52 protein-coding genes and 1 tRNA gene (2 of these 53 cut by a window edge) are annotated in these 56,613 nt (G+C 72.4%); 20 read left to right on the forward strand and 33 right to left on the reverse strand.

The genetic code is table 11. The features are described from left to right. The 6 genes from ACYF6T_RS17855 to ACYF6T_RS17880 all read right to left on the reverse strand — a co-directional run. On the reverse strand, positions 1–51 hold the 5' end (the start) of the coding sequence (locus tag ACYF6T_RS17855; RefSeq protein WP_461697558.1) for a hypothetical protein. Its footprint begins 1,272 nt before the window's first position; only the first 51 of its 1,323 coding nucleotides appear in the window; it begins with the start codon at positions 49–51; its stop codon lies off the left edge, out of view. Further along, entirely contained in the window at positions 48–1,130 is a 1,083-nt protein-coding gene (locus tag ACYF6T_RS17860) for a neocarzinostatin apoprotein domain-containing protein (RefSeq protein ID WP_461697559.1), read from the reverse strand. The genes ACYF6T_RS17855 and ACYF6T_RS17860 overlap by 4 nt, the downstream gene beginning before the upstream one ends. Next, positions 1,127–1,981: a hypothetical protein gene (locus tag ACYF6T_RS17865; protein WP_461697560.1), complete on the reverse strand. Its 855-nt coding sequence runs from the start codon at positions 1,979–1,981 to the stop codon at positions 1,127–1,129. The genes ACYF6T_RS17860 and ACYF6T_RS17865 overlap by 4 nt, the downstream gene beginning before the upstream one ends. A gap of 83 nt (positions 1,982–2,064) precedes the next feature. Then, positions 2,065–2,781, reverse strand: coding sequence for an LPXTG cell wall anchor domain-containing protein (locus tag ACYF6T_RS17870; protein WP_461697561.1), 717 nt, complete (start codon positions 2,779–2,781; stop codon positions 2,065–2,067). Between the two features lie 215 nt (positions 2,782–2,996). Beyond that, positions 2,997–3,551, reverse strand: a complete 555-nt coding sequence (locus ACYF6T_RS17875) for an ATP-binding protein (protein WP_461697563.1) — start codon at positions 3,549–3,551, stop codon at positions 2,997–2,999. A 551-nt stretch (positions 3,552–4,102) separates the two neighbouring features. Beyond that, positions 4,103–4,561 (reverse strand): STAS domain-containing protein, encoded by a 459-nt coding sequence (locus ACYF6T_RS17880; protein WP_461697565.1) that lies wholly within the window; start codon positions 4,559–4,561, stop codon positions 4,103–4,105. A gap of 239 nt (positions 4,562–4,800) precedes the next feature. On the opposite strand from ACYF6T_RS17880, the gene ACYF6T_RS17885 reads away from it, so the two are divergent. The 3 genes from ACYF6T_RS17885 to ACYF6T_RS17895 all read left to right on the forward strand — a co-directional run bounded on the left by ACYF6T_RS17885 (position 4,801) and on the right by ACYF6T_RS17895 (position 9,309). Continuing rightward, on the forward strand, positions 4,801–5,718 hold the full coding sequence (locus tag ACYF6T_RS17885; protein WP_461697566.1) for an RNA polymerase sigma factor SigF: 918 nt from the start codon (positions 4,801–4,803) through the stop codon (positions 5,716–5,718). Between the two features lie 134 nt (positions 5,719–5,852). Continuing rightward, complete coding sequence (locus ACYF6T_RS17890) at positions 5,853–7,490, forward strand: ricin-type beta-trefoil lectin domain protein (RefSeq protein WP_461697567.1); 1,638 nt, start codon at positions 5,853–5,855, stop codon at positions 7,488–7,490. 139 nt (positions 7,491–7,629) lie between these two features. Continuing rightward, positions 7,630–9,309: a hypothetical protein gene (locus tag ACYF6T_RS17895; RefSeq protein WP_461697569.1), complete on the forward strand. Its 1,680-nt coding sequence runs from the start codon at positions 7,630–7,632 to the stop codon at positions 9,307–9,309. On the opposite strand, the gene hutI is transcribed toward ACYF6T_RS17895, so the two are convergent. Genes hutI through hutU form a run of 4 tightly spaced genes read right to left on the reverse strand, consistent with a single transcriptional unit; the run spans position 9,296 to position 14,701 of the window. Beyond that, on the reverse strand, positions 9,296–10,468 hold the full coding sequence (gene hutI, locus ACYF6T_RS17900) for an imidazolonepropionase (RefSeq protein ID WP_461697571.1): 1,173 nt from the start codon (positions 10,466–10,468) through the stop codon (positions 9,296–9,298). The two genes, ACYF6T_RS17895 and hutI, sit on opposite strands and share 14 nt — an antisense overlap. A gap of 20 nt (positions 10,469–10,488) precedes the next feature. Beyond that, a complete protein-coding gene (locus tag ACYF6T_RS17905) occupies positions 10,489–11,826 on the reverse strand; it encodes a formimidoylglutamate deiminase (protein ID WP_461697573.1) in 1,338 nt (445 codons plus the stop codon). Beyond that, entirely contained in the window at positions 11,823–13,040 is a 1,218-nt protein-coding gene (locus ACYF6T_RS17910; RefSeq protein WP_461697574.1) for an allantoate amidohydrolase, read from the reverse strand. The genes ACYF6T_RS17905 and ACYF6T_RS17910 overlap by 4 nt, the downstream gene beginning before the upstream one ends. Continuing rightward, on the reverse strand, positions 13,037–14,701 hold the full coding sequence (hutU, locus tag ACYF6T_RS17915) for a urocanate hydratase (RefSeq protein ID WP_461697576.1): 1,665 nt from the start codon (positions 14,699–14,701) through the stop codon (positions 13,037–13,039). The genes ACYF6T_RS17910 and hutU overlap by 4 nt, the downstream gene beginning before the upstream one ends. Before the next feature lie 64 nt (positions 14,702–14,765). On the opposite strand from hutU, the gene ACYF6T_RS17920 reads away from it, so the two are divergent. The 5 genes from ACYF6T_RS17920 (at position 14,766) to ACYF6T_RS17940 (ending at position 18,595) form a co-directional block, all read left to right on the forward strand. After that, a complete protein-coding gene (locus ACYF6T_RS17920) occupies positions 14,766–16,259 on the forward strand; it encodes a type III PLP-dependent enzyme domain-containing protein (protein WP_461697577.1) in 1,494 nt (497 codons plus the stop codon). Between the two features lie 169 nt (positions 16,260–16,428). Continuing rightward, a complete protein-coding gene (locus ACYF6T_RS17925; RefSeq protein WP_461697579.1) occupies positions 16,429–16,839 on the forward strand; it encodes a hypothetical protein in 411 nt (136 codons plus the stop codon). Further along, positions 16,836–17,684 (forward strand): transcriptional regulator, encoded by an 849-nt coding sequence (locus ACYF6T_RS17930; protein WP_461697580.1) that lies wholly within the window; start codon positions 16,836–16,838, stop codon positions 17,682–17,684. Before ACYF6T_RS17925 ends, ACYF6T_RS17930 begins: the two co-directional genes overlap by 4 nt. 13 nt (positions 17,685–17,697) lie before the next feature. Then, positions 17,698–18,198, forward strand: coding sequence for a roadblock/LC7 domain-containing protein (locus tag ACYF6T_RS17935; protein WP_461697581.1), 501 nt, complete (start codon positions 17,698–17,700; stop codon positions 18,196–18,198). Between the two features lie 22 nt (positions 18,199–18,220). Further along, a complete protein-coding gene (locus ACYF6T_RS17940) occupies positions 18,221–18,595 on the forward strand; it encodes a roadblock/LC7 domain-containing protein (protein ID WP_461697583.1) in 375 nt (124 codons plus the stop codon). A 9-nt stretch (positions 18,596–18,604) separates the two neighbouring features. Here ACYF6T_RS17940 and ACYF6T_RS17945 read toward each other — a convergent pair whose 3' ends face one another. The 3 genes from ACYF6T_RS17945 to ACYF6T_RS17955 form a co-directional block, all read right to left on the reverse strand. Further along, on the reverse strand, positions 18,605–19,189 hold the full coding sequence (locus tag ACYF6T_RS17945) for a hypothetical protein (RefSeq protein WP_461697585.1): 585 nt from the start codon (positions 19,187–19,189) through the stop codon (positions 18,605–18,607). Between the two features lie 89 nt (positions 19,190–19,278). After that, positions 19,279–20,139 (reverse strand): MurR/RpiR family transcriptional regulator, encoded by an 861-nt coding sequence (locus ACYF6T_RS17950; RefSeq protein ID WP_461697586.1) that lies wholly within the window; start codon positions 20,137–20,139, stop codon positions 19,279–19,281. Beyond that, positions 20,139–21,632 carry an aromatic amino acid ammonia-lyase gene (locus ACYF6T_RS17955; protein WP_461697588.1) on the reverse strand — a complete coding sequence of 498 codons (1,494 nt, stop codon included), beginning with the start codon at positions 21,630–21,632 and terminating at the stop codon, positions 20,139–20,141. Before ACYF6T_RS17955 ends, ACYF6T_RS17950 begins: the two co-directional genes overlap by 1 nt. A 156-nt stretch (positions 21,633–21,788) precedes the next feature. Between ACYF6T_RS17955 and ACYF6T_RS17960 the strand changes: the two genes are divergently transcribed. Beyond that, positions 21,789–22,214, forward strand: a complete 426-nt coding sequence (locus tag ACYF6T_RS17960; protein WP_461697809.1) for a hypothetical protein — start codon at positions 21,789–21,791, stop codon at positions 22,212–22,214. Between the two features lie 2 nt (positions 22,215–22,216). Here ACYF6T_RS17960 and ACYF6T_RS17965 read toward each other — a convergent pair whose 3' ends face one another. Beyond that, positions 22,217–22,978: an SDR family oxidoreductase gene (locus ACYF6T_RS17965; RefSeq protein ID WP_461697590.1), complete on the reverse strand. Its 762-nt coding sequence runs from the start codon at positions 22,976–22,978 to the stop codon at positions 22,217–22,219. A gap of 148 nt (positions 22,979–23,126) precedes the next feature. Between ACYF6T_RS17965 and ACYF6T_RS17970 the strand changes: the two genes are divergently transcribed. Then, positions 23,127–23,957, forward strand: a complete 831-nt coding sequence (locus tag ACYF6T_RS17970) for a helix-turn-helix transcriptional regulator (protein ID WP_461697592.1) — start codon at positions 23,127–23,129, stop codon at positions 23,955–23,957. Between the two features lie 327 nt (positions 23,958–24,284). Here the strand turns inward: ACYF6T_RS17970 and ACYF6T_RS17975 are convergent, their stop codons facing one another. Beyond that, positions 24,285–25,673, reverse strand: coding sequence for a cystathionine beta-synthase (locus ACYF6T_RS17975; RefSeq protein ID WP_461697594.1), 1,389 nt, complete (start codon positions 25,671–25,673; stop codon positions 24,285–24,287). Between the two features lie 159 nt (positions 25,674–25,832). Between ACYF6T_RS17975 and ACYF6T_RS17980 the strand changes: the two genes are divergently transcribed. From ACYF6T_RS17980 to ACYF6T_RS17990, 3 genes are all read left to right on the forward strand, one after another. Next, positions 25,833–26,867 carry an SGNH/GDSL hydrolase family protein gene (locus tag ACYF6T_RS17980; protein WP_461697595.1) on the forward strand — a complete coding sequence of 345 codons (1,035 nt, stop codon included), beginning with the start codon at positions 25,833–25,835 and terminating at the stop codon, positions 26,865–26,867. Positions 26,868–27,064: 197 nt separating this feature from the next. Next, on the forward strand, positions 27,065–28,285 hold the full coding sequence (locus ACYF6T_RS17985) for an acetyl-CoA C-acetyltransferase (RefSeq protein WP_461697597.1): 1,221 nt from the start codon (positions 27,065–27,067) through the stop codon (positions 28,283–28,285). A gap of 281 nt (positions 28,286–28,566) precedes the next feature. Then, on the forward strand, positions 28,567–29,334 hold the full coding sequence (locus ACYF6T_RS17990) for a hypothetical protein (RefSeq protein WP_461697811.1): 768 nt from the start codon (positions 28,567–28,569) through the stop codon (positions 29,332–29,334). 10 nt (positions 29,335–29,344) lie between these two features. Here the strand turns inward: ACYF6T_RS17990 and ACYF6T_RS17995 are convergent, their stop codons facing one another. Next, a complete protein-coding gene (locus ACYF6T_RS17995) occupies positions 29,345–29,656 on the reverse strand; it encodes a hypothetical protein (RefSeq protein WP_461697598.1) in 312 nt (103 codons plus the stop codon). A 103-nt stretch (positions 29,657–29,759) separates the two neighbouring features. On the opposite strand from ACYF6T_RS17995, the gene ACYF6T_RS18000 reads away from it, so the two are divergent. Beyond that, on the forward strand, positions 29,760–29,990 hold the full coding sequence (locus ACYF6T_RS18000; RefSeq protein ID WP_461697599.1) for a DUF4287 domain-containing protein: 231 nt from the start codon (positions 29,760–29,762) through the stop codon (positions 29,988–29,990). 74 nt (positions 29,991–30,064) lie between these two features. Here the strand turns inward: ACYF6T_RS18000 and ACYF6T_RS18005 are convergent, their stop codons facing one another. From ACYF6T_RS18005 to ACYF6T_RS18030, 6 genes are all read right to left on the reverse strand, one after another. After that, the gene (locus ACYF6T_RS18005) at positions 30,065–30,973 is read right to left on the reverse strand and encodes a Bax inhibitor-1/YccA family protein (protein WP_461697601.1); all 909 of its coding nucleotides are present in this window, start codon (positions 30,971–30,973) and stop codon (positions 30,065–30,067) included. 203 nt (positions 30,974–31,176) lie between these two features. Further along, positions 31,177–32,352 (reverse strand): 4-hydroxybenzoate 3-monooxygenase, encoded by a 1,176-nt coding sequence (locus ACYF6T_RS18010; protein ID WP_461697603.1) that lies wholly within the window; start codon positions 32,350–32,352, stop codon positions 31,177–31,179. 203 nt (positions 32,353–32,555) lie between these two features. Further along, complete coding sequence (locus ACYF6T_RS18015; protein ID WP_461697605.1) at positions 32,556–33,230, reverse strand: hypothetical protein; 675 nt, start codon at positions 33,228–33,230, stop codon at positions 32,556–32,558. An 86-nt stretch (positions 33,231–33,316) separates the two neighbouring features. Beyond that, complete coding sequence (locus ACYF6T_RS18020; RefSeq protein ID WP_461697606.1) at positions 33,317–35,218, reverse strand: zinc metalloprotease; 1,902 nt, start codon at positions 35,216–35,218, stop codon at positions 33,317–33,319. A 126-nt stretch (positions 35,219–35,344) separates the two neighbouring features. Further along, positions 35,345–35,563: a hypothetical protein gene (locus ACYF6T_RS18025; protein WP_461697608.1), complete on the reverse strand. Its 219-nt coding sequence runs from the start codon at positions 35,561–35,563 to the stop codon at positions 35,345–35,347. A 52-nt stretch (positions 35,564–35,615) separates the two neighbouring features. Next, positions 35,616–35,831 carry a hypothetical protein gene (locus ACYF6T_RS18030; RefSeq protein ID WP_461697609.1) on the reverse strand — a complete coding sequence of 72 codons (216 nt, stop codon included), beginning with the start codon at positions 35,829–35,831 and terminating at the stop codon, positions 35,616–35,618. A 242-nt stretch (positions 35,832–36,073) separates the two neighbouring features. Between ACYF6T_RS18030 and ACYF6T_RS18035 the strand changes: the two genes are divergently transcribed. Together ACYF6T_RS18035 and ACYF6T_RS18040 are read left to right on the forward strand one after the other, a co-directional pair. Next, positions 36,074–36,472: a helix-turn-helix domain-containing protein gene (locus tag ACYF6T_RS18035; protein ID WP_461697610.1), complete on the forward strand. Its 399-nt coding sequence runs from the start codon at positions 36,074–36,076 to the stop codon at positions 36,470–36,472. Positions 36,473–36,675: 203 nt separating this feature from the next. Further along, positions 36,676–36,927 (forward strand): hypothetical protein, encoded by a 252-nt coding sequence (locus ACYF6T_RS18040; RefSeq protein WP_461697612.1) that lies wholly within the window; start codon positions 36,676–36,678, stop codon positions 36,925–36,927. Between the two features lie 17 nt (positions 36,928–36,944). Here ACYF6T_RS18040 and ACYF6T_RS18045 read toward each other — a convergent pair. Further along, positions 36,945–37,028 (reverse strand) — tRNA-Leu (locus tag ACYF6T_RS18045). 404 nt (positions 37,029–37,432) lie between these two features. Here ACYF6T_RS18045 and ACYF6T_RS18050 point away from each other — a divergent pair. Next, entirely contained in the window at positions 37,433–38,203 is a 771-nt protein-coding gene (locus ACYF6T_RS18050) for an ABC transporter ATP-binding protein (RefSeq protein ID WP_461697614.1), read from the forward strand. Beyond that, a complete protein-coding gene (locus tag ACYF6T_RS18055) occupies positions 38,203–40,731 on the forward strand; it encodes an ABC transporter permease (protein WP_461697616.1) in 2,529 nt (842 codons plus the stop codon). The genes ACYF6T_RS18050 and ACYF6T_RS18055 overlap by 1 nt, the downstream gene beginning before the upstream one ends. Before the next feature lie 58 nt (positions 40,732–40,789). Here ACYF6T_RS18055 and ACYF6T_RS18060 read toward each other — a convergent pair whose 3' ends face one another. Beyond that, positions 40,790–42,082, reverse strand: coding sequence for a class I SAM-dependent methyltransferase (locus ACYF6T_RS18060; RefSeq protein ID WP_461697618.1), 1,293 nt, complete (start codon positions 42,080–42,082; stop codon positions 40,790–40,792). 315 nt (positions 42,083–42,397) lie between these two features. On the opposite strand from ACYF6T_RS18060, the gene ACYF6T_RS18065 reads away from it, so the two are divergent. Further along, positions 42,398–42,583, forward strand: a complete 186-nt coding sequence (locus ACYF6T_RS18065) for a hypothetical protein (protein WP_461697619.1) — start codon at positions 42,398–42,400, stop codon at positions 42,581–42,583. A 7-nt stretch (positions 42,584–42,590) separates the two neighbouring features. Then, positions 42,591–44,399 (forward strand): HEXXH motif domain-containing protein, encoded by a 1,809-nt coding sequence (locus tag ACYF6T_RS18070; RefSeq protein WP_461697620.1) that lies wholly within the window; start codon positions 42,591–42,593, stop codon positions 44,397–44,399. A gap of 12 nt (positions 44,400–44,411) precedes the next feature. Here the strand turns inward: ACYF6T_RS18070 and fxsT are convergent, their stop codons facing one another. From fxsT to eno, 9 genes are all read right to left on the reverse strand, one after another. Continuing rightward, the gene (gene fxsT, locus ACYF6T_RS18075; RefSeq protein WP_461697621.1) at positions 44,412–48,119 is read right to left on the reverse strand and encodes an FxSxx-COOH system tetratricopeptide repeat protein; all 3,708 of its coding nucleotides are present in this window, start codon (positions 48,117–48,119) and stop codon (positions 44,412–44,414) included. A gap of 149 nt (positions 48,120–48,268) precedes the next feature. Further along, positions 48,269–49,279 carry an AAA family ATPase gene (locus ACYF6T_RS18080; protein WP_461697623.1) on the reverse strand — a complete coding sequence of 337 codons (1,011 nt, stop codon included), beginning with the start codon at positions 49,277–49,279 and terminating at the stop codon, positions 48,269–48,271. A gap of 13 nt (positions 49,280–49,292) precedes the next feature. Further along, positions 49,293–50,858, reverse strand: a complete 1,566-nt coding sequence (locus ACYF6T_RS18085; protein ID WP_461697625.1) for a VMAP-C domain-containing protein — start codon at positions 50,856–50,858, stop codon at positions 49,293–49,295. A 114-nt stretch (positions 50,859–50,972) separates the two neighbouring features. Next, positions 50,973–52,349: an NAD(P)/FAD-dependent oxidoreductase gene (locus ACYF6T_RS18090; protein ID WP_461697627.1), complete on the reverse strand. Its 1,377-nt coding sequence runs from the start codon at positions 52,347–52,349 to the stop codon at positions 50,973–50,975. A 433-nt stretch (positions 52,350–52,782) separates the two neighbouring features. Beyond that, a complete protein-coding gene (locus tag ACYF6T_RS18095; RefSeq protein ID WP_461697628.1) occupies positions 52,783–53,679 on the reverse strand; it encodes a PRC and DUF2382 domain-containing protein in 897 nt (298 codons plus the stop codon). A 108-nt stretch (positions 53,680–53,787) separates the two neighbouring features. Then, a complete protein-coding gene (locus ACYF6T_RS18100; protein WP_461697629.1) occupies positions 53,788–54,729 on the reverse strand; it encodes a Ppx/GppA phosphatase family protein in 942 nt (313 codons plus the stop codon). Continuing rightward, complete coding sequence (locus tag ACYF6T_RS18105; protein ID WP_461697631.1) at positions 54,726–55,301, reverse strand: DUF501 domain-containing protein; 576 nt, start codon at positions 55,299–55,301, stop codon at positions 54,726–54,728. The genes ACYF6T_RS18100 and ACYF6T_RS18105 overlap by 4 nt, the downstream gene beginning before the upstream one ends. Before the next feature lie 23 nt (positions 55,302–55,324). Further along, positions 55,325–55,801, reverse strand: a complete 477-nt coding sequence (locus ACYF6T_RS18110) for an FtsB family cell division protein (RefSeq protein ID WP_461697633.1) — start codon at positions 55,799–55,801, stop codon at positions 55,325–55,327. A gap of 114 nt (positions 55,802–55,915) precedes the next feature. Further along, positions 55,916–56,613, reverse strand: partial view of a phosphopyruvate hydratase gene (gene eno / locus ACYF6T_RS18115; RefSeq protein ID WP_461697635.1) — the 3' portion only. 589 nt of this gene lie beyond the right edge of the window; 698 of the gene's 1,287 nt are visible here — the last part of the coding sequence; its start codon lies beyond the right edge, outside the window — the gene reads right to left on this strand; its stop codon occupies positions 55,916–55,918.

Below are 56,613 nucleotides of genomic sequence, written 5' to 3' on the forward strand. Positions count from 1 at the left end.
CGCGCCCGCTCTGAACCTGCCGGCCGGTGTGACTCTCCTTCGCTCGCTCACGGGGGTCCCTTCCTGGTGGGAGTCGTCGGACTCGTCGGACTGTCGTCGTGCGGTGCGGAGAGCCGACCGGCCGCGCCCGGATCGGAGTCCGGGGTGAACCACGGCAGGGTCGTGGGGGCGGGCGGCGCCTCGGCGTCCGCCCGGGTGGTGAACTTCGGCATGCGCAGGGTCAGTTCGGGCAGGCGCAGGCCCCGGTGCCGCAGGCCGCCGGCCCGCCGCGGCCGGATGCGGTCCACGACCGCCATCCCGGCGCGGAACACCGCGGCCGGCACGACCACGCAGACCAGCACCCAGAACAGCGTCACGCCCCAGGGCCGGCCCACGCCCCAGGGCTGTTCGGCGAGGACCTTCCCGCCGTACTTGAGGGAGACCGTGTAGTCGCCGTGCGCGCCGCCGGTCAGCTCGACGGGCAGCTCGATCCGCGCCTTGCGGCCCGGCTGGATCGTGCCGCGCCACTCCTGGTCGTCCCACTGCGGGGCGAACACGCCGTGGGAGGTGCCCACCTGGAAGACGGGGTTCCTGACGGCGGAGGTGCCGGCGTTGCCGACGGTGAAGACCAGGGTGCGGGCGGGCGGGGCACCGAACCAGGTGAGCAGTCCGCTGGAACCGTCCAGGCGGGTGTCGCTGAGGACCGACAGACGGCCGCCGGAGGGCTCGGCGGGCAGCGGCTCCACGTCGTGTCCGGCCACCTGGAAGACGGCGTCGGCCTGCGCCTCGGCGCCGGTCACGGTGGCCGCGTGGACCACGCAGGGGCACGGTACGGGGGGTTCGGCGACCGGCAGCTTCTTGCTGAAGGCGCCCTCGGCGTCGGTGGTGACGGCCCTGCCGTCGGCGTTGGCGCAGGAGTTGGTGCCGCCGATCACCCCGCGCGCCGGCGTGGCCTGGCCGCAGACCAGCAGCATCAGCAGCGCGTGCGCCCGCCAGCCGGTGCCGCTGACGGTGACCGAACCGCCGGTGCCCGCCTGGGACGTGGAGAGCCTCAGCGTCGGCCCGTCCGCCGCGCCGGCCACGCCCGCGAGGGGCAGCAGGAGCAGCGCCACCACCGCCACCAGCGCCGGGATCCGCAGCTTGCCGTTCACGTCACCGCTCCCGTCAACTCGACTTCCCTCCGCGGGGTTTCGGCCGCACCGCCGTCGCCCCTGCGGCGCCTGCGACGTCGTACGACCGACAACGCGCCGCCCGCCGTGACCACCGCCGCGGTCCCGGCCACCGCGCCCCACGGCACGAACCGCGCCGAGGCGCCGGCCGTGTCGCGGGCACCGCCGGCCGCGGTCACGGTGAGGCGGACGTCGACCGCGTCCAGGGCGGGGCGGTCGTGCCAGGGCTCGGTGAGGGTGAGGCGCCGGCCGGGGGCGAGACGGACGGGCAGGGTGCGCGGGGCGCGGTCCAGGACCGTGCCGAAGACACCGTCGGCGTGCACGGCCAGACGCGGGACGAGGACGGTCGTACCGCGGTTGACCAGCTCGTACGTGATGCGGTCGGCGTGCACGGACACGTGCTCGACGGTCAGCGCGGACAGGCCGGCGGGCCGGGCGACGCTCAGCCGCAGGGGCACCGACAGCGCGCGGCCGTCGCCGTCCCGGGCGAGGACGCGGCCCGTGCCGTCGGCGGTGGCGGTCACCGTGAAGGGCACGTCGGCGCGGGTGCGGGCCGGTACGCGGACGCGGGCCGCGGCGAAGGTGACGCGGACGCCGTCGGCGGACAGCCGTACCGTGACCGCCCGTTCGCCGCGGTTCGTCACGGAGACCGTGTCCTGCAGGACCGTCCCCGGCGCGCCCTCGGCGTAGAAGGACGGACGCGAGCCCCCGGCGGGCGCGACCGACCACCCGTCCGCCGCGCTCGCGCCGGGCGCGCCGATGAGGAGGACGAGAACGGGCAGGACCAGGACGGGCAGGGCCAGGACGGCCAGGTGACGGACGGAGAACGGCATGGGCGGCTCCGACGTGGGGCGGGTGCGGGGGCGTCGGGGGCGGTCGGAGGGACGTGCGCGGGTGCGGGTTGCCGGGGCTGCGGTCAGTGGCGGGTGCGGGCCGTCTGGTGGCGGCGGGTCAGCCACAGGGCGCCCGCCGCTCCGGCGAGGAGCACCGTGCCGCCGAAGGTGCCGAGGGCGACGAACGAGTCCTCGGGCCCGGTCTGCGGAAGGGAGGCACCGGAGTCACCGCTCTGGGCGCTGTCGGAGGAGGAAGAGGACGAGGAGGACGAGGAGGACGAGGCGCCGCTCGCGGCCGTGACGTTCAGGGTCAGCGCCGGGCCGGGGCTGTTGGACGGCGTGCACGTGGTCGTCGTACCGAGCGCCTTGATGGTGAGGACACCCGGCGTGAAGGTGACCGAGCCGGTCTTCTTCGGGGTGTACGTGCCCGTCAGATCGTTGATCTTGATGGGCGTGTTGGCGGGGATGGCGGCCTGGTTGGCGGGGCCGGTGACGTTCATGGTGCCGCTGTCGGCGCCGCCCAGCCTGATGGTGGCGCTCGGGTTCATCGCGCCCTTGCCCAGCTCGACCGGGCTGGAGGAGACGCCCTTCTGCCAGGACATGGTGATCTTGTAGCCGCTGCCGCTCCTGACCCCGGTGATGTCGATGGGCGAGACGGCGCTCTTGTCGCCGATCGGCGTCTTGCACTGGTAGTTGACGTCCACGACCTTGGCGTCGGCTGCGGGGGCGGCGAGCAGCACCGCCGAGCCGGCCAGGGCCGCGACGGACGCGAGCGCGGCGGTTCGATTCCGGTACGACACGTTCCGCTCCCTTTCCTCGCCGGAGGCGTTTCCTGACGGCACATCAGATGGGCCGTCAAGGTACGCCCGGGCCCGCAAGGAGGGAAGACAAGGCGCGCGCCGGAGTTGTGGGGATCCGGCGCGCACGAGAAGGGGTTCGAGTGGAGGCGTAACTCCGGGTAACCGCGCGTCATCCCCACGGCGGGACAAGGAAGCGCGGACGTACGGAACGGCGGCTACGCGGGAGCGCCCAGCTCCGCCCAGACCCGCTTGCCGGCCGACCCCGGCACCCGTACGACTCCCCAGTCCAGGCACAGCCGCTGCACGATGAACATGCCGTGACCGCCGGGGCGTCCCGCGCGGTGCGGGGTGCGCGGGGCCGGCTGACCGGCGCCGCGGTCGGAGACCTCGACTCGGATCACCTTGTTGTCGCAGGTGATCCGCAGCTCCTCCGGGCCCTCGGCGTGCAGGCAGGCGTTGGTGACCAGTTCGGAGACGACGAGCAGCACGTCCTCGGCGGCGGCCCGCTGGTCGGCGGTGGCCGCGGGCAGCCAGCCCCACGCGTACAGCGCCTGCCGGGTGAAGTCACGGGCCAGTGGGACGACCCCGCTCTCGCCGTCGAAGCTGAGCGTGCGCGCCTGACGCCCGCCGGCCGACGCGGGCGCCGCCGACGACCCGACGGCGCCCTCTGCGGACGCCCCGGTCGCGGACACGTCCCCCTCGGACGCCCCGGAAGCGCCGCTGGGCTCCGGGCCGCGGTCGCCCGGCGAGTAAGGCCGGGTGGTGCTCATCAGCGCTTCACCTCACCGATTCACCAGTTCACGATGGAAGAGTCAGGACGGGGGTTCGACTGCGGATCCGCCGCCCTGCCCCGCCGACAACGTTTCAGGATGTCTCCTGCCCGACCGAACCGGCAGAACACCCCCTCTTTCGGCACGGAAGGCGTGACGCCGGGAAAGTGCCGGTCACACAGGGGCGACCGGGACACGGCACAGGTTACGGGCAACCGGCCCGACCCGGGCGCCGGGCTCGGCCGAACCGGGCGGGCCGAGGGCACCGGACCGGCCGACGGGACCGGGCGGGCCGACGACGCGATCAGGCGAGCCGCAAAGAGCGGGCGAGCCTTGAGGAGCGGGCGAGCCTTGAGGAGCGGGCGATGTCGCCCGGTCGGAGCAGTCGCCCGGGTGGATCGGATCCGGCCGGACAGCCGGTCCCCGCCCGCGGCGGACGCGGGCCCGCCGCTCCCGGGGCAGCACCCGACCCGCCGCCCGGCCCGGCTGGTCGCCCCGGACCTCGCGGTCGCCCCGTTCGCCCTGGTCACCCTGGCCGTCCCAGCCGCCCCCTAAGCGCCTTGACCGCTTGGACCGTCCTGACCCCCCAGCCCGTCCGGACCGCCCTGTCCGGTCTCACCGGTGCCGCCCGTCTCACCGGTCTGCCCGGTGAGGGCCGCCTCGACCGTGTCGTGGACGGAGAACACCGCGTCCGCGCCGGTGATCTCGAAGACCCTGGCGACCACGGGCAGCATCCCGGCGAGGTGCACCCCGCCGCCCTTGGCCTCGGCCTTGAGCCGGGCGCCGAGCAGTACGTTCAGCCCGGTGGAGTCGCAGAACTCCAGCCTGGAGCAGTCCACCACCAGCCGGCTGAAGCCCTTGGCAAGGCAGTCCTCAAGCGGCTCGCGCAACAGATCGGCCGTGTGGTGATCCAACTCACCCGCCGGGGTCACGACGGCACTGGAGCCCTCTTCCCGAACCTCCACCAGTAGCCGGCCAGACTGTGCGCTGCCGACCGTCCCGCGGTCCATGCCGTCTCTCTCTCCCGACGTCGTGGCTGCTGACTGACGCCCTCGAACACTACGCCTTCCTCACACTCTCCGACACCCGAACAACCGCCCACAAACGGACATACCGTCACAGAACGCACTTGCGACGGCCTTGGTAAAGCGGGTAGGGCTAGTAGAGACACGCAACCGACACGGCCGGCTTTGGAGGCGCCGCACACCGCAGTGCACGCACTGGCTTCGGCAGCCATATGCCGAGAACGATGGAGGACATCATGTCACCCCGGCTCGACGCATCGCATACCCAGCAGGCGACGTCGACATCCCTTCCGGAACATCTGGATCCCATCGAGAGCAGCGACGCGGACCTACTCGCGGGCCTCGGACTCCCGGAGATCCCGCCGTACGACGAGGTGGGCCCGGTCGACGCCCGCGCCCTGTCCAAGACCCTCTTCGCGCGGCTGGAGTCCCTGGAGGAGGGCACGCACGAGTACTCGTACGTCCGTAACACCCTTGTCGAACTCAACCTGGCCCTGGTCAAGTTCGCCGCGTCCCGCTTCCGCTCCCGCAGCGAGCCGATGGAGGACATCATCCAGGTCGGCACGATCGGCCTGATCAAGGCGATCGACCGCTTCGAACTGTCCCGCGGGGTGGAGTTCCCCACGTTCGCGATGCCAACCATCGTGGGCGAGATCAAGCGCTTCTTCCGCGACACCTCCTGGTCCGTGCGGGTGCCGAGGCGGCTGCAGGAGCTCCGCCTGGACCTGGCGAAGGCCGGTGACGAACTGGCCCAGAAGCTGGACCGCGCGCCGACCGTGGCCGAACTCGCCGAGCGCCTGGGCCTGACCAGGGACGAGGTCGTCGAGGGCATGGCCGCCTCGAACGCGTACACCGCCTCCTCGCTGGACGCCCAGCCGGAGGAGGACGACGCCGAGGGCGCGCTCGCGGACCGGATCGGGTACGAGGACCACGGCCTCGAAGGCATCGAGTACATCGAGTCGTTGAAGCCGCTGATCGCCGAACTCCCGCCCCGGGACCGGAAGATCCTCTCCCTGCGCTTCGTGGCGGGCATGACCCAGTCCGAGATCGGGGACGAACTCGGCATCTCCCAGATGCACGTCTCCCGGCTCCTGTCGCGGACGCTGGTGCGGCTGCGCAAGGGCCTGACGGTCGAGGAATAGGTTTCTGCGCCCCTTCCCCTCCGTTACCCACAGAAACCCTTTCCCCTCGGGTTCCCTTCCGTCACTATGGGCCCCCACCACCCGCCGGCAGGCCGCGCCTGCGACCGGGTGGTGGGGCGCGAGGAGGCGGACGCATGGGGCGGGCCCACGGATACGGCGGCGATGACGGCGCCGGCACCGGCGGTGGCGTGCGCGTCGGCGGGACGCACGCCGGGGACGGCGTGCCCGCGGGCGACGCGGCGCACGCCGGAAGCGACGCGCGGGCGGATGGCCGTGCGTACGGCGGCGCGTCCGACGCGCGGCTCACCGAGCTGCTGCGCACCAACACCGCCACCGCCTACCCGGCCCTGCGCGAACTGCGCGCCCGCCACCAGGCGTCGGTGCTCGCCTACGCCCGTCTGTGCACCACCGGCCAGGCCGCGGCACGGCAGTTGGCGGCGCAGACCTTCACGCTCGCGGCCCGGGAGACGGCCCGCGGCATCGACCCGGGCCTGCCCTGGCGCCACCAGCTCCTGCTGCTGGCCGGGCGGGTGGCCGCGTCCTGGGCCGCCGACGACCGTGCGGCGGGCCTCGACCCCGGCCTGCTGCTGGTCCTGAACACGGCGGCCCCCGGCGGCCCCGTACCGCCCATGCTGAGCGCCTTCCAGAGCCTGCCGCACCGCGCGCAGGGCCTGGTCTGGTACGGCGTGGTGGAGCGCCAACCCGTCACCAGGACCGCCGAGTTCCTCGGCCTCTCCCCCGAGGACGTCACCTACGAGACGTCCCCGGCGCTCGGCCAGCTCGCCCAGGCGTGCCTGCGCACCCGTCTCGCCGCCTCCGACGATCCGCGCTGCGGCAACTTCGGCCGCCTCATCGAGGAGTCGGTACGGCCCGACAGCCCCCGCGACAGCGCCGACCTGCACGCCCACATGGCGCACTGCGCCTACTGCACGGCGGCGTACGAGGAGTTGTGCGCACTGCGGGACGCGCCGCGGCCGACGCTGGCGGAGGGGCTGCTGCCGTGGGCGGGCACGGCGTACGTGTCCGGGGACGCGCCGAGCCCGAAACCCCGCCTGGAACCGCCGGGTTGGCCGGCCTCCCGGCGCTTCCTGCTGGCCTCCGTCGCGCTCGGGGTGGCCGTCGCGCCGCTGCTCCTCTTCCTGCTCACGCGGGGCGGCGGCCTGTCGGACTCCGCCTCCCGGCAACCGGCGGGGACGACGGCGGGAGCACCGACGAGTGCGCCGCAGGTGACGGTGACGGCATCGGTGTCGACGACGCCGTCACCCTCGCCGTCCTCTTCGCCGCCCACGAAATCACCGTCTCCCACGAGGCGTTCCACCCCCTCCACGTCACCGAGGCCCTCCACCCCGCCGGCCCACGCGCCGAACGGCTCCCCCGCCCAGGTCGTGAACGTCTCCTCCGGCCTGTGCCTGGACGTCCGCGACGGCGACTTCGAGAAGGGCACGGACGTGCTGACCCAGCCGTGCACCGGATCCCGCACGCAGCGCTGGCGGGTGGACTCCGCGCGCGGAGTCGTCCAGTCGTCCGCCGACCCGGACTTCTGCCTGGACAGCCGCGGCTCCGTCGACAGGGGCGTGGGCATCTGGGAGTGTGCCTCGGTCGACGGTGACAACGGCCAGAACCTCCGCTTCACCGTCGACTCCGACGGCACGATCCGCCCCGCCATCGCCATCGAGACGGCGCTGACTCCGGACGGCGGTGCGGGCGCGGGACTGTCGCTGAAGCCGCTGGACGGCGGTGCGGCACAGCGGTGGCGGGCGGGGGCGGGCTGACGACGGTCGCCATGGCGGACGTGTTCCTCTGGGTTGGTGGACGCGTGAAGCCGCGAACACGTCCACCGTCGGTGGCGTCCGGTACGTTGCGACAGCGGCAGCGGTTGCCGATGGCGCGTCAACGATCGGGGGATGGCCGGTGGTCGAGAAAGTGCCCTCACCCAGGAACTCCTCGGAGCTGGAACGGGGCGAGGTGCCCGAAGTTGCGGCGCTGGGCAACGCGTTGACAGCGCTGTTCAACACCCTGGAGGTCTCGCAGAACGCCTACGCCGTGCGGATCTCCATGGACAAGTCGATCGTCTCCCGCTATCTGCGGGGCCGCCGGGTCGCGCCGCAGGACTTCATCGACCGGCTGCTGCGCGAGGTGGCGGCCCGGCGTGGCGCCGACGTACAGCCGGAAGTGCGCGCGCATCTCACGCAGTTGCGTCTGGGCGCGCTCAAGGTGTGCGACCCGGCGGCGCACGAACTGGAGTCGCTGCGGGCGGAGATGGAACGCTCCCAGCGGACGGTCCAGCGGCTGGCCCGGCACCAGGAGGCGCTGCACGACCTGCTGGACAAGAAGGAGAGCCAGGTGCGGTCACTGCAGGGCGAGTTGGAGCAGCTGCGGCAGGACTGGGTGGCCGACGGCCTGGGCGAGCGGCACCGGGAGACCGGCGAGCGGGACCGGCTGGTGCTGGAGATCGCCCGGCTCAAGGCGGAACTGGGCGACGTCAGCTCGTTGCGCGAGGACGCGGAGCGCCGGTGCGCGGAGCTGGAACGCCGGGTCGGGGAACTGGAGGAGGAGCTGGCGGGGCGCACCGACGACGGCAGCGGTTCCCGGCTGCCTCTTCCGGCCCTGCAGGAGCAGTTGCTGGCGCACTGGACGGCCGGGGAGCACGGGGCCGCGGGGCGGGAGCTGGCGGAGGCGGTGCTGGGGCGGCCGGTGGAGGAACTGGTCGAGCTGCAGTGGTGGCTGGACGAGCGCGGGGACACGCTGCGGCGCGAGCGTCTCGTCAGGGACGTGGTCCATCTGCGGACCGTGGAGGAGGTCGCGGAGTTCGGCCACGCGGCCGAGACGCGCGCGGCGCAGGAGTCCCGGGCGAACTGTCTGCTGGTCACGCAGGACGCCTTGCTGGCCGGTGAGATCTGCGCGGTCATGAGCCCGCAGGACGTGGCCGCCGTGCACAGGCACTGGGCCGCGCACTGGAACGGCGGGGACTCCTTCTTCACCGCCTCGGGGACTCTCATGCGGGCCCTGCTGAGCCGTCCCGGGGACTTGGACGGCAAGGTCAGGACGCTGCTGCTCTTCCAGGCCGACGTCGAGAGCCTCGAACCGTTCCTGCCCGGATGCATCACTTCCGACGCCAGCAACCTCCTGGCCGTGGCGGCCCGGGCGTCGGTCATGGGACACGCGGACCTCGCGACGATGATCTGGTCGGCGTTCGTGGCCGAACTGCTGAGCAGCCTGTCGAGCGGAATGCCCTTCTTCCACTACTCCTGGGGCCTGACCAGGTGGCCGGAGGACGATCTCCGCGCCCTCGCGGACTCGATTCTGGACAGCCTCCCCCCGCACGAGGTCCTGCTCGTCATGGCCGCTCTCCACAGCGACCGCTTCGGGTCGAGCGACCTCTTCGGGTCGCAGGGGTACCTCCACCCCGTCTTCCGCCGGATCGTCGAACGAGGCAGGCTGGCGGAGCTGAGGACCCTCGCGCAGGCCGAGGTCGCCAGGGGCGGGAGCGACACGGCCCCAAGGGCTTTGCCGGCCTGGGCCGAAGGCGTGCAGGAAGCCCTGGCCATGTTCGTCGACCCCGGCGCACAGGCCCCCCTCAGCCCACCCTGATCCCCCTGCGCCACACCTCCGACACCAACGGCACCCCCGGCCGGTAGGCCAGATGCACATGGCTCGGCGCGTCCAGGATCGCGAAGTCGGCGTACGCGCCCGGGGCGAGGTGGCCGATGTCCTCGCGGCGCAGGGCCGCCGCCCCTCCCGCCGTGGCCGACCAGAGCGCCTCGTCGGGGGTCATGCGCATGTCCCGCACGGCGAGGGCGATGCAGAACGGGACGGACGACGTGAAGGACGAGCCCGGGTTGCAGTCCGTGGAGAGCGCGACCGTGACGCCGGCGTCCAGGAGGCGGCGGGCGTCGGGCCACTCGGCGCGGGTGGAGAACTCGGCGCCGGGCAGCAGCGTGGCGACCGTACGCCCGTTCGCCAGCGCGTCCACGTCCGCGTCCGTGAGGTGCGTGCAGTGGTCCGCGCTGGCGGCGTCGAGTTCGACCGCGAGCTGCACGCCGGGGCCGTGGGAGAGCTGGTTGGCGTGGATGCGCGGGGTGAGTCCCCTGGCCCTGCCAGCGGTGAGGATCGCGCGGGCCTGGTCGCCGTCGAAGGCGCCCTTCTCGCAGAAGACGTCGATCCAGCGGGCGTACGGCGCGCAGGCGTCGAGCATCTCGCCGGTGACGAGGGAGACGTAGGCGGCCGGGTCGTCGGCGTGGTCCGGCGGCACGATGTGGGCGCCGAGGTAGGTGACCTCGTCGGTGTGCGCGGCGGCGATGCGCAGCGCACGGGCCTCGTCGGCGACGGTGAGGCCGTAGCCGGACTTGGTCTCGAAGGTGGTCGTGCCCTGGCGGAGGGCCTCGGTGAGGTAACGGGTGAGGTTGGCCTCCAGTTCCCCGTCCGTGGCGGCCCGGGTCGCGGCGACCGTGGTGCGGATGCCGCCCGCGGTGTAGGACCGCCCGGACATCCGGGCGTTGAACTCCTGCGTGCGGTCGCCCGCGAAGAGCAGGTGGGAGTGCGAGTCCACGAAGCCCGGGATCACCGCCCGGCCGCCGGCGTCGACCCGATTGTCAGTGGCGGGTGCTTTGCTTGACTCACCGGTCCACACGACACGGTCGCCGTCGATGACGACGGCCGCGTCCTGGACCAGTCCGAGGGGGGAGCCGTCGCCGAGGGAGGGGGAGTTGGTGACCAGCGTGGCGATGTTGGTGATGACGGTGCTGCTCATGGCGTCCTCGTGGGTGGTCGTCAGGCGCGCAGGGCTTCGACCGCCCGCGCGAGGGCTTGCGGCACATCGGGTACGAGGGTGTGCGCCCCGTCGCGTACGACGTGCCGGCCGCCCACGATCGTGTGCCGTACGTCCGCTGCCGTCGCCGCGAATACGGCCGTCTCGGCGCCGAGCCTGGGCAGCGGCCCCGCCGTCCTGACCGAGTCCAGCGCGAGGGTGCTGAGGTCGGCGAGCGCGCCTTCCTCGATGCGGCCCGCCTCGTCCCAGCCGAGGGCCGCGTGGCCGTCGGCGGAGGCGGCCCGCAGCAGGGCCGCGGCGGTCCAGTGGCCGCGGGTGCGGGTGCGCAGCCGCTCGTTCAGCTCCATCGCGCGGGCCTCTTCGAGCAGGTCGATCACGGCGTGGCTGTCGGAGCCGAGACTGAGCGGGGAGCCGGCGTTCTGGAGGGCGACGGCGGGTCCGATGCCGTCGGCGAGGTCCCGCTCCGTCGTCGGGCACATGCAGGTGCCGGTGCCGGAGCGGCCGATCAGGGCGATGTCGGCGTCCGACAGGTGGGTGTTGTGGACGCCGGTGGTGCGCGGGCCGAGGACGCCGTGGTCGGCGAGCAGCCGGGCCGGGGTGCAGCCGTGGGCGGCGAGACAGGCGTCGTTCTCGGCGGTCTGCTCGGACAGGTGCACGTGCAGCGGGGCCCGCCGCTCCTCGGCCCACCGCGCCACGGTCGCCAGCTGACCGGCCGGCACGGCCCGTACGGAGTGGACGGCCGCCCCGATCCGTGCGTGATCCCGTTCCTTGAGAAGTGAAGAGCGTTCGGCCCAGGCCTCCGCGCTGCCGTCGGAGAAGCGCAGCTGGTGGGTGGTGGGCGGCTCGCCGAAGCCGGAGGAGAGGTAGGCGGTGTCGAGGAGGGTGATGCGGATACCGGCGTCGGCGGCGGCCGTGACGAGCGCCTCGCCCATCGCGTTGGGGTCGGCGTAGCGGGTGCCGCCGGGGGCGTGGTGGACGTAGTGGAACTCGCCGACGGCGGTGACGCCGGCCAGGGCCATCTCGGCGTACACGGCCCGGGCGAGGGCGTGGTACGTCTCCGGAGTCAACCGGTCGGCGACGGAGTACATGACCTCGCGCCAGGTCCAGAAGGTGCCGGAGCCGACCTGGACGGTGGCGCGCAGGGCGCGGTGGAAGGCATGCGAGTGGGCGTTCGCCAGCCCGGGCAGGGTCAGTCCGCGCAGCACCTCGGCGCCGGGCGGCGGCGCGTCCACGCCCTCGCGGACGGCGGTGATGCGGCCGTCCGCCACGTCGAGGGCCACGCCCGGCCCGACGTGGGTGCCGAGCCAGGCGTGCTCCAGCCAGTACGTCGTCCGGGTCACCTGCAGGCCAGTCCTTCCAGTACGTCGGCGAGGGCGAGCACCCCGGCCACGCAGTCGTCCTCGGCGGCGAACTCGGCCGGGGAGTGCGAGACGCCGGTGGGGTTGCGCACGAACAGCATGGCGGTCGGGATGCTCCCGGAGAGGATGCCGGCGTCGTGTCCGGCACCCGTGCCCAGGACGGGGACCTTGAGGCCGCTGTCCCGGCCCAGGATGCGGGCGAGTTCGTCGCGCAGGGCGTGGTCGAACTCGACGACGGGCGTGAAGGACTCGCGGACGACGTCGAGGTCGACGCCGTGCGCCTCGGCACCGGCGCGGGCCGCCTGCTCGATGCCGCCGACGACGGTGTCGAGGGTGGCCTGGTCCTCGGCCCGGGAGTCGAGCCAGCCGCGCACCAGGGAGGGGATGGCGTTGACGCCGTTCGGCTCGACGGCGATCTTGCCGAAGGTGGCGACGGCGCCGGCGAGCGCGGCCTCGCGGCGGGCGGCGAGCACGGTCTCGGCATACGACAGCATGGGGTCGTGCCGGTCGGCGAGGCGGGTCGTGCCGGCGTGGTTGGCCTCGCCCCGGAAGTCGAACCGCCAGCGCCCGTGCGGCCAGATCGAGCTGGCGACGCCGACGCGGTCGCCGCTGAGGTCCAGGGCCCGGCCCTGCTCGACGTGGAGTTCGACGAAGGCGCCGATGCGGGCGAGCCGTTCCGGGTCGGCGCCGATGCCGTCGGGGTCGTACCCGGCGGCCTCCATGGCCCGCGGAAGGGTGACGCCGTCGCCGTCGGTCAGCCGGTGCGCCTGCTCGACGGTCAGCTGTCCGGCGGTCAGCCGGGAGCCGACGCAGGCGAGCCCGAACCGGGCGCCCTCCTCGTCACCGAAGTTGACGATGGCCAGCGGCTTGGCGAACTGCGCTCCCCTGTCCCGTAGTTCGTCCAGCGCGGCGAAGGAGGACACGACGCCGAGCGGTCCGTCGAAGGCGCCGCCGTCCGGCACGGAGTCGAGGTGCGAACCCGTGACGACGGCGTCCCCGGCGGCGGGGTCCCCGAGCCAGGCCCACTGGTTTCCGTTGCGGTCGACCTCGTAGGCCAGTCCCCGCCCCTCGGCCTGCTGCCTGAACCAGGCCCGGCACTCCGCGTCGGCGCCGGTCCAGGCGAAGCGCCGGTAGCCGCCGGAGGCGGAGCAGCGGCCGACCGGCAGCAGCTCCGCCCACATGCTGTGGAAGGTCACGCGTCGTCACCTTCACGCATCGGCACCCGCACCCCGCGCTCGGCGGCGACGGACTCCGCGATGTCGTACCCGGCGTCGACGTGCCGGATGACGCCCATACCGGGGTCGTTGGTCAGCACCCGGCGGATCTTCTCGCCGCCCAGCTTCGTGCCGTCGGCCACCGTCACCTGGCCGGCGTGGATGGACCGTCCCATGCCGACGCCGCCGCCGTGGTGGAGGGAGACCCAGGAGGCGCCGGAGGCGACGTTCACCATGGCGTTCAGCAGCGGCCAGTCGGCGATCGCGTCCGACCCGTCCAGCATCGCCTCGGTCTCCCGGTACGGGGAGGCGACGGAGCCGCAGTCGAGGTGGTCGCGCCCGATGGCCAGCGGGGCCGCCAGCTCGCCGCTGGCCACCATGTCGTTGAAGCGCTCGCCGGCCTTGTCCCGCTCGCCGTAGCCGAGCCAGCAGATGCGGGCGGGCAGTCCCTGGAAGTGGACCCGCTCACCGGCCATCCTGATCCAGCGGGCGAGGGAGTCGTTCTCCGGGAACAGCTCCAGGATCGCCTTGTCGGTCTTGGCGATGTCGGACGCCTCACCCGACAGCGCGGCCCACCGGAAGGGGCCCTTGCCCTCGCAGAACAGCGGCCGGATGTAGGCGGGGACGAAGCCGGGGAAGGCGAACGCCCGCTCGTACCCGGCGAGTTGTGCCTCGCCGCGGATGGAGTTGCCGTAGTCGAAGACCTCGGCGCCGGCGTCCAGGAAGCCGACCATCGCCTCGACGTGCCTGGCCATCGACTCGCGGGCCCGCACGGTGAACCCGGCCGGGTCCTTGGCCGCGGCGGAGGCCATGTCCGCGAAGTCCACGCCCAGCGGGAGGTACGACAGCGGGTCGTGGGCCGAGGTCTGGTCGGTGACGATGTCGATGGGGGCGCCCAGGGCGAGCAGCTGCGGCACCAGCTCGGCGGCGTTGCCGAGGACGCCGATGGACAGCGGACGGCGGGCGTCGCGGGCCTCGGTCGCCAGCTGGAGGGCGTGGTCGAGGCTGTCGGCCTTCACGTCGAGGTAGCGGTGCTCGATGCGGCGCTCGATGGCGCGCGGGTCGCAGTCGACGCAGATCGCGACGCCGTCGTTCATCGTCACGGCGAGGGGCTGGGCGCCGCCCATGCCGCCGAGGCCGGCGGTGAGGGTGATCGTGCCGGCGAGGGTGCCGCCGAACTTCTTGGCGGCGACGGCGGCGAAGGTCTCGTAGGTGCCCTGGAGGATGCCCTGGGTGCCGATGTAGATCCAGGAGCCGGCGGTCATCTGGCCGTACATGGTCAGGCCGAGGGCCTCCAGGCGGCGGAACTCCTCCCAGTTGGCCCAGTCGCCGACGAGGTTGGAGTTGGCGATGAGGACGCGCGGGGCCCACTCGTGGGTCTGCATCACGCCGACCGGGCGGCCGGACTGGACGAGCATGGTCTCGTCCTGCTTCAGGGTCCGCAGCGTGCGCACCATGGCGTCGAAGGAGCGCCAGTCGCGGGCCGCCTTGCCGGTGCCGCCGTAGACGACGAGCTTGTCGGGGTGCTCGGCGACCTCGGGGTCGAGGTTGTTCTGGAGCATGCGCAGGGCGGCTTCCTGCTGCCATCCCAGGGCGCTCAGTTCCGTACCGCGCGGCGCTCGTACGGGGCGGGGTCCTGACATGGTCTGCCTCCTAGCGGATTGCTCCCGGCGGATTGTTTACTGCGGTTATTCACATCCTGGCCCGATGAATAGAACTAGTCAACAGGGTCTCGCGTCCTCCTGGGCAGGCTGGAGGTGTTTGGCTGGATGCGCAGGCACGGGCAGCGAGGGAACGGGGGACGTGGTGGCCGGTACGCACAGGGACGAGTACGGGAACGGGGACGGCGACGGGGCCGACCGGTCGGCGCGGCGGGACGAGGCCGTGCGGGCCGCCGTGGAACAGGGGCTGCTGGGGCCCGGCACCCCCATCGTGGGCCTGCTCGACGTCACCGGCATCCGGGAGTCGGCAGCGGAGCTGCGGGCGGCGTTCGAGGCGGTCGTGGCACCCGGCACACCGGTGCTGCACGCCTTCGCGGTCAAGGCGACCCCGCTGGTGCCGGTGCTGCGGCTGCTGCGCGAGGAGGGGCTCGGCGCCGAGGTGGCCAGCCCGGGCGAGCTGGCGCTGGCGCGGGCGGCGGGGGTGCCGCCGGAGCGCACGGTCCTGGACTCGCCCGCCAAGACGCCGGCCGAGCTGCGCGAGGCGCTGGCCCTGGGGATCGCCGTCAACGCCGACAACCCGCAGGAGCTGGCGCGCATCGACGCCCTGATGAGGTCGGCCGTCAGCCGCTCGCCCCTCGGTCTCCGGGTCAACCCGCAGGTCGGCGGGGGTTCCATCGAGGCCACCTCGACCGCGACGGCCACCTCGAAGTTCGGCGTGGCGCTGCGGGACGAGGGGGCGCGCGAGTGGGTGGTACGGGCGTATGCCGAGCGGCCGTGGCTGACGCGGCTGCACGCGCACACGGGGTCCCAGGGCATCCCGCTCTCGCTGATGGCGCAGGGGGTGGCGGAGGTCTACGGACTGGCCGAGGAGATCAACCGGCACGCCGGGCGCCGGCAGGTCGACACGCTCGACATCGGCGGCGGGCTGCCGGTGAACTTCGGCTCGGACGCGGCGACGCCGACGTACGGGCAGTACGCGCGGCTGCTGGCCGGGGCGGTGCCGGGGCTGTTCGACGGGCGGTACGGGCTGGTGACCGAGTTCGGGCGGTCGCTGCTGGCCAAGCACGGGACGGTGGTGGCGCGCGTGGAGTACGCCAAGAGCGCGGGCGGGCGGCCGGTGGCGGTGACGCACGCGGGCGTGCAGGTGGCGACGCGGACGGTGTACGCGCCGGGGGCGTGGCCGCTGCGGGTCGCCGCGTACGACGCCAAGGGACGGCCCAAGGAGGGGCCGCCGGTGGTGCAGGACGTGGCCGGGCCGGCCTGCTTCTCGGGCGACCTGCTCGCCGAGGCCCGCGCACTGCCGCTGCTGGAGCAGGGGGACTACGCGGCGGCGCTGGACACGGGGGCGTACTACTTCGCGCACCACTACGCCTACAACTCCCTCGCCCGGCCCGCGATCCACGGCTTCGCACCGGACGGCTCCGGCGGGGTGGCCTTCGCGACCGTGCGCGAGGAGCAGCGCCTCGACGAGATCGTGGCCGAATCCGGAGGGGCGCTCGCCGGAGCGCTCACCACCCTGCGCACACCCGGGCACCGTTGACGCACGCCCACGGTTCTGCCGCACCACACACCTGAAACACAGGCAAGTCGACCCACCTTAGTGGCTCGCAGCATGTTCCACCGGAAAATGCCGGATCCCTCACCCCTCGCGCACACGTTGCGTAGTTTCGGCGTCACTCAGCCGAACCCCAGGCGGGAGGGGAGCCACGGTGCCCGGAATCGACGAGTGCCTGCTGGAAGCCATGCGACTGCCCGGTGCCCGGGGCGCCGCACTGGTCGACTGGACGAGCGGGCTGGCCCTGGGCACCGTCGGGGAGTCGCCGGGCGGCGACCACGAGCTGGCCGCCACGGAGGCCGCCGAGATCGCGCGCCTCGCCGCCGAACAGCACGCCTTCGCGCCCGACAGCGACCCCGACGCCCCCGAGGGCACCGCCGACGCCGACCCGCCGGTCGAGGACCTCATCGTCAGCAACCGGGACAGCTACCACGTGCTGCGGTTCGTCGGCACCTCCTTCGACGGCAGCGTCTTCCTGCACCTGTGGCTGGCCCGCTCCGAGGGCAACCTCGCGCTGGCCCGCATCCGGCTCGGCGAGATGGCCGAACGGCTGGTGCTGGCATGACCGTCGTGAAGGCCACCGAGCCCCCGCGGCTGCCCGTGCGGAACAAGACGGAGGCCCGGGAGCGGGGCTGGGGCGGCGTCTCGCCGATGCTGACCCGGCTCGCGGCCGAGCGGGCCACCGGCGTCCTGGTGCGCGAGCGCGGCACGCTCCACCTCGCCGACGGCCTGGTGGTGCATGCCGAGAGCCCCTCCGCCCCCGGTCTGGACGTCCTGCTCACCGCCCGCGGCACGCTCGGCGCCGACACCTGGCGGCAGGCGGTCGCCGAGACCGGGGGCGACCGGCCGCGCGCCGGCCGCGCTCTGGTCGCCGGCGGCCGGCTCACCGCCGGTGCGCTGGAGCTGTGCCACCTGGCCGCCCTGTACGACGCGGCGTACTTCGCGCTCGCGCCCAGCAGCACCCCGGGCCGCTTCCGCTACGGCGGCGGCGACGACCACGGGGGCGCGGACCGGCCCGGCGCGGTGCGCCCGGTGCCCGTCGCCGCCCTGGAGCGCGAGACGCTGCGCCGGCGCGACCTGCTGCACCGCATCTGGCCGGACGCCCGCGCCGACGAGGCCCCGCTGCTGCGCACGCACCTGCCCGCCGCGCCCGCGCTCACCCGCCGCCAGCGCGCGGTCCTGGCCCGGGTGGACGGCGCCCGCACCGCCCCGCAGATCGCCCGCGAACTGGGCCACCTGGCCTTCCACACGCTGGTGGACGTACGGCGGCTGACGGCGGCCGGCGTGCTGCGCACCGAGCGCGACGAACCCCCGCCCCATCCGCCACCGCCGCCGACGGGCGAACCGCTGCCGATCGACCCCCACATCACGCTGCTGAAGAGGCTCAGGGATGCGCTGGAGGCCCTTTGAGAGGAGACACCGGATGGCCGACGACCCCGACATCCTCGACGAGCTGCGCCGGCTGAGGGCCCGCGTCCCCGAGCTGACCGGCGCCCTCGCCACCGGCGTGGACGGGCTCGTGATCGCCCAGGACACCCCCGGCGTCGAGCCGGAGGGCATGGCCGCGCTGACCGCGAACGCCCACGGGGTCGCCGTGAAGCTGGCGGACGCGGCCGGGCAGGGCGCCTTCCGCGAACTGCTGGTGCACGGCGTGTACGGCTACGTGGCGACGTACGCGGCGGGCCACGCGGCCGTGCTGACGCTGCTCGCCCAGGACCGCGTCAACGTCGGCCGGCTCCTGCTGGAGGGCCGCCGGTCCGGGCTGCGCATCGGTGAGCTCGTCGACACCCGCCACGGGCCCGCGGCCCCCGCCAAGCAGCTCAGGGCGGCGAAACCGGCCGCCCGGACCACCGGCACCCGGACCAGAACCGCGCGCACCACGCGCACCCCGACCGCCAACCCGACCACCACTACCGACAGTTGACAGGAACCAAGGGAGCACAGACATGGCCAACACCGAGACCGCGCTGAAGGAAGCCCTCGCCTCCATCGAGGGCGCGACCGCGGCCGCGCTCGTCGACTACACCAGCGGCATGGCACTCGGCACGCTGGGCGGCAGCAAGAGCTTCGACCTGAACGTGGCCGCCGCCGGCAACACCGACGTCGTCCGCGCCAAGATGCGCACGATGGAGCACCTGGGCCTCAAGGGCCAGATCGAGGACATCCTGATCACCCTCAGCGACCAGTACCACCTGATCCGCCTGATGAGCGGCCGCGGCGGCAACGGCCTCTTCCTCTACCTCGTCCTGGACTCCAAGCGGGCCAACCTGGCGATGGCCCGCCACCAGTTGCGGAAGATCGAGGAGGAGCTGGAGGTCTGAGCCGGCCGGTCAGACGAGTGCCGCGGTGCGGCGCCGCGCCCCGCCCGGGGCCGCGTCGCCCGCCGCGATGCCCGTGCTGCGGTACGCCCTGACGGCCTTGCCGGCCGGGCGGCCGCCGTTCCGGGCGAGCCAGTCGACCCGCACCCACAGCAGCGCGTCCTCGGCCCGCTCGCGCCGCCCGAGCCAGGCGGCCTTCAGCCGCAGCCCGGTGCCGGCCCCGGCGAGCAGCATGCCGCCCGCGGCCGGCACGGCGAACGCGCTGCCGAGCGCGACGACGAACGCCGCCACCACCCACCAGCGGTGGCCCCGGCGCCAGTTGCGCGTGGTCACCGCCCGGTCCTGGAGCACGTCGTGCTTGCCGGCGCGGGCGGCCGAGCGGGCGAGCGTCGTGTAGCGCCGGCGGCGGCCGTACGACACCACGGCCGCCGCGACGATGAACAGCGCGGCCCCGGCCATCACCCCGATCCGGCGCCCGGTCAGCCCCGGCACCAGCACGCCGATCCCGGCCGCGAACACACCGGCCCACCACAACGGCGCCGCCCCGGCACGGACGACGACGGCCACCCGAGCCAGCCCCTGACCTCCGCGTGCCACGTCCTGCCTCCTCGTCGTCTTGGCACAGTCCTGCGGGCCGGAAGGTTAACGAGCGAACGTGAGACGAGTCTGAGAGCGGCGCCCGGGGCTCACTCCACGAACAACCCCCGTGCCGCCGCCCGGGCGTCGAACTCCTCCAGGCGGGCCTGCGCGTCCGGCAGGTCGTCGCACATCGCCTCCAGCAGCACCCGCCCCAGCAGCATGGGCGCGCACGCGGTGTCGAAGGCGAGCCCCGTGCCGACGGCGGCCGGCAGCAGCAGGTCGGAGACCTTGGCGACCGGCGCGAAGGCGGAGTCGGCCACGGTCACCACCGTCAGCCCCGCCTGCCTGGCGTAGGCGAGCGTGTCGACGACCTCGCGCGGGTGCCGGGGCAGCGCGAAGCACAGCAGGGCGGTGGCCCCGGCGCGCACGGCGCCCTCGATGCGGTCCTGGACCATGGTGCCGCCCTCGTCGAGCAGCCGGACGTCGGGATGCACCTTGGCGGCGAAGTACGAGAAGCCGTACGCCTGGGAGGCGGCGGCGCGCAGGCCGAGGACGGGCAGCGGGCGGGAGGCCGCCAGCAGCCGGCCCGCCCGGCGCACCGGCCGCGGGTCGGCCAGCAGCTCCGCGAGGTGTCTGAGGTTCTCGATCTCGGCCTCGACGGCCTGCTGGTACTCGTTGTACGAGCCCGCGTCCGGCGCCGGTTCCGTCGGCGCGACCTCGCGCAGGTGGCGGCGCAGGGCCGGGTAGCCGTCGAAGCCGAGGGCGACGGCGAAGCGGGTCACGGACGGCTGGCTGACCCCGGCCAGTTCGGCCAGCTCCACGCTGGACAGGAAGGGCACGTCGGCGGCCTTGCGGACCATGCTGTGCGCGATGCGCCGCTGCGTCGGCGTCAGCCGGTGCCCCTCGAACAGCGCCTGTAGCCGTGCCGCGGGAGTGTCGGTCACACTGGTCTCCCTCTGCGCGCTCATCACTCGCTCCCCCTCCAGATGTCCCTGAACCGCTCCAGCAGTGCGGCCGCGGCCGTCACGTCGTCCGTGAGCGGCCGGTCGGCCTGGTCCTCCTCCAGTACGGATTCGGCGAGCGCGAGCGCACGTCCCACCGGAAGCTCCGGGTCGGGCCTGACGTCGCGCTGGCGCAGCGCCCGTACGGCGGCGACGAGTTCGCAGCCGACGACGAGCCGGTAGGCGCGGCAGGCGCGCACCGTCTGACGTGCGGCGAGCGAGGCGAAGCTGGCCTGTTCCTCGACGCCCCGGGAGAGTACAGCGTGACCGAGCGAGGCGGGAGCCGAGAACGCGCGCAGGTCGCCGAGGGCCGCCCCGGCGGCGTACTCCAGGATCATCACCCCGGAGGAGGCCGGCTCGTGGTCGGCGAGGAAGGGGCGCAGGCGGGTGTAGGCGGGTTCGTTGAGGGTGGACAGGCGGGAGGTGGACAGACGGGCGACCTGGACCAGGGAGAGCCGGAAGTGGTCCAGGGCGAGGGCGAGTTGGGCCTGGTAGAAGCCGCCGTGGTGGTAGGCGGCCAGGTCCTCGGGCGAGATGAGGGGGTTCTCGGCGGCCGCGTTGATCTCGACGGCCAGCACCGCCTCCAGCGCGTCGGCCGCGTCGTGCGCGGGGCCGTGGATCTGGGGCAGGCAGCGGAAGCCGTAGGGGTCCTGGATGCGGCCCAGCGGCGGGGTGGGCCGGTCGGCGGCGCCGATCAGCTCCCGCATGCGCCGGGCGACCGCGGCGCTGCCCCGGTGCGGGCGGGCGGCGTGCACGGGGGCGGCGTAGGCCTCGTGGGAGCCGTCCACCGCCAGCAGCGACAGGGCGGCGACGACCTGGGTGGCCTCGACCAGCCCGCGCAGTTCGTGCAGGGCCAGCGCGGACTGGCCGAGGGTGAGGGCGTTGCTGCTGATGAAGGCGAGCGCGTCGTTGTTGTCGAGGGGCTGCGGCCCGGGGGCGCCGGCTCCGCGCCACGGATGCTCCCCGGCCAGCGCCAGCCCCGCCTGGGCCAGCGCCGCGATGTCCCCGGTGCCCACCGAGCCGAACTCGTTGACGACCGGGTACGCCCCGTTCTCCAGCGCCTCGCACAGCGCGGTGACCACGCTGGGCCGCAGTCCCGCGCCGCCGGCCAGCAGCTGGTTGGCGCGCACGGCGAGCATCGCGCGCACCTGCCGGGCGGGCAGTTCGTCGCCGATCGCGCCGGCGTGGCTGCGCAGCAGGCGCAGGCCGTGCCCGGCGGCGGCCTCGGTGGGCACGGACTCGGTGCGGTTGGCGCCGACGCCGGTGGAGCGGCCGTAGACGCGGCCGGTCGCGGCGATCCGCCGGGCGGCGTCCCAGGATGCGGAGACCCGCTTCATCGCCTCGGTCCCGGGGACCGGCCGGGCGGTGCCGTCGGCGAGGCGCACGACGTCCTCGACGCCGAGCCCGATCCCGTCGAGGACCACCAGCCCGGCGTACGTCACCCCGGTCGCCCCGGTCACCCGTTCTCCCCTCACCGACACCGCTTATTCAGATCTTAAGAGATCTGCATGGGGCTATACAGGCGGATGCCCCACCGCCAACAGGGGGGCTATCCCCAGTGCGGTGGGTGCTCCGGCTGCCTAGCGTGGATGTCCATGACGGGATGGGAGACCGGGATGGACACGCGCGACGCCGAACTCAAGAAGGAGCTCAACGCCACCCTGCAGGCCCGCAGGGAGCTGGGCGAGGAGTACGAGTCGGCGCTGGTCGACTCGTTCCTGGAGAAGGTCGACCAGCGCATCGACGGCGCGGTGGAGCGCCGGGTGCGCCGGCAGCTGGCCGAGCAGCAGATGGTGGTCGCCCGGGGCGCGCGGACGCCGAAGCCGACCGACTCCTGGGGGGAGCGCTTCGGCTTCGGCATCGTCACCCTGGTGCTGGCGATCCCGCTCTCCGCGATCGGCGGGGGCATCGCCCATCTGCCCGGCCTGTTCGTCACCTGGGCGGGCATCGTCGGCGTCAACGCCTTCCAGGCCGTGCGCGGCAACGCCCACCTCTTCGGCCGCCGCCGGGACCGCAAGGACGCCGACGACTGGCAGGACTGACCTCACACCTGCCGGGTCGGCAGCACCATGATCTGCCGCAGGTTGACGTGCCGGGGACGGCTGGCGACGTAGGCGACGACGTCCGCGAGCTCGTCGGCCGCCAGTGCGCCGAACGCCTCGACCAGCCCGTCGACCTGTTCCCGCGCCCCGGCGTCCAGCTGCGCGGCGATCTCGGTCTCGGTCACCCCCGGCTCGATGTTGGTGACCCGGACGTCCCGCGGCCCGAACTCGTCGCGCAGCAGCGCCGACAGGTGGGTGACCGCGGCCTTCGTCGCCCCGTACACGGCGTAGGAGGGGAAGCCGGTGAGGTGCGCGGCGACGGACGAGACGTTCACCAGGTCCGCGGTGCGGCCCTGCTCCGCCGCTGCCGTCAGGTCCTTGGCGAAGGCGCCGGTGATCCGCAGCACCCCGGTGAGGTTGGTGTCGATCGTCCGCCGCCACTCGTCGACGCGCGCGGCCTCGATCGGGCTGGGCAGCATGATGCCGGCGTTGTTGACGACCAGGTCGGCGGTCCCGTACGCCGCGTGGACCCGCTCCACGGCGGCCGCGACGGACGCGTCGTCGGTGACGTCGGCGACCACCGCCAGCGCCTGCCCGCCGTCCGCCCGGATCTTCTCGGCGACCGCCTCCAGCCGCTCGGCCCGCCGCGCCAGCAGCGCGACCCGCGCGCCCTGCGCGGCCAGCGTCACGGCGACGGCCTCACCGATCCCGCTCGCGGCCCCGGTGACGACGGCGGTACGGCCGGCCAGGTTCTCGTACGACATGGAGGTGCTCCTCGGGGAAGTGGGCCGGGGCGTCTCCCCGGCTGCGTCCACGACCCTGCGCCGCCCGGGCCGCCGTACCCAGGGATGAGCTTTTCCTGGGTCTGCCAGTACCAGGTTCCGGTTCCGTCCCTCCCCTACGATCGGGACCATGGACGGGGATCTCGGAGACTTCCTGCGCTCGCGCCGCGCCCGCATCCGGCCCCAGGACGTGGGGCTGCCCTCGTACGGCCGGCGCCGGGTGCCCGGGCTGCGCCGCGAGGAGGTGGCGCAGCTGGCCGGGGTGAGCGTCGACTACTACATCCGGCTCGAACAGGGCCGTGGGCCCAGTGTGTCGGCGGCCGTGCTGGACTCCCTCGCACGCGTGCTGCGGCTGGACGAGACCGAGCACGCCTATCTGCACGCGGTGGCCCACCCGCCCCGGAAGGGCGAGCGCCACCGCAGGCCCGCGCCGCGGGTCCGCCCCGGCGTCCAGCGGCTGCTCGACGGCATGGACGACTCCCCGGCCTTCGTGCTCGGACCCGCCATGGACCCGCTGGCCTGGAACGCCCTCGCCGACGCCGTGCACGGCTTCAGCCGCACCGAACCCCGCCGGCGCAACGCCCTCCGCATGCTCTTCCTGGAGCCCGAGGGCCGCGAGCTCTACCCCGACTGGGCCGTCTGCGCCGCCCAGTCCGTCGCCAACCTGCGGCTGACCGCGGGCGCGCGCCCCGACGATCCCGCCGTGCGCGACCTCGTCGGCGAACTCTCCCTCAAGAGCGAGGAGTTCCGCCGTCTGTGGGCCGACCACCAGGTCAAGGCGTGCATGTACGGCGTCAAGCGGCTGCGGCACCCCGTCGCGGGCCTGCTGACCCTGCCGTTCGAGTCGCTGTCGCTGCCCGCGGAGCCCGAGCAGACGGTCGTCGTCTACAGCCCGGAGCCGGGCTCGGAGACGGCCGAGCGTCTCGCGCTGCTGGGCAGTTGGGCCGGGTCACGCGCGTAGAAAGGTAATGCGCGGGGACCGCCGCACCCCCGTTGCCGGGGGGCGGGACGACGGCGGTCCCCGCGAGGGACGCTGACCGGGTCAGGGCCGGGTCTCGCGTCCGGCGTCCATGGAGGTCCGGGAGCCGCTCCGGAGGTCCTTGGACGTTCGGTGCCGGCCTGGGCGGGGAGCCGCTCCCGCCCTGCCGACACCCACTAATGTGCCGGACCCGTGTTAAGCGTGTGCTGCGCGGACGTGACACGCTCGTACCACTTCCGCGAAGTCCGCGAACGTTGCCGATCACCGTAAGTTCGCCGCCGCCACGGGCCGTTCACCGGACGTTTCCCGCTACTTCCCGCCCTTGGCGAGGAAGGCGAGCAGATCCTGCCGGCTGATCACCCCGGTGGGCTTGCCCTCCACGAGGACGATCGCCGCGTCCGCGGCGCCCAGCACCGACATCAGGTCGGCGACCGGCTCGCCCGAGCCGACCTGCGGCAGCGGGGGCGACATGTGCTTCTCCAGCGGGTCGTCGAGGGAGGCGCGCTTGGCGAACAGGGCGTCCAGCAGCTCGCGCTCGACGACCGAGCCGACGACCTCGGCGGCCATGACGTCCGGGTGACCGGCGCCCGGCTTCACGATCGGCATCTGCGAGACGCCGTACTCGCGCAGCACCTCGATGGCCTGGCCGACGGTCTCGTCCGGGTGCATGTGCACCAGGGAGGGGATGGCGCCGTGCTCCTTGTCGTCGAGGACGTCGCCGACGCGGGCGCTGGGACCGGCGTCCTCCAGGAAGCCGTAGTCCGCCATCCACTCGTCGTTGAAGATCTTCGAGAGGTAGCCGCGCCCGCTGTCCGGCAGCAGCACCACCACGACGTCGTCCTCGCCGAGCCGCTCCGCCACGCGCAGCGCCGCCACGACCGCCATCCCGCAGGAGCCGCCCACCAGCAGGCCCTCCTCCTTGGCCAGCCGCCGGGTCATCTGGAAGGAGTCCTTGTCGGAGACGGCGACGATCTCGTCCGCGACGGTCCGGTCGTAGGCGGTGGGCCAGAAGTCCTCACCGACGCCCTCGACCAGATACGGCCGCCCGGAGCCGCCGGAGTAGACGGAGCCCTCCGGGTCGGCGCCGATGACCTTGACCTTGCCGTCGCTGACGTCCTTCAGGTAGCGGCCGGTGCCGGAGATGGTGCCGCCGGTGCCCACGCCCGCCACGAAGTGGGTGATCCTGCCCTCGGTCTGCTCCCACAGCTCGGGACCGGTGGAGTGGTAGTGCGAGAGGGGGTTGTTGGGGTTGGAGTACTGGTCGGGCTTCCACGCGCCCGGCGTCTCGCGCACCAGGCGGTCGGAGACGTTGTAGTACGAGTCCGGGTGCTCGGGGTCCACGGCCGTCGGGCACACGACCACCTCGGCGCCGTACGCGCGCAGCACATTGATCTTGTCGGTGCTCACCTTGTCGGGGCACACGAAGATGCACTTGTACCCCTTCTGCTGCGCCACGATGGCCAGTCCCACGCCGGTGTTCCCGCTGGTCGGCTCGACGATCGTGCCGCCCGGCTTCAGCTCCCCGCTCTGCTCCGCCGCCTCGATCATGCGCAGGGCGATGCGGTCCTTCACGGAACCGCCCGGGTTGAAGTACTCGACCTTGGCCAGGACGGTGGCCCTGATGCCCTTGGTCACGCTGTTGAGCCTCACCAGCGGGGTGTTGCCGACGAGGCTGATCATCGAGTCGTGGAATTGCACCGTTGTCTCCGGATGCTGCAAAAGGTGTGGTCGTAGTGGTTCGGCCAGCCTATGGCCTCCGGGGGCCGCCCGGCGGTCGTTCACTCCCCGTTGGGATTGGGCCACGGTCCGTGCGGGGCAAGGAGTGGGTGTACGGACACGAGGAGGTGGCGGCGGCGCATGACGAGCATGTCGAGGGCGCGGGTGGCCCGGCGGATCGCGGCCGGGGCCGCATTCGGCGGCGGCGGGATCGGGCTGGCCGGTGCGGCGGCGGTCGGCCTGCTGCTGGCCGAGGTACAGCTGGCCAAGCGCCATGTGGGCAACGGCAGCAGCGGCCGGGTGCCGGTGGCGGACGGCCGGTACGGCACCGCGTACGCCGTCCCCGACGAACCGCCGCTGCGGCTGACGATGCTCGGCGACTCCACGGCCGCGGGCCAGGGCGTGCACCGGGCGGGCCAGACGCCGGGCGCGCTGCTGGCGTCGGGGCTGTCGGCGGTGGCCGAACGCCCGGTGGAGCTGCACAACGTGGCGTTGCCGGGGGCCACGTCCGACGACCTGGACCGCCAGGTGGCCCTGGTGCTCGCCAACCCGGCGCTGGTGCCGGACATCTGCGTGATCATGATCGGCGCGAACGACGTCACCCACCGCATGCCGCCCACCCGCTCGGTCCGCCATCTGTCCGCGGCGGTACGCCGGCTGCGCACGGCCGGCGCGGAGGTGGTCGTCGGCACCTGCCCCGACCTGGGCACGATCGAGCCGGTCCAGCAGCCCCTGCGGTGGCTGGCCCGTCGCGCCTCCCGCCAGCTGGCGGCGGCCCAGACGATCGGCGTCGTGGAACAGGGCGGACGCACGGTGTCGCTGGGCGACCTGCTGGGCCCCGAGTTCGAGGCCAATCCCCGTGAGCTGTTCGGGCCCGACAACTACCACCCCTCGGCGGAGGGGTACGCGACCGCGGCGATGGCGGTGCTGCCCACGGTGTGCGCCGCCCTGGGCCTGTGGCCGGCCGAGGAGGAGCGCCCGGACGTCTCCCGCCGCGAGGGCTTCCTCCCGGTGGCCAGGGCCGCCGCGGAGGCCGCCTCGGAGGCCGGCACCGAGGTCGCGGCCGCGATGCCCACGGGTCCGCGCGGGCCCTGGGCCCTGCTGAAGCGCCGGCGGCGGCGCCGGGTGCCGGAGCCGCAGCCGGAGACGTCACCGACCAGCCCGTCCGGGGTGTGAGGGGCGGCGACGGGGAGACCGACAAAGCAAGCGCTTAGAAAATTGCGGTCAGGGTCACACCGCAGCAACCGTGACCCCGGCCATACGTACGGGTAACTTCCCAGGAGGCCCTACCCGTCGTTCGTCCGTCCGCCCGTCGCCCGACCACCACCCCTCGGCGAGGCGCTGCACGCCCCGCCTTCTTGCTTGGAGCCGTGATGCCCGAAGCCGTGATCGTCTCGACCGCCCGCTCCCCCATCGGCCGCGCCTTCAAGGGCTCCCTCAAGGACCTGCGCCCCGACGACCTCACCGCCACGATCATCCAGGCCGCCCTCGCCAAGGTCCCCGAGCTGGACCCGAAGGACATCGACGACCTGATGCTCGGCTGCGGTCTGCCCGGCGGCGAGCAGGGCAACAACCTCGGCCGCATCGTCGCCGTGCAGATGGGCATGGACCACCTCCCGGGCTGCACGATCACCCGGTACTGCTCCTCGTCCCTGCAGACCTCCCGCATGGCCCTGCACGCCATCAAGGCCGGCGAGGGCGACGTCTTCATCTCGGCCGGCGTGGAGATGGTCTCCCGGTACGTCAAGGGCAACTCCGACAGCCTGCCCGACACGCACAACCCCCTCTTCGCCGAGGCCGAGGCCCGCACCGAGGCCGTCGCCCAGCAGGAGGGCACGACCTGGCACGACCCGCGCGAGGACGGCCTGCTGCCCGACCCGTACATCGCCATGGGCCAGACCGCCGAGAACCTCGCCCGCCTGAAGGGCATCACCCGCCAGGACATGGACGAGTTCGGCGTGCGCTCGCAGAACCTCGCCGAGGAAGCCATCAAGAACGGCTTCTGGGAGCGGGAGATCACCCCGGTGACGCTGCCCGACGGCACCGTCGTGAGCAAGGACGACGGCCCCCGCCCCGGCGTCACCATGGAGGGCGTCGCCGGCCTCAAGCCGGTCTTCCGCCCCGACGGCCTGGTCACCGCCGGCAACTGCTGCCCGCTCAACGACGGCGCCGCGGCCGTGGTCGTCATGAGCGACACCAAGGCCCGCGAGCTCGGCCTCACCCCGCTCGCCCGCATCGTCTCCACCGGCGTCTCGGGCCTGTCCCCCGAGATCATGGGCCTCGGCCCGGTCGAGGCCTCGCAGCGGGCCCTGCGCCTGGCCGGCCTCACCATCGACGACATCGACCTGGTGGAGATCAACGAGGCGTTCGCCGCCCAGGTGATCCCCTCCTACCGCGAGCTGGGCATCCCGCTGGAGAAGCTGAACGTGAACGGCGGCGCCATCGCCGTCGGCCACCCCTTCGGCATGACCGGCGCCCGGATCACCGGCACGCTCATCAACTCCCTCCAGTTCCACGACAAGCAGTTCGGCCTGGAGACGATGTGCGTCGGCGGTGGCCAGGGCATGGCGATGGTCATCGAGCGCCTGAGCTGAACCCCTGCGTGACCGCCGAGGCACGTGCGGTGAGCCTCTGGCCCGGAGTCCGGGACACACCCGGCCTCCGGGCCGTTTTGTGATCCAATCTCCCCCAGGATGTGACCTATCTCCCTTAGCCGGGAGATAACCCCAGCTCAGCGCCGCAACCCCAACCCACCGCAGGCCCAAAGTCCTGTCCGGTTCGTGACGTTACGCACTGACAGCTGGTTAGTCCGCCCTTCAAGCTGATGTAGGAAGTCGGGGGTCGACTTTGAACCGGGAGTACGTCAGTGAGCGCCATGCCGATCGCCTTGCTGGTCATCACGGCCGCCACGGGCGCCGTGGGCCTCGCCGTCCTGCGCACCCTCATGGTGCTGCGGCGTGAGGTCGCGGCCCTGCACGCCCAGCTCGCCGAGAACAACGCTCCGCGCGGCCTCGTGCCCGCCGCCCGCCTGTCCGCCGAGGCCGACGAGATACGCGCCGCGGTGGCCGAGGCACTCGCCGAGGAGCGGGAGCGCGAGCTCGCCGAGGCGCGGGCCTTCTGGGCCGCCCAGGAGGCCCGGGACGCCTCCGACGCGCCCTCGCTGCTGGGCCTGCCCGACAGCGAGCTGTTCCTGCCCCGCCAGGCCGATTTCGTGGGTCTGGAGCCGGTGAGCGAGCCGACCGCGGACGCCGACGAGTTCGCCGGGGACTCCCCCGAGCTGGCCGCGGCCCGCCGCCGCCACCCGTCCCATCCGGACTTCGTGCCGGTCCAGTCACCCGTGGCGAACGAGCACGAACGCACCGTGGCCACCCTGGAGGAACTCGCCGCCGACCGCGTCGAACTGGCCGACGTCCGCCCCGGCCCGCTCGGCACCCTCGACGTCTACGTCTTCGCCGACGGCACGACCCTGTGCATGACCCCGGGCCACCGTGAGACGGCGGAACGCCTGGCGGCCGCCCTGCGCGCGGGCCAGAGCCCGGTCCTGCTCGGCGGCTCGGGCGTGAGCGGCGCGTACACGCTCACCTTCGAGTGCGGCGAGGAGAACGTCTACATCCTGGCCGACCGGGTCATAGCGTCCCTCTAGCGCGCGGACGTCACACGCCGGCCCGCCGCTGTGCCCGTGCGACCAGTTCCACCACTTCTTCCAGCTGGCCCTCGTCATCCAGGACGAGGGCCAAGTCGTGCGCGGCGACGGTGACTTGGTCGGCGGCGGCGAACATCCCGGCGTCCGGCATCTCGCGAGGCTCCCGCGCGGGCTCCTCGATCCGCTGCGCCCGCACGGCCAACTCCCGGGCCAGCGCAAGCGCCTCCGCCGCGGCGCCCCGCTGCAGGCGCGACTGCGGCGCCGCCCGCAACCGGTCGGCGAAGTGATCCACGGCTCGCGTCAGGGGCGTCGTATCAACCACGCCCCGAGCGTACGCGGGACCTCCGGACTGTTGCCAATACGCGAACGCTCAGGCACGGTGACCTGAAGGACCGGCTTACACCCCATTGCGTCCGGAGGCGCCGATGTCCCAACTCTTCTCCGAGGAGACCCACCGCAACCTGCTCGCCCGCATCCCCCACTGCACCGGTCGTGAAGTCTCCGACTGGCTGCGCACCGTCGAAGAAGGCCCCGCTCTCTTCCGCTTCGAGGAGAAGGTCAGCTGGCTCCGCCACGAGCACAACCTCGCGTACGGCCACGCGAAGGCGATCGTTCATGAGTACGACCTGAGGAGGGCCGCGCGCAAATTCCTCTAGCGCGCACCTGGACGGACAGCACTGAGCCCCGGGTGCCGGCACCCGGGGCTCACCTGCTGCTGGACCGGTGGAGACTAGTCGTTGCTGTTGAGGATCGCGAGGATCCGCAGGAACTCCATGTAGATCCACACCAGCGTCAGCGTCAGACCGAACGCGGCGAGCCAGGCCTCCTCGCGCGGGGCGCCGTAGGCGATGCCGTCCTCGACCTGCTTGAAGTCCAGGGCGAGGAAGCAGGCGCCGAGGATGACGCCGACGATGCCGAAGAAGATGCCGAGACCGCCGCTGCGGAAGCCGAGGCCGTCACCGCCGCCGAACACGGCGAACAGCATGTTCACCGTCATCAGCAGCACGAAGCCGAGCGCGGCCGCCATCACGAAGCCGTAGAAGCGGCGGTTGACGCGGATCCAGCCGGCCTTGTACGCGACCAGCACCGCGGCGAAGACCGCCATCGTGCCGATCACGGCCTGCATGGCCGCGCCGCTCGCGATGCGGTTGTCGACGATGTTGGACACGACGCCGAGGAAGACACCCTCGAACGCGGCGTACGACAGGATCAGCGCCGGCGAGGCCTTGCGCTTGAAGGACTGCACGAACGCCAGGACCATGCCGATCAGCGCGGCGCCGATGCCCAGGCCGTAGGACCGGGAGATGTTGGCGTCGTCGACCGGCAGCAGCGCCCAGGCGAGCGCGGCCGTGACGATCAGGACGCCGAGGGTGGACGCCGTGCGCATGACGACGTCGTCCATCGTCATCCGGCCCGCGGTGGTGACCGGCGCCTGCGGGGCGCCGTACTGCAGGTCCTGCTGGGCGTAAGGGTTCTGCGCGTACGGGTTCTGCGCGTAGGGATTGCCGGCCGGCTGGGCGTACGGATTGCCCTGCGTACCGACAGCGGGTCCCCCGGCCTGCGGCGCGGCGTTGAAGTGCGCGTAGCCGTTGTCGCGGCTGAACCCCCGTCGCGAGAAGACCGGGTTTCTGCTCCTCATTTCACTCCTCCATGGCCACGGTGCGTGGGCCTTGGCTCAAGAGTAATAGGTAGGCAAAGGATTGACCCTAGTGCTTGGGGAGGATCTTTCCCTCGTCGTGCTGGCCAACACGCTAGCCGGATCACTGATTCCCTGGACCGGAGGGGGGCATTCATGACCAACCTGCGACATGGCCGGAACCGGCCGGAGATCCACTCCTTACGTCACTCGAACGCGAACCCCGTGTACCCCTCGGCCAGGTCCGTCTCGGCGGCGCGGGAGGAGGCGATCCGCTCCAGCCGGGCGAGCTGGAGGCGGTCGTCGAAGGGGGTGGCCTCGGGGGCCCGGTGCAGCATGGTCGTCATGTCGTACGAGAACCGCTCGGCCTGCCAGACGCGGCGCAGGCAGGTCGCGGAGTAGGCGTCCAGCAGCTCGGCCGAGCCGGTCTCGCGCTCGTGGGTGAGCGCCCGCGCGAAGGTCACCACGTCCCCGACGGCGAGGTTGAGCCCCTTGGCACCGGTGGGCGGCACGATGTGCGCCGCGTCGCCGGCCAGGAAGAGGCGGCCGTGACGCATGGGTTCGTGGACGTACGACCGCATCGGGGTCACCGACTTCTGGGTGATCGGTCCGCGCTCCAGGCGCCAGTCGTCCGCGGTCTCGAACCGGCGCTCCAGTTCGTCCCAGATCTCCTCGTCGCCCCAGGTCCGGGCGTCCGTGCCCGCGGGCACCTGGAGGTAGAGGCGGGAGACGGACGGAGAGCGCATGGACAGCAGGGCGAAGCCGCGGTCGTGGCGGGCGTAGACCAGCTCGTCGTGGGAGGGCGGCACGTCGGCGAGGATGCCGAGCCAGCCGAAGGGGTACGACCGCTCGAAGACGCGGGCGACCTCGGCGGGCACGGCCTTGCGGGCCACGCCCCAGAAGCCGTCGCAGCCGACGACGTAGTCGCACTCCAGGACGTCCTCGACGCCCTCGTGCCGGAAGCGGACGGACGGGCGGTCGGTGTCGGCGCCCTCCACCGCGAGCGCCTCCGCCCCGAACAGCAGCGGACCGCCCTCCTTCAGCTGCAGGGCGATGAGGTCCTTGCACACCTCGGTCTGCGCGTACACCATCACCGACCGGCCGCCGGTGAGGGCGGGGAAGTCGACGCGATGCCGCTTCCTGTCGTACCGCAGCTCGATGCCGTCGTGGGGCAGGCCCTCGCGGTCCATGCGCTCCCCGGCGCCGGCCGCGCGCAGCACGTCCACCGTGCCCTGCTCCAGGATCCCGGCGCGCTGGCGCTGCTCGACGTAGGCGCGGTCGCGGCTTTCGAGGACGACCGAGTCGATCCCCGCGTTGTGCAGCAGCCGCGCGAGGAGGAGACCGGCGGGGCCGGCGCCGATGATGCCGACGGTGGTGCGCATCGGGGATCCCTTCGCTGGGGGCGGTTCGTCTGGTTCGCCGTCTGGTTCGTCTGTGCGTCGTATGTCTTGCGTCTTGTTCGTCTGGTGAAATTTATTTCACTTTCTTGCTGGCGTGAGTCTGCTCCTGCCGTCCTCCGGTGTCAACGGTCCGACCGCCGCCCCACGGGCACGGGCGGCGGTCGGTGGCCGGTGCGGCGCTCCGGTCAGTGGCCGGGCCAGCCGTCCAGGTGGCGGTGCAGGGTGACGTCGGGCTGCGCCGCGCCCTTCGGGGCGTGCGCGACCGCGTCCTTGAGGATGCCGGTGACCTCCCCGGCCAGGTCGTCGACCTGGGACTTCAGGTCGGCGGCGGGCAGCGGGGAGCGGGTCAGGGCGTCCAGGCGGCGGTGGACGTCGGCGAGCTGCCGCTGCGCGGAGGCGTCGAGGGCGAGCGGGGTGGGCGTGGAGACGACGAACTGGTAGGCGCCCGCGAGCGTCTGGCAGCCCGTGCACTCCTTGTTCGCCGCGTCGCTGAGGTTGACGGCGTTGAGGTGCGCGTGCACCCCGGCGACCGTGACGATCTGGAAGGACAGTGCGACGGAACGGCAGTGGTCGTCGGCCGAGCAGCCGGCCGAGACGGCGTTGGCCTGGTTGCGCGCGGAGGCGGCGTTGACCGTGCCGAACTGGCGGATGGTGAAGGAGTCCCTCGCCTGCGTGTGGTGGGCCCGGTCGGCGTGGCTGAAGACGTGGTCCGAGGCGAAGGCCGCGTGCGGGGCGGCGGTGGCCGCCTGCGCCGGTACGGCGGTGGCGACGCCGACGGCTCCGGCGGCGAGGAGCCCTATGCGGACGGCGCGCTGGGTGAGCGGGTTCGCGGCGGAGCGGGGTTTGCGGTGACTGCTCATGGGATCTGATCTCCGTACGTTGGTGAACGGCCCAGAAGGCCGGATGCGGGCACGCGAGGCCGCCGGACCGTCTCGGGTCCCCGTCCTCAGGGCGAGGTCGCCGGAGCCGGTGACTCGCTCGGCGGCGGGGACGAGGCGCCGGCCGTGGGTGAGGGCGGCACGCTCTCCGACGGTGTCGGCGAGGACTGCGGCGGGGGTTCGGCGGACGAGGCCGTCGGGGCCGGGTCCCCGGACGTGCCGGCGCCCGTCGGCACCGGCTGCGCGGAGTCGCCCGGCTTCGCCGACGTCCCCGGCGAGGCGGCCGACGCGCTGCCCGAGGCCCGGTCCGACGGCCCGTCACCGGGCCCCTCGGAACCGGACGCCGCCGCTGCCGGGGGCGCGGCGGACGTGCCGTCCGACGGGCCGGCCGACCCTGCGGTGCCCGGGGTGGACGCGTGCCGCGGCTGCGGCTGGTCCGTGGAGACCCCGGGTTGGAGGATCGGCGCGATCGGCGGCTTCTTGGGCAGGGGCTGGGGCGCGATCCCGGACACCCAGGCGTAGCCGAGCCCCGTGAGACCGGCCAGTGCGACGGCACACAGCGTCATCCGCAGCACCGGCCGGCCCGCCGTGGAGCGCTTCGCGCCCCGCAGGATCCGCCCGCCCAGTTTCACGGAGAGATAGACGACCCCCGCCATCGGGCACAGCAGCATCACGCAGCCGATGCTCCCGACCAGCCCCTCGACGATCTGCCCGTGCGAGAACGCCGCCCCGGTGCCGAGGAGTTGCTCGGTCAGCGAGCGTGTCATCGTGGCGATGATGCGCGGCAGGTTCCACAGCGCGTACCCCAGCTCGCCGACGAGCAGGGGGACCATCGTCAGCACCCAGGTGGCGACGATCGTCCGGGCCGACCTCTTCAGCCCGGCGACCTCCCGGCGGGCCGCCCGCCCCTTCCGCCCCGGCCACAGGCTCAGCAGGATCGGTTTGATCTTGCCGTAGAGATCCGGCACCCCGGCGAGGTCGCCGAGGATGTAGTAGCCGTCCAGGCGGACGGCCGGCATCAGCTGCTCCAGGATCTCGAAGTGCCCGAGATAGACCGCGGCCAGGAAGAACTGCGCCCCGGTGGCGAAGTACATCCCGGCCATCGCCAGCATGAAGACGACGTTGAAGTAGACCCCGCCCAGGTCGGTGCGGATCCGCCCGCCCCGCCCGATCCGGTAGACGTCGGTGACGTCGGTGTACATCGACGGCCAGATCAGGAAGAGCCCGCACCCGATGCAACCGGGGCGGGCACCGCCGTACCGGCACGCGGAGGCGTGGCCGAACTCGTGGAAGACGAGGGAGGCCACGGTGAGGACGAAGACGATGAGGATGAGCACCGGCTGGTCGAGGACCTCCAGGACGGGCTCGATCGCCCCGAAGAACCCGAACAGCCAGACGTCCATCACCAGCGCCGAGACCAGCACCAGCACGACCACGGCCGGGCGGTGCAGCCAGGCCAGCGCCCGCGCGATCCTCGCCGTGCGCCGTTCGTTGAAGATCACCCGGTGGCCCTTGAGGGCGAGCAGCAGGTCGGAGCGCGGTGCGTCGACCTCGTCGTCCTCCTGGCCCTCGGGGACCACCACGCCGAGCGGTACGAGCTTGTTCTCGACCAGGTAGCGGACGTTCTCCCCGCTGACCTCGCGGCCGAACCGCGCGCTCACCCGGTGGGCGATGGTCTCCATGTCCCGCACGCCGTCGACCGACGACGCCACGAGGTACAGCAGCCGCGTCAGCTGCACGACCTGCCCGTCCCCCCGACGGGCGATGTACCGCGGGTCGGTGAACCCCGATCCCTGGTACTCGCCGTGCAGTTGCAGCCCCGCGCTCAGCCGCGGGACCGGCGCCGGCGGCTGCTCGACGACCGGCAGGCTGCCCGTCGCCACCTGCTCGTAGGTCACCGGCCAGCCGCCGGGCCCCGGAACCGGCCCCGTGTCGTACAGCGCGGCGGTCCCGTCTCCGAGCACCGTCATCTACGGTCTCCCCCCACGTCCTCCCCGTTCTCCCCCCGGTGCCGCCGGGACCGCGCCCGGCGTACCCCCCCAGGGGGCGGACCGCGCCGCGCCCCCGCGCGGTCCGCCCCCGGTGCGGTGCCGTCGTTACTGCGTGACGGTGATGTTCTGGACGGCCTGCGACTCGGCCGCCGACCACGCGGAGTGGTCGTTGATCGCGGCGGACTGGTTGTCGGCCGTGATGTTGGCGACGTGCTTGGTCACGTTGACCGTCCTGCCGAAGCTGAACTTCAGCCGGCCCAGGGCCTCGCGGCCCGGCAGCAGCTCGGCGGACTCGGAGTCGAGCTCGTGCATGTCCATGCTCATGACGGACGTCCTTTCGGAAGGTTCTGGATGTACGGGTGTCGGGTGGCGGGCGTTACTGCGAGACGGTGATGGTCTGGCCCGCACCGGAGTCGGCCACCGACCAGGCGGAGTGGTCGTTCAGGGCGGCGGACTGGTTGCTCGCCGAGATGTTCGCGACGTGCTTGGTGACGTTGACCGTCCTGCCGAAGCTGAACTTCAGGCGGCCCAGGGCCTCGCGGCCCGGCAGCAGCTCCGCGGACTCGGCGTCGAGCTCGTGGACGTCCATCATGATCAATTCCCCCTCAGGGATGGGCATTTCCGGTCGGACCGAGTCAGGTTCCCCCCGGACTCTGTCCAACTTGGTCGGACGAGCTGTCCAACGAGATTGGACACTAGGGCCTCGGACCGCCCTTCCGCAACCCGTTCGGGACATCACCCTCCGGCCGTTCGCTCCGGCGCCCGTAGAATCGGGTCCGACGTGGAGAGAGACCGCCGAGTACCGCCCGGGCGGCGAGCAGGAAGTGACCTTCGGTGGCCAACGCACTGCAGCGACTGATCCGTGAGCGCCTCGACCGCAAGGAGTGGTCCTACGGCGATGTGGCGCGCCGCGGCGGCATCCCCCGCTCCACCGTCCACCACCTCGCCACCGCCGAGCGCGTGGTCCGCATGCCGCAGCCGGCCACGCTGGAGGGGCTGTCCAAGGGGCTGGACCTCCCGTTGGACACCGTGCGCCGGGCCGCCGCCGAGGCCTGCGGCATCCACGTCTACGGCCCCGATGCCGCCCCCGGCGCCGACGGCACCCCCGCTCCCGCCGCGGACCCCGAGGTCGAGCTCCTCATCGCCAGCGTCCAGAAGCTCTCGGCCGACGACCGCCGCCACGTCTCGGCCCTCGTGGAGTCCCTGCTGGCCCGCGCGCCGAAGGAACAGTGACCGGACCCGGCGGCCGTGCGGGCTTCCGTGGCCGCGGCGTACCCCAGGATGACGTCGGATGACACGGTTTGACCGGCCCGCCGTCATTTCGGAAAAGAATTCCACAGCACCCGAAAGCGGGAAGATCCGCCGCTAGTCTCTCCTCCTGCCCGAGGCGCGAGAGCCGCACGACCCCGGGCGCCCAGGGGGAAGATGTGTTGTTCGTGCATGGCGGACCGACCACCGCCGTGGTCCGCGGACCGGCCGGTGAATCGGTGGTCCTGCTCTCCGGCGAACTGCCCGAGGTGCTCACCGACGAGGCGCTCGCCGAGCTCCTGGACCTCGCCGCGGCCATCCTGGACGCGGACGAACTGGTCCTGTTCCACACCTGCCTGCGCACCCTGCGCCGCAACGGAATGCGCGCGGGCCGCCGGATCGAGGTCGACGGCGCCGTACTGACCGTCTACGAAGGATGAATCCGACCCATCGGAAGTGCCCGGAGCCGGACTCGAACCGGCACGCCCGCGTAGGGGCAGCGAGGTTTAAGCTCGCCGTGTCTGCATTCCACCATCCGGGCAGGCCATGGGCTCCGCGTCGAGGCTCCCGAGCCTATCGGGATGCTTCCCCCGAACAGCGGCCGGGCGGGCCGATGTTGTCTTATTTTATTGACGTCTGAGGGTGCATCAGCCACCGGTACGAGCCATCCGCACTTGCCAATAGCCTTACGTGCGACGTCCGGCCGCGCATGCGGAATGACGGAATTTCACCGCCCGAACGAGGGTGCTCCACCCGTTCTCGACGAAAGCGTTTGCCAGGGCCACGTCAGAACCGGGTGCACCGTCATACCCAGGTATGACGCCGGGGACGGGGGTCCGACCCCAGTCGCCCCCCGGAACCGGAACAGCGGCTGACTACACGGCCTTCTCCGGCGACCACGATGGACGGGTCCCTTCAGATGTCGTCCGCGAGGAGTGCCTTCCCGTGACCACCACAACCGTCGGCCGGACCACCGCCGCCGTGGCCGCGCGCGCCACGGAGCTGTCCAAGATCTACGGGCAGGGCGAGACCCAGGTGGTCGCCCTGGACCGGGTCTCCGTCGAGTTCCGGCAGGCCGAGTTCACCGCGATCATGGGGCCCTCCGGTTCGGGCAAGTCCACGCTGATGCACTGTGTGGCCGGCCTGGACACCTTCTCCTCCGGCTCCGTGCGCATCGGCGACGTCGAGCTCGGCTCGCTGAAGGACAGGCAGCTCACCCGGTTGCGGCGGGACAAGATCGGCTTCATCTTCCAGGCGTTCAACCTGCTGCCGACGCTGACGGCGCTGGAGAACATCACCCTGCCCATGGACATCGCCGGCCGGAAGCCGGACCAGCAGTGGCTGGACACCGTCATCCGGATGGTGGGCCTCAAGGACCGGCTCGGCCACCGCCCCTCCCAGCTCTCCGGCGGCCAGCAGCAGCGCGTCGCCGTGGCCCGCGCGCTCGCCTCCCGGCCCGACATCATCTTCGGCGACGAGCCCACCGGAAACCTCGACTCCCGCTCCGGCGCCGAGGTGCTGGGCTTCCTGCGCAACTCCGTACGGGAGTTGGGGCAGACGGTCGTGATGGTCACCCACGACCCGGTGGCCGCCGCCTACGCGGACCGGGTCGTCTTCCTCGCCGACGGGCGCATCGTCGACGAGATGTACCGGCCCACCGCGGACAACGTCCTCGACTACATGAAGCAGTTCGACGCGAAGGGCCGCACCAGCTGATGTTCCGCACCGCCCTGCGCAACGTCCTCGCGCACAAGGCCCGGCTGCTGATGACCGTGCTCGCCGTGATGCTCGGCGTCGCGTTCGTCTCCGGCACGCTGGTCTTCACCGACACCATCTCCCAGGCGTACCAGAAGAGTTCGGCCAAGGGCTTCGACCAGGTCGACGTGGCCGTGCAGCCCCGGTCCCAGGAGGACAAGGGGAACACGGTCGGCAGGACGCCCGAACTGACCCAGGCGATGCTCGACACCAGCGCCAAGGTGCCGGGCGCCGCCAAGGCCGTCGGCGTCGTCAGCGGCTTCACCGCCATCGCCGACAAGCACGGCAAGCTCATCGGCGGCGGCTTCCAGTCGGAAGGCGGCAACTACTGGGGCGACGACGACGCCCGGTACCCGCTCGAGGACGGCACCGCGCCGCACGGCGCGCACCAGGTCGCCATCGACGCCAAGACCGCCGAGCGCGCCGGGTACAAGGTCGGCGACACCGTGCGGATCTCGGTGAACGGCCCGGTCCTCACCCCGACCATCAGCGGCGTCTTCACCACCGACGACGGCAACGTCTCGGCCGGCGGCAGCCTCGCCCTGTTCGACACGGCCACCGCCCAGAAGCTGTTCGGCAAGCCGGGCACGTACGACGAGATCGACGTGAAGGCCGCCGCCGGCACCTCCCAGACCGCCCTGAAGTCGGCGCTCGACAGCGCCCTGGGCACCAGGCTCGTGGAGACCACCACGGGCAGGCAGCTCGCCGACGACCAGGCCGAGCGGATCTCCTCCTCGATGAGCGGTCTCAAGCAGGGCCTGCTGGTCTTCGCCGGCATCGCGCTGTTCGTCGGCACGTTCATCATCGCCAACACCTTCACCATGCTGGTCGCCCAGCGCACCAAGGAGCTGGCGCTGCTGCGCGCCGTCGGCGCCTCCCGCCGCCAGGTCACCCGGTCGGTGCTGATCGAGGCGTTCGTGGTCGGCGCGGTCGCGGGCGTCACCGGTCTGGCCGCGGGCATCGGCATCGGCGCCGCGCTGCGCTCCCTCATGGGCACCCTCGGCGCGACCGTCCCGGACGGCCCGCTGGTCATCGGCCCCGCCACGGTCGCCGCCGCGCTCGCCGTCGGCATCCTCATCACCATGCTCGCCGCCTGGCTGCCCGGCCGCCGCGCCGCGAAGATCCCGCCGGTGGCCGCGATGAGCAGCGTGCACGCCAAGGCGACCACGAAGTCGCTGGTGCTGCGCAACACACTGGGCGCGCTGTTCGGCGCGGCGGGCGTGGCCGTGGTCCTGGCGGCCACCACGATGAGCGGCTCCGACGGCCAGGCCCCCATGGGGCTCGGCGCGGTCCTGCTGATCATCGGCGTGTTCATCCTGACGCCCCTGCTCTCCCGCCCGCTGATCGCGGCGGCGGCGCCGGTCCTGCGGATCTTCGGCGTCTCGGGCAAGCTGGCCCGGCAGAACTCGGTGCGCAACCCGCGCCGTACCGCCGCCACCGCCTCCGCGCTGATGATCGGGCTCACCCTCATCACCGGCATGACGGTGATGGCGGGCAGCCTGCAGAAGTCGATCGACAAGATGGCGAGTTCGGCGATCAGCGCCGACTACGTCGTGTCGATGGCCAACGGCAACGAGCTCTCCCCCGACGTGGACAGGAAGCTGGAGTCCACCAAGGGCGTCACCGCCACCAGCCCGCTGCGCAACGCCGCCTCGCGCATCGACGGCACCACCGAGTACCTGACCGGCGTGAACGGCTCCGCCATCGGCGAGTTGACCGACCTGAAGGTCGACGACGGCACGTTCAGGGTCGGCGGCGGGCAGGTGGTCGTGGACGAGGACACCGCCAAGTCCCATGGCTGGCGGGCGGGTTCCGTCTTCACCGTGCACTACGAGGACGGCAGGTCCGGGCGCCTGACGGTCTCCGGCGTCTACGAGGGCAACGAACTGATCCGGGGCATCATGCTCGACAACGCCACCGTCACCCCGCACCTGACCGACCCCGGCGACATGCAGGTGCTGGTGAAGACGTCCGGCGGCGCCTCCGGTGCCACCAAGGACCGCCTGGAGAAGGCCCTGGGCACCAACCCGGCCATCAAGGTGCAGGACAAGCAGGACCTGTCCGACAGCGTCGCGCAGATCTTCACGCTGATGCTGAACATGCTCTACGGCCTGCTGGCGATGGCGGTGATCGTGGCCGTCCTCGGTGTCATCAACACCCTGGCCATGTCGGTCTTCGAACGCTCGCAGGAGATCGGCATGCTGCGCGCGATCGGCCTGGACCGCAAGGACGTCAAGCGGATGGTCCGCCTGGAGTCCCTGGTGATCTCCCTGTTCGGCGGCGTGCTCGGCATCGGCCTGGGCGTGTTCTTCGGCTGGGCGGCCGGTCGGTTGCTGGGCACGAGGATGGCGACGTACGAACTCGTCCTGCCCTGGGCCAGGATGGGGATCTTCCTGCTGCTGGCCGCGGGGGTGGGCGTCCTGGCCGCGCTGTGGCCGGCCCGGCGCGCGAGCCGGCTGAACATGCTCACGGCCATCAAGTCCGAGTAGCCGTACGGCCGTCGGGGCCCCGCTTGCCGAGCGGGGCCCCTTCCTTCGGCGCCTGTCCTCAGTTCCAGGTACGGGCCCGCAACGGCATCCCGGACGCGCCCGACTCGGGTGTCCGCACCGCCAGCACCTGGTTGACGCCGATGCGGTTGCGCTCGAAGGCGACGGCGCTCGCGGCCATGTACAGCCGCCACACGCGGGCGCGGCCCACGCCGGTGAGGGCGATGGCCCGCCGCCAGTCGGCCTCCAGGTTGGCCACCCAGCGCCGCAGCGTGAGCCCGTAGTGCTCGCGCAGCGACTCGACGTCCCGCACCTCGAACCCGGCCCGCTCCAACTGCGTGACGGTCGTGCCGATCGGGGCGAGCTCGCCGTCGGGGAAGACGTAGGCGTCGATGAACTCGTCCACGTGGTACGTCGATTCGTCGCGCTGCGGGCGTCGGCCGATCTGGTGGTTGAGCAGCCGTCCGCCGGGCGCGAGGAGCCGGTACAGCACCTCGGCGTACTCCAAGTACCGTTCCGCGCCGACGTGTTCGGCCATCCCGATGGAGGAGATGGCGTCGTACGGCCCGTCCGCGACGTCCCGGTAGTCCTGCACCCTGATCTCCACCAGGTCGGTCAGCCCCTCGTCGGCGGCCCGCTTGCGGGCGTACGCGGCCTGTTCCTGGGAGAGGGTGACGCCGACGACGCGCGCGCCGTACTCGCGGGCGGCGTGGATCGCCATCGACCCCCAGCCGCAGCCGACGTCCAGCAGCCGCTGACCCGGCTCCAGCGCGAGCTTGCGGCAGACGAGGTCGAGCTTGTCACGCTGGGCCTGCTCCAGGGTGGCGTCCGGGGCGGGCCAGTAGGCGCACGAGTACACCATGGAGGGGCCCAGGACGATCTCGTAGAAGTCGTTGCCGACGTCGTAGTGGTGGCTGATGGCGCGTCGGTCGCTGCGTTTGGTGTGCAGGTGGGCGCGGGCCCGGCGGACCTCCTCGCGCGGCGGCGCGGGCGGCAGCGGCAGCCCGGCGACCTTCACCAGCCCGCGGGCCGCGGCGCGCGCCTTCGGCTCCCGCAGCAGTTGCAGCAGGCCCGGCGCGTCCTCGTCGCGCTCCCACACGAGCGTCGACATCAGGTCCAGCGCCTGATACAGATCCCCCTCGATGTCCAGGTCCCCGGCGACCCAGGCCCGGGCGAGCCCCAGCTCCCCCGGCTTCCACAGCAGCCGGCGCACGGCACGCCGGTTGCGTACGACGAGCGCGGGCGCCCCCGGCGGCCCCGCCTGCGAACCGTCCCAGGCGCGGATGCGCACCGGCAGCGGTACCCCCAGCATCTGTTCGACGAGGTCCTTCAGCCGCGACGCGGCGTCGGCCATGGCGCACACCTCCGTGACAACGCTCCCGGAATGTCCAGACACCACGTAAACACCGATGGGACGGCTGCGCAGTCCCTCGGGGGCGTTACGACTGAGCAAAATAGATGTATCCACCATGCAGAAGATGGGTGGAGGCCACCGTCAATCTCGATCTTGATCAAAGCCCTTTCGTTCGCCAGTTCGAAGACCGTCCCGGCGTTCCTTCACGGGCTCCGTCCCCAATCGGCCTGAAAACCGGTCGAGGCCGCGTAGTAAGAACTCGTCCGCCCTGCTATTCGGGTCACCTCACGACGGCGTTGACCGTACGATTCGGCCATGACGAGACAGCACGTGGCGGCAGAAGCGGCGGATGACGCCGAGCCGTGGCTCCCCGACCTGACCGACACTCCCCTCGATCAGCTTCCGCCTCTGGACGACCCGGCCGTCGAGCCCGCCGTCGCGGCTGTGCTGCACGACATCGCGCGTCCCCTCAGTACCGTGGCAGGCAGCCAGGGAAGCTGAACCGGACGTGGCAAGGCAACACCGGCCGTCTCCGACCTCTTTCGAGGCGTTGGGCTCGGCCGGGGACAGTGCGCCGGCAGCACGGGAGCTGCTGTCGGCGGAGTACAGCCGGCGCCTGCTGCTTCTGCGGATCCTGCTGGAGCGGGGCGCCGCGGTGGCCGATTCCGCGGGTCGGCTGCCGGTCGGCAAGGAAGCCTGGGAGTTGCTCGCCCGGGCGCAGCGGCATGCGCCCGAGCGGGTGCGACAGGTGCTGCTCGCTCCACAGGCCGGCGCCTGGGCCGCCCGCGCGCTCCGCGCGATGGCAGCGGGGGACGCGGCGCCGGGCGCGGTGCCCTTCTGGGTTGAGTTCGGCGGGCTGCACCGGCTCGCCGCCGCGGCCGCCACGCTGGCCGGCCTGGAGTTCCGGATCGAGGTGCCCGTCGAATCGGGCCGGGTACTGCTGCCCGGACTCGGCCGGGCCGAGTGGGCATCCGTCGACGAGTTCGGGACGGCCGAGGTGCGGAGCGGGCCGGACGGTCTGGTCGTAGGCGACGTGCGCGTGCCGGCGGATCGCGAGACGTCCGCCCCGGGATGGTCGGGGCTGCGGCGGCTGCGGGCCGTGTGCGACGGAAAGGTGCTGGAGGTCGCGCTGGACGACCTGGACCCGGCGCCCGCCGGCGGCACCGGTGCTCCCGAACGCCTCACCGACGATGAGTACGCGGACTGGGGCCGGCGCGTCCAACAGGCCTGGTCGATCCTGGTGCGCGACCACCCGGACAGTGCCGCCGCCCTTTCCACGGGGCTGCTGTCGCTGGCTCCGCTGCCGCACGGGGAGCGGCTCCGGCCGCACAGCGCCACCTCCTCGGACGCCTTCGGCTGCGTCGTGCTGTCCGCCCCGCATCCGGACGACGAGGTCGCCGCCGCGGCAGAACTGGCGGTCACTCTCCTCCACGAGTTCCGGCATTCCGTACTGAACGGCCTCATGCGGCTGACCCCGCTGCACGACGGCTCGGACAGGGGTCTTTACCACGCGCCGTGGCGGGACGACCCGCGCCCGCTCGTCGGTCTCCTGCACGGGGCGTACGCCTTCGCCGGTGTCACCGCCTTCTGGCGCACCCGGCGACAGCTCGACGGAGGACCGGCCGGGCAGCTCGCCCACTTCGAGTTCGCCCTGTGGCGGCGCCAGACCCGGACCGTTCTCGACACGCTGCGGGACCGGCCGGGGCTGACGGCGGCGGGGCGGCGGCTGGTGGACGGTCTCACCGGGGAGCTGGACCCGTGGCTGGCGGAGGCGGTACCGGAACCGGTCCAGAACCTCGCCGACCTGGCCGCGGTGCACCACCACGCCTCCTGGCGGGCGCATCACGTACGTCCCGAGCGCACCGCCGTGGCGGAGGCGGCCGCGGCCGTCGTCTCCGGTGCGGCCCCGGCCGAAGGCGACCGTGACGACCCGGCGGTGCACCCCGACCCCGGCGGATGCCGGCTGGACGTCCTCGCCCTGCTCGCCCGGCTGCGGCTCACCGACCCCGCGGTTCTCGACCGGATCCGGGCGAACGCCGAGCATCTGCCGGGGGCCTCGCCCGCCGATGTCGCCCTGATCACCGGTGATCTGGCGGGCGCGGAGGCGCTCTACTCGGCCGAACTCGACGCTGTGCCCGGGCGGGCGGCCAGGCCCAGCGCCTGGGCGGGACTCGGACTGACCCTGCGGGCCCGGGGACGATCGGCACCCCACCTCCTGCTCGGTCGGCCTGAGTTGATGCGTGCGGTTGCCGCCGAGCTGGGCGGGGTCAGCTCCCGGGAACTGGTGGCACTGGCCGCGAGAGGGGCGCCGGACTGAGGGGACGCCGGGTCACAACGGCATCGGGTCGATGTCGCAGTTGGCCCGGCGGTCCCAGTCCAGGGCCTGGAGGACGGCGGGATGGTCGGAACCCAGGACGGCGTCGAGCCGTTCGGCGGTCTCGGCGTGCAGGATCTGGGCCTGCTGGACCTCTCCCGTCGCCCTGAGGTCCAGGGCCAGGTTCGCCGCGCAGGCCAGCGCCGACGGATGGTTCTCGTCGAACACGTCGACCGTGCGGGCGAGGGTCTCGGTGTCCAGCTCACGGGCCGCTTCCACCTCGCCCAGCGCGAAGTGGTCGCTGGCCAGGTTCGTGGCGCACACCAGGGTCAACGGGTGCCGTGTGCCGAGGCGTTCACGCAGCAGCGTCAGGGACTCCTCGTCGATCTCGCGGGCCTTCTCCAGGTCCCCGTTCAGCCGTAGGGTCACCGCCAGATTCACCCACGAGGCGACGGTGTGCGGGTGCGTCGCGCCGAAGGTGGCCGCATACCGGTCGTGAATGCGCGTGCCCAGCTCGTACGCCTCGTCGAGTTCGCCGGAGTGCCTCATGTTGACGGTCACCTCCAGGTTCGCCGCGAGCGACTCCGGGTCGTGCTCGCCGTAGCGGGCGAGCAGCCGGCGCAGGGCAGCGTCAGCGGCCCGCCGGGCGTCGTCGTGGCGGCCGGCCTTGCGGCGGGCCACAGCCAGGTGACGCAGGCAGGACATGGTGAGCGGGTTCTCGCGGCCGAGGGCACGGCTGCTCTGGGAGGTCACGTCCTCCTGCTGGGTCAGCGCACCGTGGTAGTCGCCGAGTTCGCGCATGTCCACGACCAGACCGAGCCTGGTCACCAGGGTCAACGCGTGATCCAGGCCGAACATCCGCCACTTGCGGTTCCAGGTGTCCTCGTCCAGCTCCCGGGCCCGGTCGAACAGTCCGGCCAGCCGAAGGCTCACGCCCACGTTGTGGGCCGCGCGCAGCGTCTCGGGGTCCTCGTCGCCGTTGAGCCGCACCAGCCGTTGGTGCACGGACTCGGAGAGTTCGAGCGCCTCGGCGAACTTCCCTTGCACGCGCCGGTCGATGGCCACGTTGCCCAGGGCGTCCAGAGTCTCCGGGTGATCCTCGCCGAGCGTGCGCCGGTACGCCTCCAGTGCCTCGGAGTTGAGCCGGGCGGCGTCCTCGTAGCGGCCCCGGTTGAAGTTCAGTACGCCCAGCCACTTCGCCGCCAGCAGCGTCTGCTCCTCGTCGCCGCCGAACTTCTCCCGCCACACCTCGTATGCCTCGGTGGCCAGTTCACCGCCCGTCGCGTAATCCCCCCAACGCCACAGGTACCGGATGTCGTTGATGATCAGCGACCGCACCCACCGGTCGTCGGCGTAGACCGCGCCGGAGGCCATGACATGCGGCGTCAGCTCGCCGTAACGGTCCCAGTGGGCGGCGTTCTCCGGGTCGGACGGATCGTTGGCGACGAGGAGCTGGTGGGCGCCGCGGCGCATCCGTTCCTGCTCCTCGTCGGTCATCCGGGCCTGCAGCGCCATCTGGACCAGCCGGTGCATCTGGATCGTGTTGGCCCGGTGGTCCATACGCGCCAGGGAGAAGCGACCGATCTCCCGGATGGTCTGCGCCTGCCGGAGCGGATCACGCAGGGCCTGGTCCACCTCGGGCGCGATGGAGCGCTCGCGGAGCATGTTGAAGAGATTGCGGGGAATCGGTTCCGGGGCGAAGAACGAGCAGACTTGCAGCAGTTGCAGAGCGGCCGGGTTCTTGGCCTCCAACTGGTCCAGGGAGACGTTCCATGCGGCGATGACCGGCGCCCGGTAGTCCGGGGACTCCGTCTCATCCAGCAGCTCCAGTCGCTTCTCCTCGAACAGACGCAGATACTCGTCCGCGGACATGCCGGTCTCGGCGAGCCAGGCCGCGGCCTGTTCTACGGCCAGCGGGAGGTCGCCCAGGGCCACGGCGAGCCGGTCGGCCTCGTCGTCGGTGAGCTCGGGAGTACGGCGGCGCAGCAGCTGGACGCTCTCCGCCCGCGCGAACACGTCGACCTCCAACGGCCGCGCCACGCTGGACCACTGGGGGTTGCGGGAGGTGACGAGGATGTTGCCGGTGCCACCGGCTGGGAAGTAGGCGCGAACGTTCTCGGGACTCTCGGCGTTGTCGAAGACCAGCAACCAGTCCTCGTACGGATCACCGCGGCGCAACGCCTCCAGCACGGCCGGTACGGCGCTGCCCGCCTCGCCGCTGGTCTTCAGTCCCAGACGCAGGGCGAGTTCGGCGAGCGAACGGACGACCTGGCTGGTGCGCTCGGCGGGGATCCACCACACCACGTCGTAGTCGCTCAGCCGCCGGTACAGATATTCGACGACAAGAGCCGTCTTGCCCACGCCGCCCATACCGTGCAGGGCATTGGGCAGGACGGCCGTGGCGCGTTCGCGCTGGAGGCGGCGATGCAGACTGTCCAGCAGATCCTCACGGCCGATGAAGTTGGCGTTCTGCGGTGGCACGTTGCCCCAGACCGCAGGGGTGTTCCCGGACCGCGTCCCGCTCTGCGGCCGGCTGGCCTCGACCATCTCCGGGCCCCTTTCCTCGGTGACCGGGTGCGTGGGTGACGGTGGTCGCCTGGATGCCAGGCGTCGTTGCAACGGCCGCATCTGTGCCCGGCGCAGCCGGCGGTCGACCAGATGGGCGGCCAGAGCCTGGCCCATCCGATGCGCGGCCTCCAGTCCCGGGCCGGAAAGAGCGCCGAGTACGGCCTTCTGGGCAGTGAGCCACGGGAAGGATTCGTCATCGACCCGGATGGCCGGGTCGGCATGCGGGTCGGCCATCAGACGCGGCAGCTCCCACAGCCTCGACGAGTGCGGGCCAAGCCCCTCCGTCACCGTCGCCACGAGCCGGCGCAGTTCGTCCTTGCGCAGATACGCCAGCAATTCCTCACGGGCACCGGGGACGAAGTCCCAGCGCACCCGTTGTGCGTCGGTGCGGACGCGGGCCACCGGCCGCAGCAGCCCGTAGGCGAACAGCAGCGCCAGGCTCTCCCGCCCCGCCTTGGGCAGACACAGTCGGCGCACCCGGTCGACCAACGGCCAGGTGAGCGGCGTCCCGGCGAGCAGCACGCCCAGCCGGAACACCTCGGGCGGAGCCCAGCGCCGGAACGACTCGACCAGGTCGTACGGCCGCACGGGCAGCGGCGGCGCCTGGAGCGGAGAGGGATCCGGCGGCCCGCTCGCGGCACGGCCGGCGAAGGTGACGGGGAAGGGTGCCGGACCGTGCTCCTCGGCGCTCAACAGCCGCGCCCAGCAGGTCAGTTCCACGGCATTGAGTTCCAGGACCGGTACGGGGACCAGGGCGCCCGTGCCGGGAGGGCCTGCCGCGTCGGGGGCGAGGCCGCGGACCCGGCAGCGCAACCGGTGAGCCGGCGTGCCGCGTCCGGGGGGCCGCAGGAACGCCGGCCAGGTGGTGAGGCCGCCTCGGTCCCACAGGCTCCGGGGCAGCAACTGAACGACGGCCACCGGGCCGTACGCGGCCCACCTCGCCAGCGCCGCCTGCATGCTCCCCGAGACCCAGCCGGGCTCCCACCCGTCGGCAAGCAGCAGGACCACCCGCCCCGACCCACCCGGCAACGCCCGTCCCACACTCCCCTCACGCAACGCCACCCGCCCGAACGCACCACACCGGCGCACCAGTTCGGCGAACTCGCGCGCCGTGTGCCGCCACACCTCGACGGCGGGCCCGTCCCCCAGCACCACCGCGGCATCCCGGTGCCCCGGCAGAACAGCGAACCGACGCAGCGCGCGAAGCAGGGCGTGGGGATCCGGCAGCGACTCCGGCCGGGTACGCCAGGCATGCGACCCGTGCGGGGCGGGTCGTGGGTCTCCCTGGTCGCCCCGGCCGGCGTTCATGCGCCCCTCCCCCCGGCACCCCGGCGCCACAGTGCGTCAAGAGCCGCCTGCCCCGGGTATTCCCACTCCGGGCTCCAGCCACCCGCCCCGGCGCGGACCGCTCCCATCCACATCGCGTCCTGCAACGCCCCCACCGAAGGCACCCGACCCGGCTCCATCCCCTCCAGCACCCGCAGCGCCGACCGCCACCCCGGTTCGGCCGTCTCGGGCGGCAGCCAGGAAGCGGCCAACCGCTCGGGTTCGGGTGGCCCCGGTAATCGCAGCGGCATGCAGGTTTCCACGAAGGCAGGAGCGAGGCTCTCCTCGTCCTCGGCGGTGATCATCACCACGGGGAACTCCAGGCAGCACACGCGCCCTTCGACGACCTCGGCACCGGGCCCGTCATCGGCGGTGACCAGGGATCGCGGGGCCGAGCGCAGCTCGGGCACGGTGAAGCCGCCGTCCTCCAGGACGCCCTGCAGTTCGTCGGCGAGCGCGATGTCGCTTCGGTCCAGCCCCTCGATCAGCAGCACCCGCGGCCGTTCGTACGGCAGCAGGGCGGTGCCGAGCGGGCCGAGCCGGACGAACCGTCCCGGGTCGCCGTCCCCCTGCCCGGTGACACCGGCCGCGAGCCTGCCGACGGTGTCGTACGTGTACAGGCCCTCACGCAGGCTCGTACGGCTGCTGATCCACCAGCGCAGGACCCGGCCGAGGCCCAGTTCGCGACCGAGACGGTGGGCGAGGCTCGTCTTGCCCGCGCCGTGGGGGCCGGTCACCAGCAGCGGGCGGCGCAGCACGAGCGCCGCGTTCAGTACGGCGAGCCCGTCCGCGTCGAGGTCGGGGCCGGCGGGAGCCGCGGTGTCGTCACCCAGGTAGCGGACGGCGAGGAGGTCCTCGTCCGGCGGTGAGGGCCGGGCGGGCCCGCCGTCGAAGCGGCGCCACGGCGGAGGCGGCGGCCAGGCCACCCGTTCCTCCGGAGCCTCCGGCGGACCGCCTCCCCGGTACATCCACCAAGCTTCGGCTTCCAACGCGAGCTCCCTTCTACAGGGCCTCCGGACCCAGGGGGTCGTCGGGGGCGTACAGGTTAGGCGTCGGCGCGTAGGGATTGCGGTCGGGGTCGTCCCACAGGACGGCGAGGTGCTGGGTGAGCGGGTTGCGGGCCTGGCTCTGGGCGAGGTTCCTGCGGCGGGCTTCGGCGACCCTGGTGGGCAGGTCGGTGACCGGGAAGCGGATCAGCGTGCGGACGTACCTCTTGAGTTCCTCGTTGGTCTCCATGGTGTGGTGCCACATCAGGACCGGCATGCCGGTCGACAGGGCGGCGGTGGCCTCCCGCCGTCCCCTCGGACGCCCCTGTTCGGGCGGCTCGCTCAGTACCACGGCGACGTACTGGTCCTCGTTGAGCCGGGCCACCAGCCGCGACAGGTCGCCGGTGTCGTGCGGGAACTCCGCCGGATCCATGAACTTGAACCGGGGGCCGGGCAGATGGAGCCGCTGCCAGCGCTGGAGCCAGACCCGGTGCCAGCGCTGGTTCAGCAACCGGTCCAGGCTGCGGACCACGACTTGGTACTGGGCTGCGAGCGCGATCCGCGAGCCCGTGTGCTCGACCATCCACTCGTGCACGGGGAGATTGAGCAGTTCCAGGGGAAGGATGAACTCCAGCTCCAGTTTCGCCCTGCGCCGCCGGGCGCCCTCCTCGTCCTCGGCCCGCGAGACGATGTCGTCGACCACGGCCTCCAGGCCGTCCAGGGGCACCGTGACCGAGCGGCCTCTGGAGACCGGGGCCGGATCGAGCGGCGACTGCATCCAGTACGACACCTTGTAGCGGTCGGGCTCGCGGTCCGCGGGAGCTATGCCGATGATCAGGTAGTCCGTGGACTGCGGCGAGTCGGCCTCGGCGGCCGGGGCCCTGGGCACCAAGAGGTCCAGCTGGGCGAGGAGTTCGGGGTTCCTGCCCGCGGTCCGGCGGGTCAGCGCATACAGTTCGCGCCCCTCCGGCTCACCACAGGTCTGCTGCCACAACCGGATCATCAGCCGCATCCAGGGGAGAGCCCCTCCCGGCAGAGCGGCTTGCTCGACGAGATGGAGCAGCACCTCCCAGGCCGTGCCGCAGTGCGGTGCCGCCGGGACCCGGCCGTCGGTGGCGTACCGGGCGGCCTCCGCCGCGTCGCCGCTCAGCTTCTCCCGCAGCCATGCCCACTTGGGGGCGAACAACGGCAAGGTGACGGCGGCGTTCCACTCGTCGGCCAGCCGGTGGACGGTCAGCGTCTGCTCGGTCTCCGGATCCACCAGATCGAGGGCGTCGGCGAGGCACTGCAGCAGACACGGCCCGCGGCCCGGGGTGCAGAGGTCGACGACGCCCAGGCACCACAACTGCAGGTTCGGGGCGTCCACGGGATCAAGCCGACGCCGGGCCCCCACCTGTAACTCTCGCAGCAGAGTGATCCGTCCGTTCGGATACGCCAGGACGGGGACGCCCACCAAAGCCTCGACGGCCTCGCGCCGAATCCGCCAGAGGATCCCGTCCAGGTCCCCGTTCACCCCGCCGCCCCCTCCCCCGACCCCCCGTCGGGCCGCACCGAGCGCAACGACGAGTATCCGCTTCCTCATTCACCGGCGTAAGGGTTTTGACGGGCGGTCAGAAAGAGCACGGAGGTACGCCGAAGGGCCCCCCGCACCACGGATGGCGGGAGGCCCTTCGGTTTGTTCAGCGGCTGGAGTCGGTCAGGACGCCTTCGCTTCCGTCTTCTTCGGCTCGGCCACCGGCACGGGCTTCGCGGCCTCGTAGAACTCCTCGCGCGGGTGCTCCATCGCGCCGAGGGAGACGACCTCGCGCTTGAGGAACATGCCGAGGGTCCAGTCGGCGAAGACGCGGACCTTGCGGTTCCAGGTCGGCATGGCCAGACCGTGGTAGCCGCGGTGCATGTACCAGGCGAGACGGCCCTTGAGCTTGATCTTCATCTTGCCCATGACGATCATCGCGACGCCCTTGTGCAGGCCGAGACCGGCGACCGCACCCTTGTTGGCGTGGCTGTAGTCCTTCTGCGGGAAGCCCCGCATGCCGGAGATCACGTTGTCGCCGAGGACCTTGGCCTGGCGCAGCGCGTGCTGGGCGTTCGGCGGGCACCAGGCGTTCTCGTTGCCCGCCTTGCGGCCGACGAGGTCCGGGACCTGGGCGTTGTCGCCGGCGGCCCAGATGTAGTCGGTGCCCTTGACCTGGAGGGTCGGCTCGCAGTCGACGTGACCGCGGGGGCCGAGCGGCAGGCCGTAGCGGGACAGGACCGGGTTCGGCTTGACGCCGGCCGTCCACACGATCGTGCTGGAGTCGACCTCCAGCCCGTTCTTCAGCACCACGTGCCCGTCGACGCAGGAGTCCATCGAGGTGGAGAGGTAGATCTCCACGCCGCGGCTCTCCAGGTGCTCCTTGCCGTAGGCGCCCAGCTTGGGGCCGACCTCGGGCAGGATCTTGTCGGCGGCGTCCACGAGGATGAACCGCATGTCCTCGCGGGAGACGTTCTTGTAGTACTTGGCCGCGTCGCGGGCCATGTCCTCGACCTCGCCGATGGTCTCCGCGCCGGCGAAGCCGCCGCCGATGAAGACGAAGGTGAGGGCCTTGCGGCGGATCTCCTCGTCCGTGGTGGAGTCGGCCTTGTCCAGCTGCTCCAGCACGTGGTTGCGCAGGCCGATGGCCTCCTCGATGCCCTTCATGCCGATGCCCTGCTCGGCGAGGCCGGGGATCGGGAAGGTGCGGGAGACCGCGCCGAGCGCGATCACCAGGTAGTCGAAGGGCAGCTCGTACGCCTCGCCGACCAGCGGGGCGACGGTGGCGACCTTGCGGTCCTGGTCGATGGTGGTGACCCGGCCGGTGAGGACCTCCGCCTTCGGCAGCACGCGTCGCAGCGGGACGACGACGTGGCGCGGGGAGATGTTGCCGGCGGCGGTTTCGGGAAGGAAGGGCTGGTAGGTCATGTACGACCGGGGGTCGACGACCGTGACGGTCGCCTCGCCGTAGCGCATCTTCTTGAGGATGCGCCGAGCTGCGTACAGGCCTACGTACCCACCGCCTACTACGAGGATCCTGGGACGCTCCGTGGTGCTCATGGCATCGAGTATCCACCCGCCCCAGGGGGGTCGCTCGTGCGCCCCTTCACAAGCATGCACAGACCCTGTGTTACACTCCCCGGCCCGCGTGACATAGATCATGGTTGGCGACGGGAACCGTGATCCGGTCCGTCCCGTTGTCAATGCCGCGTGAGCTGCCTCTCTGGGCGCCAGGGGTGGTCGTGAGGGGTCCGGAAGGCCCCTGGGAGCGCGCGATCCGAAGGCGCGTTCCGGCCGCCTTCTGAACATGTTCAAGGCGAGTTCGGCACCCGGAGGATGGATCCGAAGGCGTTCGGGGCCTCGGCGGGACGGAATTCCTTGTGAAGAACTTCACGATGTTTCCCGACGGCATGTCACCGAACGGCTCGCCGACCCCGCTCAACCGTGGCCGAACTCGCTCAACAGTTGCTGCTGACCAGCGGGTATCGCGCTCCTACGGGCGCTCGGGACCCATGCCGTGGCGGTCGTCGTCGATCTCCTCGGCCGTGCCCTCGATGCGTTCCTTGCGCACCTGCCCGCGGACCGTCTCCTCCTCGACGTGCTCGTCGGTGGTCAGGCGCACCCGCTCGACGGGGACGGCCTCGGTCTCGACGACCGGCCGCTCCTCGTGCAGCACCACCTCGTGCTCGGCCTCGCTGATCTCCGGGCCGGTCATGGCGGCGTCGCGGTTGGCCTCGGTGATCGGCTCGCGCTCGACGCGCACCTCCTCGTGGCGCAGCGGGACGGTGTGCTGCTCCTCCTCGGTCACGACGTACTTGCGCAGCCGTGCGCGGCCCGTTTCGCGGCGCTCGACGCCGACGTGCATGCGCTCCTCGGAGCGCGTCATCGCGTCGTCCCGCGGGCCACGCGCTTCGGCTCCGGCGGCACCCGCAGTACCGGCAGTACCGGCGGTTCCAGCCATGCCGGTCCCGCCCGCCGTGCCGGCCATGCCCGCGGCGCCGGCGGCGCCCTGGCCGTCCCCGTGGGCCCAGCCGCCCTCGCCGGGCTGGTTGGCGCGGGACCAGGACTCGTCCCAGTCGATGCCGTAGTACTCGTAGAGCCGGTGCTCCTCGGTCTCCGAGAGGTGGCCGCCGTTGTCGATGTCCACGTGCGGCGCGTCCTTGACCTTGCCCTTGGAGTAGGGGACCTCGGTGTGGCCGTCCACCACCCGCGCGTCGCGGATCGGGACGAACGTCTCGCTGGTGCCGAACATGCCGGTCTTCACGGAGACCCACTCCGGGGTCCCGGTCACGTCGTCCAGGAAGACGTGCTTGGCCTCACCGATCTTCTTGCCGCCCTCGTCGATGACCGGGTGGTCCAGGACGGCCGGGATCTGCTCTCTGTTGATCATGGTTCGTCTCATCCCTCTCGTGGAGTGACTCTCTTGGCGGGTTCACCACCACAAAAGGGACGAAACGGCCCATCAGCAACAAGGTTCGCGTTCTTTTCGTTAGTGCTCTTACGCCACCGACCACGCGATGCCGTCGAGGATGTCGTGCTCGCTCACGACGACCTCCTCCGCGCCGATGCGCTCCATGATCGACAGCAGTACGAGGGCCCCCGCGGCGATGACGTCCACCCGCCCCGGGTGCATCGACGGTACGGCGGCGCGCTCGGCGTGCGTGGAGTGCAGCAGCCACTCGGTGATCTCGCGGACGCGCTCGCGGGAGACCCGGGAGTGGTGGATGCGGGCGGAGTCGTACTCGGGCAGCTCCTGCGCGATCGCCGACACGGTGGTCACCGACCCCGCGAGCCCCACCAGCGTGCGCGCCCGCCGCAGCGGCACCGTCTCCTCGGCGAGGTCCAGGGCCCGCTCGATGTCGGCCCGCATGGCCGCGATCTGCGCCTCGGACGGCGGGTCGCTCACGACCCCGTCCCGCACGAGGTGCCGTTCGGTCATGCGCACGCACCCCACGTCCACGGACCGGGCGGCCCGGACGTGCTCCTCGCCGACGACGAACTCGGTGGACCCGCCGCCGATGTCCACGACCAGGTACGGCTTGTCCAGGTGGTCGCCGCCCGCCAGTTCCCTGGTGGCGCCGGTGAAGGAGAACTCCGCCTCCTGGTCCCCGGAGATGACCTCGGGCTCGACGCCCAGGATGTCGAGCACGCCCCGGACGAACTCGTCCCGGTTCTCGGCGTCCCGGGAGGCCGACGTGGCCACGAACCGCAGCCGCTCGGCGCCGTGCTCCTTGACGACGGCCGCGTACTCCCGGCAGGCCGCGAAGGTCCGCTCCAGCGCCTCGGGCGCGAGCCGCCCGGTCCGGTCCACGCCCTGCCCGAGCCGCACGATGGTCATCCGGCGGTCCAGGTCGACCAGTTCCCCGGTCGCCGGGTCGGCGTCGGCGACGAGCAGCCGGATGGAGTTCGTACCGCAGTCGACGGCGGCTACGCGGGTCACTGGGCCTCCCCCTGAACGGTCGTCTCCCGAGCGGTCGTCCCCGGTACGGACTCCTGCTGGACCGGCGTCACGCACGGCCCCTTCAGCCACCACTCCGGCAGCATCGCGATCGCCTCGTCGCCCAGCGGGTTCACCCCCGGGCCCGCGGCCAGCGAGTGGCCCACCAGCACGTGCAGGCACTTCACCCGGTCCGGCATGCCGCCCGCGCTCGGGAAGCCCTCCAGGACCTCGATCTCGTCGCGCCGCCGGAGGTAGTCCTCGTGCGCGGCGCGGTAGGCGGCGGCCAGCTCCGGGTCGGTCCGCAGCCGCTCGGTCATCTCCTTCATCACCCCGTTCGCCTCCAGCGTCCCGATCGCCGACGCGGCCCGCGGGCAGGTCAGGTAGTACGTCGTCGGGAAGGGCGTGCCGTCGGGGAGCCGCGGCGCCGTCTCCACGACGTCCGGCTGCCCGCACGGGCACCGGTGCGCGATCGCGCGCAGGCCGCGCGGGGGCCTGCCCAGCTGCTGCTTGAAGGCCTCGACGTCGGCGTCGGTGGGCTCGGTGCGCGGGGTGGGCGGCGGAGGCGTTTCCACTGAGAACTGTCTTTCTTATCGGGTCACTGGTCGGAGGCGTCGGACTTGTCGACCCCGTCCCAGACGTTCGCGTACCAGGGCCGGTCGGCGGCCCCCAGGTCGGCCCGCGACTGCTGCGCCGCGTCCGGGTCGATGACGACGTACCCCGTCTCGCCCGGCATCACGTAGTGCAGCCGCTGCCGGATCTGCTGCTCGGCGTAGGAGTCGTCCTGCCAGCGCGCCTTGAGGTCGCGCAGCTGCTCCACCTTCCGCGCGGCCTGCTGCTTCTGGCGCTCCAGGTCGGCGATCTCGGCGCGCTGGGAGACGTACTGCCTTATCGGGTAGGCGAGCGCCACGACGAGCGTGCACAGCACGAGCGCGAGCAGGGCCGCGCGGCCGGTGAGCCGGGAGCGGCGGGCCTGGCGCCGGGTCTGGGAACGGTAGACGCGGGCCGCCGTCTGCTCGCCGAGCAGCCGCAGTCTGGTCGTGGTGGAGAACCGGTCCCGGTCCTTCACGGCCATGTCCCCGCCTCCCGTTCACACGCGCGTACGTCCCCGCACACGGTACGGGACCGGTACGGGGACGTACGTACGACTGGCGCAGCCTTGACCCTTAAAGGCCCAGTGCCGGTCCGCTCAGCCCTTGAAGCGCGGGAAGGCGCTGCGGCCGGCGTACACCGCGGCGTCGTCGAGGATCTCCTCGATGCGCAGCAGCTGGTTGTACTTGGCGACGCGCTCGGAGCGGGCCGGGGCACCGGTCTTGATCTGGCCGCAGTTGGTGGCGACGGCCAGGTCGGCGATGGTGACGTCCTCGGTCTCGCCGGAGCGGTGGGACATCATGCACTTGAAGCCGTTGCGCTGGGCGAGCTCGACGGCGTCCAGGGTCTCGGTCAGCGAGCCGATCTGGTTGACCTTGACCAGCAGGGCGTTGGCGGCGCCCTCCTCGATGCCGCGGGCCAGGCGCTCGGGGTTGGTGACGAACAGGTCGTCGCCGACGATCTGGATCTTGTCGCCGAGCTTGTCGGTGAGCACCTTCCAGCCGGCCCAGTCGTCCTCGAACAGCGGGTCCTCGATGGAGACGAGCGGGTAGGCCGCGACCAGCTCCTCGTAGTACTCCGTCATCTCCGCGGCGGAGCGCTCCTTGCCCTCGAAGACGTACTTGCCCTCCTTGTAGAACTCGGAGGCGGCCACGTCGAGGGCGAGGGCGATCTGCTCGCCGGGGACGTACCCGGCCTGCTTGATCGCCTCGAGGATGAGGTCGAGGGCCTCGCGGTTGGAGCCCAGGTTCGGGGCGAAGCCGCCCTCGTCGCCGAGGCCGGTGGCCAGGCCCTTGG

The organism is Streptomyces sp. 7R007 (assembly GCF_054850255.1).

Coding starts and splice junctions, on each gene's coding strand:
- ACYF6T_RS17865 (WP_461697560.1), bottom strand. CDS start 1,981: ATGCCGTTCTCCGTCCGTCACCTGGCCGTCCTGGCCCTGCCCGTCCTG.
- ACYF6T_RS17875 (WP_461697563.1), bottom strand. CDS start 3,551: ATGAGCACCACCCGGCCTTACTCGCCGGGCGACCGCGGCCCGGAGCCC.
- ACYF6T_RS17880 (WP_461697565.1), bottom strand. CDS start 4,561: ATGGACCGCGGGACGGTCGGCAGCGCACAGTCTGGCCGGCTACTGGTG.
- ACYF6T_RS17885 (WP_461697566.1), top strand. CDS start 4,801: ATGGAGGACATCATGTCACCCCGGCTCGACGCATCGCATACCCAGCAG.
- ACYF6T_RS17890 (WP_461697567.1), top strand. CDS start 5,853: ATGGGGCGGGCCCACGGATACGGCGGCGATGACGGCGCCGGCACCGGC.
- hutI (WP_461697571.1), bottom strand. CDS start 10,468: ATGAGCAGCACCGTCATCACCAACATCGCCACGCTGGTCACCAACTCC.
- hutU (WP_461697576.1), bottom strand. CDS start 14,701: ATGTCAGGACCCCGCCCCGTACGAGCGCCGCGCGGTACGGAACTGAGC.
- ACYF6T_RS17920 (WP_461697577.1), top strand. CDS start 14,766: ATGAATAGAACTAGTCAACAGGGTCTCGCGTCCTCCTGGGCAGGCTGG.
- ACYF6T_RS17930 (WP_461697580.1), top strand. CDS start 16,836: ATGACCGTCGTGAAGGCCACCGAGCCCCCGCGGCTGCCCGTGCGGAAC.
- ACYF6T_RS17935 (WP_461697581.1), top strand. CDS start 17,698: ATGGCCGACGACCCCGACATCCTCGACGAGCTGCGCCGGCTGAGGGCC.
- ACYF6T_RS17940 (WP_461697583.1), top strand. CDS start 18,221: ATGGCCAACACCGAGACCGCGCTGAAGGAAGCCCTCGCCTCCATCGAG.
- ACYF6T_RS17950 (WP_461697586.1), bottom strand. CDS start 20,139: ATGAGCGCGCAGAGGGAGACCAGTGTGACCGACACTCCCGCGGCACGG.
- ACYF6T_RS17960 (WP_461697809.1), top strand. CDS start 21,789: ATGGACACGCGCGACGCCGAACTCAAGAAGGAGCTCAACGCCACCCTG.
- ACYF6T_RS17965 (WP_461697590.1), bottom strand. CDS start 22,978: ATGTCGTACGAGAACCTGGCCGGCCGTACCGCCGTCGTCACCGGGGCC.
- ACYF6T_RS17970 (WP_461697592.1), top strand. CDS start 23,127: ATGGACGGGGATCTCGGAGACTTCCTGCGCTCGCGCCGCGCCCGCATC.
- ACYF6T_RS17980 (WP_461697595.1), top strand. CDS start 25,833: ATGACGAGCATGTCGAGGGCGCGGGTGGCCCGGCGGATCGCGGCCGGG.
- ACYF6T_RS17985 (WP_461697597.1), top strand. CDS start 27,065: ATGCCCGAAGCCGTGATCGTCTCGACCGCCCGCTCCCCCATCGGCCGC.
- ACYF6T_RS17990 (WP_461697811.1), top strand. CDS start 28,567: ATGCCGATCGCCTTGCTGGTCATCACGGCCGCCACGGGCGCCGTGGGC.
- ACYF6T_RS18000 (WP_461697599.1), top strand. CDS start 29,760: ATGTCCCAACTCTTCTCCGAGGAGACCCACCGCAACCTGCTCGCCCGC.
- ACYF6T_RS18005 (WP_461697601.1), bottom strand. CDS start 30,973: ATGAGGAGCAGAAACCCGGTCTTCTCGCGACGGGGGTTCAGCCGCGAC.
- ACYF6T_RS18010 (WP_461697603.1), bottom strand. CDS start 32,352: ATGCGCACCACCGTCGGCATCATCGGCGCCGGCCCCGCCGGTCTCCTC.
- ACYF6T_RS18015 (WP_461697605.1), bottom strand. CDS start 33,230: ATGAGCAGTCACCGCAAACCCCGCTCCGCCGCGAACCCGCTCACCCAG.
- ACYF6T_RS18020 (WP_461697606.1), bottom strand. CDS start 35,218: ATGACGGTGCTCGGAGACGGGACCGCCGCGCTGTACGACACGGGGCCG.
- ACYF6T_RS18025 (WP_461697608.1), bottom strand. CDS start 35,563: ATGAGCATGGACATGCACGAGCTCGACTCCGAGTCCGCCGAGCTGCTG.
- ACYF6T_RS18030 (WP_461697609.1), bottom strand. CDS start 35,831: ATGATGGACGTCCACGAGCTCGACGCCGAGTCCGCGGAGCTGCTGCCG.
- ACYF6T_RS18055 (WP_461697616.1), top strand. CDS start 38,203: ATGTTCCGCACCGCCCTGCGCAACGTCCTCGCGCACAAGGCCCGGCTG.
- ACYF6T_RS18060 (WP_461697618.1), bottom strand. CDS start 42,082: ATGGCCGACGCCGCGTCGCGGCTGAAGGACCTCGTCGAACAGATGCTG.
- ACYF6T_RS18065 (WP_461697619.1), top strand. CDS start 42,398: ATGACGAGACAGCACGTGGCGGCAGAAGCGGCGGATGACGCCGAGCCG.
- ACYF6T_RS18085 (WP_461697625.1), bottom strand. CDS start 50,858: ATGAGGAAGCGGATACTCGTCGTTGCGCTCGGTGCGGCCCGACGGGGG.
- ACYF6T_RS18090 (WP_461697627.1), bottom strand. CDS start 52,349: ATGAGCACCACGGAGCGTCCCAGGATCCTCGTAGTAGGCGGTGGGTAC.
- ACYF6T_RS18095 (WP_461697628.1), bottom strand. CDS start 53,679: ATGATCAACAGAGAGCAGATCCCGGCCGTCCTGGACCACCCGGTCATC.
- ACYF6T_RS18110 (WP_461697633.1), bottom strand. CDS start 55,801: ATGGCCGTGAAGGACCGGGACCGGTTCTCCACCACGACCAGACTGCGG.